Raw genomic sequence first — 55,224 nt, 5'->3', positions numbered from 1 at the left:
TGGTCATCGTCGCCGGGCTGCACGACCTGACAACGATGAAGATCCCGAACTGGATCTCGCTGATCCTGATCGTGGCCTTCTTCCCGGCGGCCTTCATCGCGGGCCTGGCGCCGCTCTCCGTCGGCGCGCATGTGGGTGTGGCCATCGCCGCCCTGTTCATTGGCGCCGGCATGTTCGCCCTCAACTGGATCGGCGGCGGCGACGCCAAGCTGATGGCGGCCGCCTGCCTTTGGCTGGGCGTGGGCGGGTCTGGGATGTTCGTGCTGTGGACCGCGCTTGCGGGCGGAATGTTCTGTCTGGCGCTGATCTTCGCGCGCGCCTATGCGCCGCGCTACATCGGCCACGCGCCGGGCTGGGTGGCGCATCTGATGCAGCCCAAGGGCGACATACCCTACGGTGTCGCCATCGCCATTGGGGCCCTGCTGGCCTTCCCGACCTCGCCTCTGGTCCAGACCTTTGTCGGCGTCTGAGGCCCGTCGAACGCTCGTATCGACGTTCGCCAAAACGGCGTTTTACTGATTTAGGGGGCCGTTAACCCCATGCCCCCATTGTCGTTAACGGCAGGGGGCGCGGAACAGGATTCCGAGGAGCGCTCCCGATCGCCGGAGGTTCTGGATGAAACCCGCCCGCATCGTCGTCATCTGCATCGCCGCCGTTTCGGCGATCGGCCTGGCCCTTGTCGTGAGAGCCATGGGCTCCTCGTCCGGCGAGCCCACCGCCGTGGCCACGGCGGCCGTCGATACGCGCCCGCGCGCCAATGTGCTGGTGGCCGCGCGCGACCTCGCCCCCGGCGCGCGTCTGGCCGACGCCGACATGACCTGGAAGGACTGGGTCGTGGCCGACATCAACCCCGCCTACATCACCGACGGCGCCGCGCCGATGGACGAGAACGCCGCCGTCGAGCCCGCCAAGCCCGAAGGCGCCGTCGCCCGGGTGGCGCGCGCCGCCTCTGAGATCAATTCGCCAGGCGCCAAGGGCGACTACATCGGCGCCGTGGTGCGCGAAAGCATCCTGGCCGGCGAACCCATCGTTGCGCGCAAGATCGTGCGCGCCGGCGACAGCGGCTACATGGCCGCCTATCTGGAGCCTGGCATGCGCGCCATCGCCGTGCGGGTGTCGGTCGAAACGGCCGCCGGCGGCTTCATCCTACCGGGCGATCGGGTCGACGTCCTGCTGACCCGCGAGATGCGCCTGTCCGACGTCGCGGGCGACCAGTCGGGCCGCAGCCGCTTCGCCTCAGCCACCGTCATGCAGAACATCAAGGTCCTGGCCATCGACCAGACCACGCGCGCCAGCGACGACCAGCAGGCCGTGGTCGGCGCGACCGCCACGCTCGAAGTCGGCCCTCGCGACGCCGAGGCCCTCGCCCTGGCCAAGTCCGAGGGCGAACTGTCCCTGGTGCTGCGCTCCTACGCCGACACCTCCGGCCCGTCGGGTCAGGTGAACGCGCCGAAAACCGAAACCTCCGCCGTCCGCATCTATCGCGGCGGTGCGCCCGACGTGGTGGTGGTCCAATGAATCGCCTTCTCGCAACCGCCTGCGCCGCGCTGATCGCCAGCGCCGGCCTGGCTCCGCTTCCCACGACTGCGGCGGCGCAGAGCCGCTCTGTCGCCACCGGCGCCGCGCCGCAGATGGTCAATCTGCCGCGCGGCAGTTCCATGGCCGTGGACCTGCCGACCGACGCCCGCGACACCATCATCTCCAATCCGCAGGTAGCCGAGGCGCTGCAGCACTCGGCGCGCCGGGTCACCATCATCGGCCTGCAGCCGGGCGAGAGCGACGCGGTGTTCCTGGACGCCGCGGGCCGCACCATCCTTTCGCTGCGCATCCGCGTGGACGCCGGCGTCGGCGCGCTGCAGGACACGCTGGCGCGTGTCATGCCCGGCTCGGAAGTCCGTGCCGAGGCCGTGAACGACAGCATCATCCTGACCGGCCGGGTCGGCAGTCCCGGCGAAGCCGACCGCGCCGCCCAGCTGGCGCGCGCCTTCGTCTCTGCGCCCGAGAAGGTGCTGAACATGATGACCATCTCCGGTTCGGATCAGGTCATGGTCAAGGCGCGCATCATCGAAGTGCAGCGCAGCGTCATCAAACAGCTGGGCGTGGATCTTGACGCCATCCTGGCCGATGCGGGCGACGGCCTGCGCCTGTCCAACATCGCCACCTTCGCCGTGTCAGGCAGTCAGCTCGGCGGCGGCGGCCTGGTCTATTCCGACGGCTTAGGCGAAGGCGTCACCGGGGTGCTTCGCGCGTTCGAGCGCACCGGCCTGGTGCGCACCCTGGCCGAGCCCAATCAGACGGCGGTCAGCGGTGAGAACGCTGAGTTCCTGGCCGGCGGCGAGTTCCCAGTCCCGGTCGGGCGCGACAGCGACGGCAACATCAGCGTTTCGTTCAAGCCTTTCGGCGTGCGCCTGGCGTTCCGCCCGATCGTCCTGTCGGAAGGCCGCATTTCGCTTCAGCTCTCGACCGAAGTGTCCGAGCTGACCAACTCGGGCGCCTTCACCCTTGGCGGCACGGCCGAAAATGCGCTTGTCATTCCAGCCCTCAACGTGCGGCGCGCCTCGACCACGGTGGAGCTGCCCAGCGGCGGTTCGCTGATGATCGCGGGCCTTCTGCGCGAGGACACCCGTCAGAACGTCGATCAACTGCCAGGTCTGGGCGCCCTGCCGGTGCTGGGGTCTTTGTTCCGGTCGCGTGACTATCTGTCGGGCGAGACCGAACTGGTGATCATCGTCGAGGCCTACACCGTCTCGCCGACCTCGCCGGGCCGCATGCAGACGCCGGCGGACAATCTTCAGATCGCCAACGACGCCCAGACGATCTTCTTCGGACAACTCAACCAGGCCTATGGCCGGTCCCGCCCCGCCGCTGCTCCGGCGCAAGGCTGGCAGGGACCCGTGGGATATGTGATCGAATGACCCGTCGTTCGCCCGCGACCGCCGCGGCGGTCCTAATCCTCGCCGGCGTCTTGGCCGGCTGCGCCACTGGCGTGGACCAGGGTCCCGCGCCCCTGACCCCGATCAGCCGCTTCAGCCTGCAGGTTGAGCCCGGCATGGACCGGATCGCCCTGGCGGTTCACGAACAGGGCGTGTCCGCCGCCCAGAACGCGGCGCTGCATGATCTGGTGCGTCGCTTCGCCGAGGCGCGAGGCGACGTTCTGGTCGTCGAGGCGCCGGCGGGCGAAGATCCCGCCTCCGCTTCCATGGCCTGGCGGGTCCGTTCGACGCTGGAAAGCCTCGGCGTGCCGGCGCATCGCATCGCGGTCGCCAGCTATCCCGCGCCGGACCCCCGCGCCCCCGTCCTGGCCGGGTTCGAGACCGCGCGGGTGGTGATCCCTGATTGCTCCGCCCAGCACGGCAACATGCGCAGCACCTTCGCCAACCGTTCGAGCTTGAACCTCGGCTGCGCCATCACCGCCAACATGGCCGCCCAGATCGACAATCCCCGGGACATCATCCAGCCGCGCGGCATGACCCCTTCTGATTCCGGTCGGGCCGCCGTTGTTTTCGACGCCTATCGCAAGGGCGAAAACACTTCGACGTCCCAGGAAGAGCTTGTGCGCGGCCGCGTCGCCAACGCGGTGGAGTAGGATCATGAGCAACGCCTTCGCCTCGCGCCCCACCGACGGTTTCGACGACGAGTTCGACCTGGACATCTCGTTCGACCCCGACCCCTTGATGGACGCACCCGTCGAGGCGCCGGCGCCCGCGCGCGAACCGCTGCAGTTCACCCCCGCCGCGGTCGCGGCCGCGCCGCAGCCCGATGCGCAGCCGAGCTTCAATCCTGTCGGCGAACTGGTCGCGGGCGCCGCCCAGGCGCTGCACGCCGAGACAACCAGTCTGGCGGTCTCCAGCCTGTCGGACCACGCGGTCGAGGTGTCGGTGCCGCGCATCGCCATCCACGTCTTCGCCGAGCGCCAGGACACCCTGGCTTCCGCTGAACGCGCAGGGCAGGACCGCCGCCTGTCGCGCGCCACGACCCAGATTCGGGTCGGCGGCGTCCCGGCCGCCATCGAGGCCTATCAGCACGAGCCCACGCCGCCGCTGATCATCGTCGAGTGCCTGAACGATCCGCAAACGCTGCTGGCGCAAGTCGATCAGCTGGCCGAGGTCTGCGACGCAGGCACGAAGGTCATCATCATCGGCGCGACCAACGACATCCTGCTGTTCCGTGAGCTGATGCGTCGCGGCGTCAGCGAGTATCTGGTCGCCCCGGTCCAGCCCCTGCAGCTGATCTCGGCCATCGGCGGCCTGTTCAACGACCCGGCCCAGCCCTTCGTCGGCCGCACCATCGCCTTCGTCGGCGCGCGCGGCGGGGCCGGCGCCTCGGCCATCGCGCACAACACCGCCTACGCCATTTCCGAGCGGATCGGCGCCAATACGGTCATCGTCGACTACGACCTGCCGTTCGGCACCGCAGGCCTTGACTTCAACCAGGACCCGCTGGCCGGTGTTGCGGACGCCCTGAACCAGCCCGACCGCCTGGACGCGACCCTGCTGGACCGCATGATGGCGCGCTGCACCGACAAGCTGAGTCTGTTCGCTGCGCCTGCCACCCTTGACGCCGACTGGGACATTTCGCCGGACGCCTTCGACGAGGTCACCAGCCGTATTCGCTCCACGGCGCCCTTCGTGGTGCTGGACCTGCCGCACCTGTGGTCGGGCTGGATGCGCAAGACCCTGGTCTCGGCCGACGAAGTGGTGATCGTGGCCGCGCCCGATCTGGCCTCGCTGCGCAACGCCAAGAACATGATCGATTTGATCAAGCAGGCCCGCCCCAACGACGCGCCCCCCCGCCTGGTGCTGAACCAGGTCGGCGTGCCCGGCCGCCCGGAGATCCCGGCCAAGGAGTTCGGCGAGGCCCTGGGCGTTCACCCGTCGCTGGTCATCCCCTTCGACGCCAAGCTGTTCGGCACGGCGGCCAACAACGGCCAGATGATCCTGGACGCGGGCGCCAAGTCCAAGGCGGCCGAGGCCTTCCAGACCTTGGCCCAGATCGTCAGCCGCCGCGAACTGCCGGCCATCGCCGCGCCCAAGGGCGCCAAGGCCTCGGCGAGGCCTGCCAAGGCCAAGGGCCAGTCCATGTTCGCCGGCCTGTTCAAGAAGAAGAGCTGACGCGTGTTCGGTAAGCGCACAGGAACGGTCGAAGGCGGCGTGGCCACGGCGCCTCGGCCCGCGAGCGCGCCTGCGCCCGATCCGGCCGAAGCCTTTGACAAGGCCGCCGCCGCCCAGCCGTTCGGTCCCAGCGGCGGCGCGCCCGCGCCTGAGCCCAAGCCGGACCGTCTCGACGCCTTGGCCTCGCGGCCCAAGCCGCAGCCCGCTCCGGCCCAACCCTCGGGCCCCGGCCCCAAGGCGACGCCCGGTCTGGAGCAACTGAAAAAGGCTCAGCAGGTCGCCGAGATCGTGCGCGAGCAGTCGGACTACTATCACGCCACGAAGACCACGATCTTCAACGCGTTGATGAACACCATCGACCTGGCCCAGCTGGCGCAGCTGGATCAGAAGACGGCGTCGGAAGAGATCCGCGACATCGTCGCGGAACTGGTGGCGATCAAGAACGTCTCCATGTCGGTGGCCGAGCAGGAGCACCTGGTCCAGGACATCGTCAACGACGTCCTCGGCTACGGGCCGCTGGAACCGCTGCTGGCGCGAGACGACATCGCCGACATCATGGTCAACGGCGCCGGCCGGGTGTTCATCGAGGTTGGCGGCAAGGTCCAGCTGACGAACATCCGCTTCCGCGACAACGGCCAGCTGATGAACATCTGTCAGCGGATCGTCAGCCAGGTCGGCCGCCGCGTGGACGAGAGCTCGCCTATCTGCGACGCCCGTCTGGCCGACGGCTCGCGCGTCAACGTCATCGCCCCGCCGCTGGCGATCGACGGCCCCACGCTGACGATCCGGAAGTTCAAGAAAGACAAGCTGACGATGAAGAATCTGGTGGAGTACGCCTCCATCAGTCCCGAGGGCGCGCGCGTCCTGGGCGTCATCGGCGCGTCGCGATGCAACCTCGTCATCTCGGGCGGCACGGGCTCGGGCAAGACGACGCTTCTGAACACCCTGACGGCCTTCATCGACCCAACCGAGCGCGTCATCACCTGCGAGGACGCCGCCGAGCTGCAGCTGCAGCAGCCGCACGTGGTGCGCCTGGAGACGCGTCCGCCGAACCTGGAAGGCCAGGGCCAGATCACCATGCGCGATCTGGTCAAGAACTGCCTTCGGATGCGCCCCGAGCGGATCATCGTCGGCGAGGTGCGCGGCCCCGAGGCCTTCGACCTGCTGCAGGCCATGAACACCGGCCACGACGGCTCGATGGGCACGCTGCACGCCAACAGCCCGCGCGAAGCCATCAGCCGGATGGAGTCCATGATCACCATGGGCGGCTACGGCCTGCCGTCCAAGACCATCCGCGAAATGATCGTCGGATCTGTCGACGTCATCGTCCAGGCCGCGCGCCTGCGCGACGGCTCGCGCCGCATCACCCACATCACCGAGGTGGTCGGGCTGGAAGGCGACGTGATCGTGACCCAGGACCTGTTCCTGTACGAAATCACCGGCGAGGACGCGAACGGCAAGATCATCGGCCGCCACCGCTCGACCGGCATCGCGCGCCCGCGCTTCTGGGACCGCGCCCGCTACTACGGGCTGGAGCGTGAACTGGCCGAAGCCCTGGACGCGGCGGAGTAGGTGATGCTGGAAATCCTCGCCGGCGTTCTGGGGTTCATCGTCATCGCCAGCCTGGGCTGGGTGTTCGTCGGCAACGACGACGGCGGGACCCAGGCGTTGAAGCGCGCCCAGGGCCTCGGCGTGGTCAAGACCACCACCTCCAGCGCGAAGAAGGGCGCGGCTCAGGCGGCCGCCGCCAATACGCCCGAGGCGCGCCGCAAGGCCATCATGACCCAGCTGCAGGAGGTCGAGCGGCGCGAGCGCAAGGCGCGCATGACCATGGCCGCTAAGCTGAAGCACGCCGGGCTGAAATGGTCGCTGAAGACCTTCATCATCATCAGCGTCGGCCTGGGCGTCTTCGCCTTTCTGATCCCGCTGGTGCTGGGCGCCAATATACTGATCGCGCTGGGCGTCGGCTTCGTCATCGGCTTCGGCCTGCCGCGCTGGGTGGTCGGCTTCCTGGGCAAGCGGCGGATGAAGAAGTTCTCGCTGGAATTCCCGAACGCCGTCGACGTCATCGTGCGCGGCATCAAGTCGGGTCTGCCGGTCCAGGACTGTTTCAAGATCATCGCCCGCGAAAGCCCCGCGCCGTTGGGCCCCGAATTTCAGACACTGGTCGAAGGCCTTGGCGTCGGCCTGACCCTGGGGCAGGCGCTGGACAAGATGTACGAGCGGATGCCGACGCCGGAGCTTAAGTTTTTCGCCATTGTCATTTCGATCCAGCAGAAGACGGGCGGCAACCTAGCCGAGGCGCTGGGCAACCTGTCGACCGTGCTGCGCGCGCGCCGAATGATGGGCGAGAAGATCAAGGCCCTGTCGTCGGAGGCCACGGCCTCGGCCGGCATCATCGGCTCGCTGCCGCCGGCGGTGATGATCCTCGTCACCCTGACGACGCCCGCCTACATGATGCTGCTGTTCACCGACCGGCGCGGCCAGTTCATGCTCCTGGTCGCCGTCATGATGATGAGCTTCGGCATCTTCGTCATGAAGAAGATGATCTCCTTCAAGTTCTGATGGTCGTGTGATGTCCGGTATGATCGCCTTCCTGACCGATGTTCAGAACCTGCTCAGCCTCGGCGTGGGCGTGCTGGTGTTCGCCACCGTCCTGACCCTGGCCGGATCCATGGGCGGCGGGCTCAAGCTCGAAAAACGGATGCAGGCCGTGTCAGAGCGCCGCGACGAGCTGAAGCGGCGCTCGCGCGCGTCGATCGGCGCTCCGGGCTCGGGTCTTCGCCACACCGACGACGGCTTCAAGAAGAAGATCGTCGAACAGTTGAACCTGACCAAACTGCTGGAAGACCCCAAGGTCGTCGAGAAGATGGCTCAGGCGGGGTATCGCGGTCCCAAGCCGCTGACGACCTTCTACTTCTTCCGCTTCAGCCTGCCGTTCGTCTTCCTGGCCTTCGCGGCCTTCTACCTGTTCGTCTTCAACGATTTCGGCCTGCCGGTGATGAGCCGGGTGACGGCCGTGATGTTCGCGGCGGTGATCGGTTTCTATGCGCCCAACATCTACCTCTCGAACCGCATCTCTAAGCGCAAGACTTCGATCATGCAGGCGTTTCCCGATGCGCTGGACCTGCTGCTGATCTGCGTCGAGGCCGGCATGTCGATAGAACAGGCGATCCAGAAGGTCAGCCAGGAGATCGGGGGCGCCTCGATCGACCTGGCCGAGGAACTGACGCTTCTGTCCGCAGAGCTCAGCTATCTGCCGGATCGCCGGATGGCCTACGAAGGCCTGGCCAAGCGCACCGACCATCCGGGGGTGAAGTCCGTCGCCACCGCCATGACCCAGGCCGAAACCTACGGCACGCCGCTGGGCGCGGCGCTGCGCACCATGGCCAAGGAAAACCGCGAACTGCGCCTGTCCGCCGCCGAGAAGAAGGCCGCGGCCCTGCCAGCCAAGCTGACCGTGCCGATGATCCTGTTCTTCCTGCCGGTGCTGTTCATCGTCATCCTGACGCCGGCGATCATCAACATCCAGGACACCATGGCCAAAGGCGGCTGACGCGGTCAGCCGCAAGGGGCCAAGGGCGGCTGACGCCAGTCAGCTTTCGGACGCCCGCTTCAGCCGTTCGCAGATCGTCCCAAGCGCGCTTCGAATGCGGGGGCGGTGCTTGTCGTGGAACATCTCGCCGCGCAGGCCCTGGAAGATCACGCCATTGGCGACGATGCAGCTCTGTGCGTCCAGCCGTTCGATTTCGTAGTAGCGGATCGACCGAAAAAGCCAGCCGCGGTTCTCCAGCCAGACCAGCTGCCCGCCCGGCTCCCACTCGCCCACCTGAGCCTCGACCCGGCGAGGCGGAAGTTCCGGGAAGGCCTCGTCCAGGCTGACGCGCCCGCCGAAGGCGATGGCGCCCTCCAGGCGGGTCTCATACGGGTTCCAGCCATCCCAGCCGCGCAGGTCGCTGAGCACCTCCCAGATGCGTTCCGGGCTGGCCTGGACGCCGATGCGTTTCTCGATCTTTGCAGTCGTGGTCATGATTTTTCGTCTGCCACGCGCGCGCGGCCGAAGGAAGGCCTCAGCGACCGCCCTCGGGGCCGGGCTGGGAGGCCGGCGGCTGGTCCGACGCATCGGCCTCGATCGGCAGGCCTCGCCTCAGCGCCGGGCTGAACAGGCAGGTCGCCAGCGCCAGAGCTAAGAACAGACCGTTCGCGACGAAGGGCGCCGGTTCAGCCAGTTGATATAGGGCGACTCCGATGACCGGCGGGGCCAGGAAGCTGAGCCCCGCCAGCGACATCATCAGCCCGGCCACAGCGCCCTGCTCCGACGGGCCGACCGCCAGCGACGATCCGGCGGTGAAGCCGGGCCGCGCGAAGCCCGCCCCCATTGAAACGACCGCATAGGCGATGACCACGCCGTAATACCCCGGCGCCGCGATGCTCATCAGATTGCCGACCAGGGCCAGGCCCGCGCCCCAGCGCATAAGGTCGCGCGGTTCCAATTTCAGTAGCGGAATCAGCCCCCATTGCGCCAGCAGGGTGGCGGTCGCCCCGGCGAACATGGCAAGGGCGATGAAGGGGGCGACCTGGTCTCGCCCGGTTCCGGCGGCCGCCATCTCGTCGATGACATGAAAGCCCAGGACCGAGATGTTGATCGCCTGAGCGCCGGTGACCAGAAGCCCGAACAGCAGGAAATCGCGCACGCGCGGATCTCGCCACAGGCCCTTGCCCGTTCGGTCGCGCCGGCCGCTGGTGGACGGGGTCCGCACCACGTCGCCCGACGGCAGCCGACGCCAAACCACAATCAGTACGATCAGGCCGATGGCGGCGAAGACGTAAAGCGGACCGGCGAGGCCGATGACCGGCAGCACCAGAAAGGGCGCGAGGGTCGGCCCCACCACCGTGCCGAGGCCCTGGGCCGAAGCCAGAAGCGACATGGCCTGGGTGCGCTGGGCCGGCGTGGTGCGGTCGGCGACATAGGCCTGGGAGGCGATCGGCGCCGCCGAGCCGAAAAGGCCGTACAGCGAGCGCGCCACCGCCATCAGCACGAAGGCGGCCACGGCGCCGAGCCAGCCTTGCAGTCCCGCGGTGGTGGCCAGACCGAAACCGGTCATCGACAGGACGAAGCCCGACAGACCAATCATCATCACCCGCTTGCGGCCCAGGGTGTCGGACAGGCGCGCCCAGTGGGGCGAGGTCAGAGTCCAGAGCAGGGCCGACACGGCGAAGGCGGCGGCGACCAGGGTGTCGGCCAAGCCGAACTCGCGCCCGATCAGCGGCAGCACCGACTGCAGCGCCATATTGCCGGCCGCCGCGATGAGGCTGACGAAGAACAGGATGGCGAAGGCGGGGGATCGCAGGTTCACCGGCCATCCATAGGCGTGCTGCGACGGTTCGTCACGCGTCGGCGGCGGGATTCATCGTCGGGTAACGCTGATCGATTTATACTGGGTCACTAGGGTGGAGTTTCGCATGACCACGGCCCTGCCTGTGAAAATGCCGCCTCGTGGCGGCCCCGAGAAGCCGCCCCCGTCGCCGGTCGCGGAGTGGCTGCGCGCGCTGATCTTCTTTCTCATCGCGTTCGGCGCGGTGTTTCTGGGCGCGATGCTGGTGCTTGACCTGTTCCTGCGCTGACGGAACCCGCCGCACGGTCGAACGGTTGGCCTTGGGAACCCAAAGGAGACCCAGATGACCGATCAGAACATGGACCAGACCAAGACCGAAACCGATCGCAATGACGACAAGTCGGCCGTCCTTACCCCGCCCAAGCCTCGCGTCGCCCAGGCGGGCGTCGAGCCGGCCGCGCCCGCGACCGGCGGCGCGGGATCCGCAGGCGCCGGCGGGCCCAAGGGTTTCGGCACCGGCAGCTGACGCCGAGATCAGATAACGGATAGGGCGGTCTTCGGACCGCCCTTTTCATTTGGCCGAGAGGCGGCGCGTCACGGCGCGGATCACCGCCTCATAGGTTTCGGACAGAGCCCGCACCTCGGCCTCCGGCACACGCTCGTCGATCTGGTGCATGGTCTGGCCGACCAGGCCCAGCTCCAGCACCGGGCACAGGGCGCGGATGAAGCGCGCGTCGGACGTTCCGCCGGTAGTCGAGGCCTCGGGCCGCACGCCCAGAGACTGCTCCACGGCGGTCTGCACCGCGCCCACAAAATCGCCGGCCTGGGTCAGGAAGGCCTCGCCCGAACACAGGTGCTCCAGCTCGATCCGCAGGCCCGACGCCGCCTGGGCCTCACCCGCCTCGCGGTTCAGCCGGTCGATCAGCCCGTCGCCGGTGTGGGTGGGATTGAAACGGATGTTCAGCCGCGCACGCGCCTCGGCCGGAATGATGTTGGTCGCCGGATTGCCGATGTCTATGGTCGTGATCTCGAGGTTCGACGGCGGAAACTCCGGGTAGCCTTCGTCCAGGGTGTGCGCGTCCAGCCGCGCCAACAGCCGCGCCAGCACGGGCGCCGGATTGGCCGCGCGGTCGGGATAGGCGACATGGCCCTGTTTTCCATGGACGGTGATCCAGGTGTTCAGCGAGCCGCGCCGGCCGACCTTGATCATGTCACCCAGCCGCTGAGCCGACGACGGTTCGCCGACGATGCAGGCGTCGATGACCTCCCCCTCGGCCATCAGGGCCTCGACCACGCGCTTGGTCCCGTGCAGGGCAGGGCCTTCCTCGTCGCCCGTGATCAGGAAGGACAGCGAGCCCTCAGGTTCGCCCTCGGCCAGGATCCGCGATACGGCCCCGACCCAGGCGGCGATGCCGCCCTTCATGTCGACCGCGCCACGACCGTAGATCACGCCCTCGCGCACCTCGGCCTCGAACGGTCCCGCGCTCCAGGCCTCGGCCGGGCCGGTCGGCACCACGTCGGTGTGGCCCGCGAAACAGAGGTTCGGCGAGGCCGTCCCGCGTCGGGCGTAAAGGTTCTCGATGTTCTCGAACGGCATACGCCGGCAGGTGAAGCCCAAGGCGGTCAGGGCCTTTTCCAGCACGTCCATGGCCCCGGCGTCGGCGGGGGTGACCGAGGGACGGCGGATCAGGTCGCGGGTCAGTTCGACAGGATCGATCACAGGAGTTGATGCGCGGCTCATGAGACCATGCTTTAGGAGCATCTCGCGACCGCGAGAAGCGCCATGCCCCGTATCGACCTCGACACAGCCCCCACGGGCCACGGAACCGCCTATCCCGAGGAACACGCCGGGCCCTGCAAGGCGCGCCGCCGCTGGCGGCTGGGCGATGCGGCGGGACTGACCCAGTTCGGCGTCAACCGCCTGATCCTGCCGCCCGGCGCCTGGTCCAGCCAGCGTCACTGGCACGCCTCGGAAGACGAGTTCGTCTGGGTGCTGGAAGGCGAGGTGGTTCTGGTCGAGGATGACGGCGAAACGGTGCTGCGCGCCGGCGACTGCGCCGGCTTCAAGGCGGGCGTCCCCAACGGGCACAAGATCGAGAACCGGTCCGCCCAGGACGCGGTTCTGCTGGAGGTGGGCACGCGCTCGCCGGTCGCCGACGCCTGCGACTATCCCGACATCGACATGGTCCTGCCCGAGGGCGCCGATCGCTATTTCCACCGGGATGGCGCTCCATATCCCGATCAGGCGCGCCGCACGTGAGCGAGACGATCGAGACGACCGAACCGGTTCAGTCGCCCCCGCCGCCCGAAGGGCCGGCCAGTCCCTGGGGCATCCGGGACTTCAAGCTCTTGTGGCTTGGCCGCATGGTCGCGGTGCTGGGCATCCAGATTCAGTCATCCGCCCTGCTGTGGCAGGTCTATGAGATCGCACGGCGCGATCATCCGATCGAGCAGGCCAGCCTGTATCTGGGCCTGGTCGGCCTGTGTCAGTTCCTGCCGCTCCTGGCCTTCACGCTTCCGGCCGGCGCCATGGCGGACCGGCGCGACCGCAAGCACACGGTGACCATCTCGGTCTTCGTGGAATCGATGTGCGCTCTGGCCTTTCTGATGATGGCGCTGCATGGCGATCCGCCGCTGTGGGGGCTGCTGATCGTCGCCGCCGTGTTCGGCGCGGCGCGCGCCTTCCTTGCCCCAGCCAGCCAGGCCTTCCTGCCGATGGTCGTGGGCCGTCGCGCCCTGCCGCCGGCCATCGCGGCCCAGTCGATCGCGTTCCAGACGGGCGCCATCGCGGGCCCGGCGCTGGGCGGTGTGATCGTGGGCCTGTCGGTGCCCTTCGCCTACGCCACGTCTCTGGCCATGTTCTTCATCGGCATCGCCTGCCTGCTGCTGATCCGGACCAGCGGCCGGCCCAAGCTGACCGGAGAGCGCATCTCGGCCGTCGCCCAGGTGCGCGAGGGGCTGGGCTATGTCTGGAAGACCAAGATCGTGCTGGGCGCCATCTCGCTCGACCTGATTGTCGTGCTGCTGGCGGGCGTCGCCCTGCTGACGCCGATCTTCGCGCGCGACATCCTGCATGTCGGCGCGGTCGGCTTCGGCCTGCTGAGGGCGTCGTTCGGGGTCGGGGCCCTGCTGATGGCGGTCTATCTGAGCCGCTTCCCTATAGTGAAGCACGGTGGGCGCTGGATGTTCATGGCCGTCGCCGTCTTCGGCCTGTGCACCCTGACCTTCGGCCTGTCCAAGAGCGTGTGGCTGTCCGGTCTGGTGCTGTTCGTCGGCGGGGCGGCCGACATGATCAGCGTCAACATCCGCCAGACCCTGATTCAGCTGGCCACGCCCGACCATATGCGCGGCCGGGTGTCGTCGGTCTCCATGCTGTTCATCGGCGCGTCCAACGAACTGGGCGAGGCCTATTCCGGCGTGGCGGTGCGCTTCCTGGGGCCGATCGGCGCGGCGGTGTTTGGCGGCGTCGGCGCCCTGGCCTCGGTCGGCGTCTGGGCCAGGCTGTTCCCCGACCTGCGAAAGGCCGACCGCCTGACCTGACAGACGCGCGCGGCGCGGCTAGAGAGGACGGATGTTCAAGTCCGTCCTGGTCGCCAATCGCGGCGAAATCGCCTGTCGCGTGTTCCGCACCGCCCGCCGCCTGGGCCTGCGCACCATCGCCGTCCACTCCGAAGCCGATGCCCGCGCCCTGCATGTGCGCGAGGCCGACGAGGCGGTGCTGATAGGGCCGGCGCCCGCGCGCGAAAGCTATCTGGACGCCGACAAGGTGCTGGCCGCCGCCAAGGCGACCGGGGCCGAGGCCATCCATCCCGGCTATGGCTTCCTGAGCGAGAACGCCGATTTCGCCGAGGCGGTGATGGCCGCCGGCATCGTGTGGATCGGCCCGCATCCGTCCTCGATCCGCGCCATGGGCCTGAAAGACGCGGCCAAGAAGCGGATGATCGAGGCGGGCGTGCCCGTCACGCCCGGCTATCAGGGCGAGGATCAGTCGCTGGAGACGCTGAGCGCCGAGGCGGCCCGCATCGGCTATCCGGTGCTGATCAAGGCCGTCGCCGGCGGCGGCGGCAAGGGCATGCGTCTGGTCGAAAAGGCCGAGGACTTCGCCGGCGCCCTGGCGTCGGCCCAGCGCGAGGGCCAGTCGTCGTTCGGCGATCCGCGCGTGCTGATCGAAAGCTACATCACCCGCCCGCGCCATATCGAGGTGCAGGTCTTCGGCGACAGCCACGGCACGGTCGTCCACCTGCATGAGCGCGACTGCTCGCTGCAGCGCCGTCACCAGAAGGTGATCGAAGAGGCCCCCGCGCCCGGCATGGACCAGGCCACCCGCAACGCCGTCACCGCCGCCGCCGTCCGCGCCGCCCAGGCCGTGAACTACGTCGGCGCCGGCACCATCGAATTCATCGCCGACGCCTCGGACGGCCTGAAGGCCGACCGCATCTGGTTCATGGAGATGAACACCCGGCTTCAGGTCGAGCATCCGGTGACCGAGGCCATCACCGGCGTCGATCTGGTCGAATGGCAGCTGCGCGTCGCCGCCGGCGAGCCGATCCCGCTCAAGCAGGCCGACATCCCGATCAACGGCTGGGCCATGGAGGCCCGCCTCTACGCCGAGGATCCGGCCAACGGCTTCCTGCCGTCGATCGGCCGGCTGGATCACTTCGTCCTGCCGGACGACATCCGCGTCGACACCGGCGTCGAACAGGGCGGCGAGGTCAGCCAGTTCTACGATCCCATGATCGCCAAGCTGATCGTTCATGACGATACGCGTGAGGCCGCCGCCGCTCGCCTGGCCGTCGCCTGCCGCGAGGTCGAGGTCTGGCCGGTGCGCACCAACGCCGCCTTCCTGGCCCGCTGCCTGGATCACCCGCGCTTCGTCTCGGGCGACGTGGACACCGGCTTCATCGGCGAGGAGGAGGCGGGCCTGACCGCTTCGGCCCAGCCGTCACCCGCCGTGCTGGCCGCCGCCGCCGGCCTGATCGGGCTGGAGGCTGACGCCCAGGCGTTCGACGTGGCCGACACGGGCCTGTCGCCGTGGCGCGCCGGCCTGTTCGGCTTCCGTCTGAACGCCGCGCCCCAGGCGCGCACCGCCGTCCATCACGCCGGCAAGGCGCATGAGCTGACCCTGACGGGCGAGGGGGGCTGGCACGGTCGCCAATCCAGCTTCGACGTGTCGGGCGCCGGCGACGAGCCCGCCCGCGTCTATGGCGAGCCCGACATGGTGGTGGTCGACGGCGAGGTGGCCGGCGTAATCGCGCCCGACGCCGACCGCATCGTCGTCTTCGAACAGGGCGAGGCGGTCGAGCTGATTCGCCGCCGATCCAGCCAGGCGGGCGCGGGCGCCGCTTCGGACGGCGGCCTGCGCGCCCCCATGCCCGGCAAGATCGTGGCCGCGCCGGTGAAGGCGGGCGACACCGTGACCAGGGGCCAGCCCATCGTTGTGCTGGAGGCCATGAAGATGGAGCATGCCCTGACCGCGCCCTTCGACGGCGTGGTGGCCGAGGTCAACGTCTCGGTCGGCGACCAGGCCGCCGAGGGGACCGTTCTAGCGCGCGTCGAGGCGGCGCAGGCCTGACCTGATCATGACGGCGGGCGAACGCTACGAAGAGTTCGACCCGCCTGACGTCCTGAAGCCTTGGGTGCGCAAGGCCTGGACCTACGCCGCGCCGGCGCCGTCGACCGTGGTCCAGCGCATCGCCCCGGACGGCTGTCCCGAACTGATCCTTGACTTGGGCGCGCCCTATGAGGAGCAGGGCGAGGACGGCGTCTTCCGGCTCCAACCGCCCGCCGTCTTCGCCGGCCAGATGACGCGACCCATGGCCATTCGCCCCGTCGGCCCCGTGGAGCTGGTCGCCATCCGCTTTCGCCCGGACGGCGCGCGGGACTGGCTGGGCGCGCCCCTGGCCGAGGCGACCGACCGTCGGCTGGACATGACCGCCCGGCTGGCCGGACTGAAACCGCCGCCGGGCCGACCGGACGCCCAAGCGGCTCTGATGCTGGACTGGCTCGACGCCCAGCGCGTCGGGGCCGAGTGGACGCTGGATCCCGCCGTCCGCGCCCAGGTCGATGCGATCGAGGCGGGTGACGTCAACCGCATCGGAGCCGCGACACGGACCCTGCAACGCCGCTTCCTGGACCGGACGGGTGTCTCGCCGCGCCTGCTGCGCTCGGTGGCGCGGTTCCGACGAGTCTTCGACCGGGCTCTGGGGCCGGACGCGGCTGGGTGGCTGTCGGCGGGCCTGGATGCGGGCTATTTCGACCAGCCGCAAATGGCGCGGGACTTCCGCCGCTTCCTGGGCTGCACCGCCACGGACTGGGCCCGCGATCAGATCGAGCTGGCGCTGGCCATCGCGTCGCAAACCTACAAGCCGGCGGCGACGTCCACGGTCTAGTTTGCGGGGCTTGCCAAGGAGACCCGCCATGCTGACCGCTCTCATCGCCGCCGTCGCCCTGGACGCCGCCCTGCGCCCGAACCTGGACTGGATGAGCGGCTACTGGCTGGCCTGCGATGCCGGGCGCGAAGTGTCGGAGGTCTGGACCGACCCTCGTCTGGGCCTGATGGCGGGGGTGACGGTCACGGTGCGCGGCGACCGCGTGGGCTTCGAGCAGTCGCGCATCACGCCGGCTGACGACACGCCGACCGCGCCGCTCGCCTATTTCGCCCAGCCCGGCGGCGCGCCCGCCACCGTTTTTCCCGTCGTCTCCAGCGGGCCGGGCCGCGTCGTCTTCGAACAGGCGGCCGATGACGACTTTCCCAAGCGGATCATCTACGAGCGCGACGGCGACGCCCTGAACGCGCGTATCGAGGGCGAGATCGACGGCCGCCAGCAGACGGTGCGCTGGGCCTTTCGCAAGGCGCCGCTGAACGCGCGTTGCCCGGCCTGAAACCTCAGACGAGTCCCAGACCGCCGATCGGCGAGGTGATGATCGGATCGTCCATCCCGGCGATCAAGGGCCAGGCGCGGGTCGTGAACACCTTCAGTGTCAGGTCGGTCAGAGACGCGCGATAGGCGGGCTCGTCCATCCACACCTCGGTGACCCACACGCCGTCGCGGCTCAAGGCCTCCAAGGCGACGATGTAGCTCAAGCATCCTGGGCGGTGCGACAGGCCGCCGTCCAGAAGCTGTGACAGGGCCTCGCGTTGTCCAGGCTTCGCGCGCAGCCTGGTAATCAATCCATACACGACTGGACCCCCGGACCGTCCGGCCCTACGCCGTCGGTCTTGGCTCGCCTGTTAAGTTCCGATCATTGAGTTTCCGTTCATCCCCCATGCCTCTTCACCTGATCAAGCTGGCCGTCGGCGTCCCCGACGTCGAATGGCTGGAGCGCCGCGCCGCCGGCGGAAAGCGGCTGATCGTGCACACGCGCATGACGCCCAAGCGCGCGGTCGAGGTCGAGGACGGCGGCTCGCTGTACTGGGTGGTGAAGGGCGTGATCCTGTGCCGCCAGCCGATCGCCGACATCCGCACCATAGGGGCCGGCAAGACCAGCCGATGCGAGATCAGCCTGGAGCCGACGGTGGTGCGCACCGCGCCGGTCGCGCGTCGACCCTTTCAGGGCTGGCGCTATTTCGACAAGGACGTGCCGCCGGATCTGACCGTCGCCGACGCCACGGACCTGCCCGACGATCTGGCGCGAGAGCTGCGGGAGCTGGGGGCCTGGTAGGCAGTGGCGAGTGGCGAGTGGCGAGAAAACCGTTATAGAGCGCCGCATTCGAGCTGACCCGGCGCCGTTTGCCCTGGCCATCCCTCGCCACTCGCCACTCGTCACTTCATGATTTCCACCGCCACCCGCACGACCTTGCGCGACCTCTTGACCCTGGCCTGGCCGGTGGTGCTGGCGCGCATCGGCATCATGACCATGGGTCTGACCGACGCCATCGTGGTGGGCAACTATGCGGGCGAGGAGCTGGCCTATCACGCCCTGGCGTGGACGCCGTCGGCCATCATCGTCACCACCGCCGTCGGCCTGATGATGGGGGTGCAGGTCATGACCGCCCGCCTGCTGGGCGAGGGGCGGCGCAACGAGGTCGGGGCCGTGTTCCGGCGCGGCGTGGCCTATTCGCTGCAGATCGGCGTCGTCTCCATGATCGGCCTGATGCTGATCGGACCGTGGGCGCTGGAGCGGGCGGGCCTGGCCGACGGTCTGGCCGAAGGCGCGCGCGCGCCGCTGATCATCTTCGCCCTTTCGATGCCGGCCTATCTGGTGTCGGTGGCGGCGCAGTTCTTCCTGGAGGCGCTGGATCGGCCCAAGGCGGGGATGTGGGCCATGTGGGTGGCCAATGGCGTCAACCTGCTGCTGAACCTAGTGCTGGTGCCCGACCTGCTGGGACTTGGCATGAACGGCGCCTTCGCCTCGGCCTGGGCGACCTTCGGGGCGCGGCTGGCGCTGGCGGTGTTTCTGGTCTGGTACATCCTTCGCCTGCCCGAGGCGCGGGCGCTGGGCATATTTCACCAGCCCAAGCGCGACGTCGCGGCCGAGCGCGAGCAGCGCAAGGTCGGCTACGGCGCCGGCAGCTCCTATTTCATCGAGGTCGGCGCCTTCGGGGCCATGACCTTCATCGCCGGCCAGCTGGGCGCCATCGAGACCTCGGCCTGGACGGTGGTGCTGAACATCTCGGCCATCGTTTTCATGGTGCCCATGGGCCTGTCGTCAGCGACGGCGGTGCTGGTGGGCCGCGCCTACGGGGCTAATGACGCCGCCGGCGCGCGCCGCGCGGGCCTGGTGGGCATAGCGGTGGTGACCGTTCTCGGGCTGGTCATCGCCCTGTTCGTCTGGCCGACGGCGCAGTGGCTGACCCAGGCCTACAACCGCGATCCGGCCTTGGTGGCGGTGGCCGCTCCGGCGCTGGCCTTGGCGACCCTGTTCTTCGTGGCCGACGCCATCCAGGTCGTCGCCGCCCAGGCCAACCGCGCGGCCGGCGACGTCTGGTGGCCCACCGGTCTGCACTTCATCGCCTACACCCTGGTCATGACGCCGCTCGGCTGGTTTCTGGCCCATTCGATCGGGGTCAACGGCCTGGTCTGGGCCGTCATCATCGCCAGCCTGATTTCGGGCGGCCTGCTGACGCTGCGGTTCCTGAGGGTCAGCCGGCGCCTGGCCTTGCCCTGAGGTTTCGCGACAAGCCTTAAAGCCGGTTTAACCATGCCGGGCCGATGCTGGTCGTCACCTTCGCCAGCTGAAAGCCGCACGCTCTTTCATGTCCGCCGCCCTCACCCTTGGCCGTCAGGCCTGGTTCAGCGCCCGCCTGGTGTGGAAGGCGCCCTTCGCCGTGCGTTTCCGCGCCATCCTGCAAGCGCTGGCGGCGATGCTGCTGCTGGTCGCGCTGGTGTCGTGGAATCCGGCCGACCCCAGCTGGAACGTGGCTTCGGGCCGGGCCGCGACCAACTGGCTGGGCGGCGGCGGCGCGTTCGCGGCGGATCTGGCGATGCAGTCCCTGGGCCTGGCCGCATGGCCGGCCGTGCTGATGTTGGCGGCCTTCGGCGTCGGCGGGGCTCTGGGCGATTCCATTCAGCACCGCTGGGCGCCGACGCTGCTGCGCGTGCTGGCCGCCGCGGGCGGAACCCTTTTGCTGGCCTCGGCTCTGGCCGCGCTTGCAGCCCCGGCCGCCTGGCCCCTGGCCGCGGGCATGGGCGGGCTGTGGGGCGACGCAATCACCGGCCAGGCCGCGCGCGGTCTGGAGGCGCTCGGTCTGCCCGCCGCGCGGCTGATCGTCGGCGGCGTTCTGGCGCCGCTGGCCCTGTGGAGCCTGGGCTTCGCCGCCGGCATCCGCCTGACCGACTTTGGCGAGGCCTTGGCCTGGCGCCGCACCGGCGGCGGCGTTCGCCGCGCCGCGCGCCCGGCCGAGCGCACCGCCTCCGAACGGCCGACCGCCGAGGTGCCCGCCAAGGTCGCGCGCCCGCGCCCTGCGCCCGAGCCAGAGCCCTTCGTCGAACCCGGCCCGGCCGCGGATGACGATCTGCCGCCGTGGGAGGATGCGCCCTTGGCGACGGCTGCGGCCCCTCTCGCCGCGCCTGCCGCCGCCCCCGCCGCGCGCCCGTCGGCCCGCCCCCCGAGCGAGCCGCGCGTCGCCGCCGTCAAGGCGCCCAAGCCCGCCCGCGCCGACGTGGATCAGGTCGCCTTCGACTTCGAGGGCTCCGAAGGGTTCGACCTGCCGTCGCTGGGCATCCTGTCCAAGCCCCAGCAGCGCGCCGCCGCCGTCGATGAAGCGGCGCTGAAGGCCAACGCCAAGATGCTGGAGGGCGTGCTTCAGGAGTTCGGCGTGCGCGGCGTGATCGATCAGATCCGCCCCGGCCCCGTCGTCACCCTTTACGAGCTCGCCCCGGCACCCGGCGTGAAACACGGCCGGGTCGTGGCGCTGGCCGATGATATCGCCCGCTCCATGTCGGCCCGCGCCTGTCGCATTTCGGTGGTCCAGGGCCGCAACGCCATCGGCATCGAACTGCCCAACGCCAAGCGCGAGACGGTCTATCTGCGCGACCTGCTGGCGTCCGGCGAATACGACAAGAAGAGCCATCTGCTGCCCCTGGCGCTGGGCGAAACCATCGGCGGCGAGCCCTATGTCGCCGATCTGGCGCGCATGCCCCACCTGCTGATCGCCGGCACTACCGGTTCGGGCAAGTCAGTCGGGGTCAACGCCATGATCCTGTCGATCCTGTACAAGCTGACGCCCGAGCAGTGCCGCTTCATCATGATCGACCCCAAGATGCTGGAGCTGTCGGTCTATGACGGCATTCCGCACCTGCTGGCCCCGGTCGTCACCGACCCCAAGAAGGCCGTCGTCGCGCTGAAGTGGACCGTGCGCGAGATGGAGGACCGCTATCGCCGCATGTCCAAGCTGGGCGTGCGCAACATCGCCTCCTACAACGACCGCGCCCGCGAGGCTCAGGCCAAGGGCGAGCATTTCGAACGCACCGTCCAGACCGGCTTCGACGAACAGGGCCGCCCCGTCTACGAGTCGGAGAAGATCCGGCCCGAGCCCATGCCGTATCTGGTCGTGGTGATGGACGAGATGGCCGACCTGATGCTGGTCGCCGGCAAGGACGTGGAAGGCGCCGTTCAGCGTCTGGCCCAGATGGCCCGCGCCGCCGGCATCCACCTGATCATGGCGACCCAGCGCCCGTCGGTCGACGTCATCACCGGCACCATCAAGGCCAACTTCCCGACCCGGATCAGCTTCCAGGTCACCTCCAAGATCGACAGCCGCACCATCCTGGGCGAACAGGGCGGCGAACAGCTGCTGGGCCAGGGCGACATGCTCTACATGGCCGGCGGCGGCCGCATCACCCGCCTGCACGGCCCGTTCGTGACGGATCAGGAGGTCGAGGAAGTCTGCAAACACCTGCGCGCCCAGGCCGAGCCGGACTATCTGGACCTGATCACCGACGAACCGGACGGCGACGGCGACAACGCCTTTGGCGACGAGGGCGGCTCGGGCTCGGGCGACGATCTGTACGACCGCGCCGTGGCCGTGGTCACCCGCGACCGCAAGGCCTCGACGAGCTACGTCCAGCGCCGCCTGCAGATCGGCTACAACCGGGCCGCCACCCTGATCGAGCGCATGGAGCAGGAAGGCGTGGTCAGCCCCGCAAACCATGCCGGCAAGCGCGATGTGCTGGCAGGGCCGCCGCCGATGGTGTGAGGCGGCTGCGCCGCGCGCCACGCTCGGCTCGCGGAGCCTCGCTGCTTGAGCGCAGAAGCTTGGCGCTATGCTCGCGACGCGGTCGCTCGCCGCTTGAGCGCGCGCCCTCATGCAGCGAGTCGCCGCGCGGCAAGCGGTAGGGCGAAAAACATCACTGGCGGGAACCCGCCGGTGATGAATGGCGCTTCATCGCAGCGCCGGAATATGGTCAGGCTTGGGTCATCGGCCTGACAGATCGCCTCTTCATACCGGCCTCATCGACAATCATCCCGAACGGGAGGACCCCCATGACTGTTTCTCGTCGCCAACTCGCGCTGGGCGCCGGCGCGCTGGCCGCCTTCGCCGCCCTGCCGGCCTCGGCCTTTGCGCAATCGAACCTGTCGGCTGACGACCGCACTGTGCTGCAACAAGCCCAGACCTATCTGCAGGGCCTGACTTCCGCTCAGGGCGACTTTGTCGAGACCGGCCCCGGCGGCCAGGTCCGGCGCGGCAAGTTCTGGCTGCAGCGTCCTGGCCGCATGCGGTTCGAATACACCGATCCGGCGGGCCTGCTGGTCGTGTCCAACGGCTCCAACGTCATGCGCTACGACCCGCGCCTGGAGGTCTTCCGCCAGGTCCCGCTGTCGCAGACGCCGCTGTCGACCTTCCTGGCGCGCGAGGTTCGGCTGGACCAGGGCGTGCGCATCGACCGCGTGACGCGCATGGCGTCCGGCGCCTACGCCATCACGGCGCGCGACAGTCGGCGTCCGAACGACGGCCAGGTGATCCTGGCCTTTGCCGGCAATCCCGTGCGTCTGCAGGAATGGACCATCACCGACGCGCAAGGCGCCCGCACTCGCACCCAGCTGACGACGCTGCGCAATGCGCCCGGCCTGGCCGCCAGCCTGTTCCAGCTGCGCGACCCGACCCGCCGTCCGGGCCGCAACTGACCGATTTGACTTCTCGTCGTCCTGTGGCACTTTGAACACAGGACGGCGGCGGTCGTCCTGTCGCCATTGGCGGCGATGAGAGAACTCCACGCCCGGCGCCCGCGCCGGGCGTTCTTTATGGGGGCCTATGCCCGGCTCGCGGAGCCTCGCGGCTTGAGGCCGATTACGCCTCTTGCCAGCGTCGCGGCTTGAGGCGGAGCGGCGGCGTCCCTACACCCTCTCCATGCTTCGTATCGCCACCTGGAACATCAACTCGGTCCGCCTGCGCATCGATCAGGTCGCCCGCTTTGCCGCCGAGCGCGCGCCCGACGTCCTGCTGCTGCAGGAGATCAAGTGCACCACCGACCAGTTTCCGCGTCAGGCCTTCGAGGAGATGGGTCTGCCGCATCTGCGGGTGGCCGGTCAGAAGGGCTGGCACGGCGTGGCCATCGCCTCGCGCCTGCCGATCGACGACAGCACGACGCTTGAGGTGTGCAAGCTGGGTCATGCGCGCTGCGTCTCGGCGCGGGTGGCGGGCGTCGAGCTGCAGAACTTCTACATCCCCGCCGGCGGCGACACGCCGGACCGCGAGCTGAACCCCAAGTTCGATCACAAGATGGACTTTTACGAGCGGCTGACCGCCGAGATCGCGGCGCGCGATAAGTCCGCGCCGCTGGTCCTGGCCGGCGACTTCAACATCGCGCCGGGCGAGAACGACGTCTGGAACCACCGCTACATGTCCAAGATTGTCAGCCACACCCCGATCGAGGTCGAGACCCTGAACCGGCTGCAGGAGACGGGCGGCTTCGCCGACGTGGTGCGCGACCGTTTCCCCGAGCCGCGGAAGCTGGCCAGCTGGTGGAGCTATCGCGCGGCAGACTTCCGCAAATCCAACCGCGGCCTGCGCCTCGACCACATCTGGACCTCGCCGGGTCTGACGCCGGCCGTCGTGCGCGACACCGCCCGCATCCACGACGACGTGCGCGAATGGGAACGGCCGTCCGACCACGCGCCGGTGACCGTCGACCTGGACGTTTAAAACGGAAAGAAGATCGGGATCGCCACCGCGCCCGTCGCCCAGGTGATCAGGTTCAGAGGCAGACCGACCTTCACGAAGTCCAGGTAATTGTAGTTACCCATCTGATAGACCAGCACATTGGTCTGATAGCCGAACGGCGTGGCGAAGGCGGCGGACGCCGCCATCATCACCGCGACGATAAAGGGCCGGGGATCAACCCCCAACGCCGTCGCAATGGCCACGGCTATGGGCGTGAACAGCACCGCCACCGTCGCATTGGACAGGATGTCGGTCGCGAACAGCGTCACCCCGTAAAAGATCAGCAGCGCCACCCAGGGCCCGTACGGGCGGATCACGTCGATCAGCGCATCGGCGCCCGCCTGCGCCAGGCCTGTCACCTCCAGCGAAGAACCGATCACCACCATGCCGGCGATCAGCAGCAGGATCTCGGGTCTCAGCCCGGCATAGGCTTCCTCGGCCGAAATCACGCGCATCAGGATCAAGGCCACCGCGCCGGCGAAGGCCGAGGCCGCGATCGGCGCCAGCCCTATGGACGACACCACGATCACCGCGATGAAAACGAACAGGGCCGGCAGCGCCCGCTTCAGCTGCAGCGGCTGTTCCGCTCCGGCCTCATATAGATCGACGTCGCCCAGCACGGCGTCTCCCGAGCCGCCCGGCATCGGCCTGCGACGATCGGCGAGGTTCGACATGTTGAAGGGCCAGAAGCGGCGCGCCGGCTTTTGACGCGCCAGTCGTTGGCGCTTCATCTCGGCCTCGTCCTTCTCGGCGGTGCCGGCAAGCATCCGCGAGCCGATGAAGTAGAGATAGAGGCCGCCGACCACCGCCATGGTCAGACCCACGCCGGTGATCTCGAAGAGCCCGAACGTCGGCTGGCCCGCGTTTCGCGCCATGTCGTTGACCAGCAGATTGGTCGAGGTGCCGATAAGCGTCAGCAGGCCGCCCATGATGACCACATAGCTCAGCGGGATCAGATAGCGTTTCGGTGACAGTCCCAGCGACGTCGCCATGTCGCGGATCACGGGCGCCGCCAGCACCACCACGGGCGTGTTGTTCAGGAAGCCGCCGACCGAGCCGCAGAGGCCGATGACCATCCAGATGGCGTGACGGCCGAACAGCTTGGTCAGACCCTTGGCCTTGCGGATCAGAAAGGCCAGCAGGCCCGACAGCTCCATGGCGTAGGCGATGACGAACAGGCCGGCCAGGGCGATGACAGCGGGACTGGCGAAGGCGCCCTGAAGCTCGACCGGACGCACGACGCCCAGCATCAGAAGAACCGCCGCCCCCGCCAAGGCCACCACATCGGGGCGCAGCTTGCCGTGGATCATCGCCGCCACGACGCAGACGAGCACCACAAGGGCGGCGATCTGGTCGAAATTCATTCTGGTTGAACCCTTCCCCCGCGCCGCGCGCTTATGGTGAAGGTCGGCGGCTAAGTTGCATCAGCGACCGAAAGCGGGGGAAGGTTCCGGATGATCTCGACCAGATACGCGACGTTGCTCCTGCTGCTGGCCGCGCCCGGCCTGGCCCAGTGCGACCGCGATCGGCCCGAGCCGGCGCCGGAAGCGCCCGCCGCAGCGCCCCCTCCGCCGACCACAGCCCTGAACCGCGCCGAGATGATCGCCGCCCTCGCGCGAGCGGCCTCGGCCTATGCGTCGGGCGAGGCCCCTGACGAGATGTTGTCGGGCCGTCGCTTCGTCGTGCGCCTGCCGTTTGGCTGTCAGGGCGCGACCGAAACCCCGAACCGGCCCGGCTTCGCCTCCTGGTCGCGCTCTGCAGATGGACAGAACATCGAACTCCGCATGACGCCGGCGGACTGGCTCGCCTCGCCGCCAGTCGAAGGCGCCGATCTGGCCGAGGCGTGGGCCAATGCCGACGGGGTCTGGATCACGCGGCCGTGGCTGTCATCGGACACCTGCCCGCCACCGCCGCCCGCGATCGAAACCGCGCTTTTGGCGGTGCAGGACGCAGAAGGTGACGCCCACGTTGCGCCGCCGCCGCTGGTTGTGCCGCCCTCGTCGCCGCAGACCGCCGGGTTGGCGCTCTATTCGCCCGTCGAGGGATCGCGCATAGGCCGGCGCGACGGCCAGCCCTACGCTCATCTGATCCGGGCCGAGGGCGAGCAGCCGGCGCAGCCCTCTCCGCGCGGATGGCGCGTGTTGATCGAGGGGCGCATAGGCGCCTTCCCGGACGGCCGCTCAGTTCGTTGTAGAGCCGACGGTCGCGACGCCCGCCCGGTCTGCGTCGCCGCCGTTCAGGTCGACAAGCTGGCGTTCGAGGACGGTTCGACCGGTCGACAACTCGCGGAGTGGCGGCCCGGCGGATGACGGTCGCCGGGTCTTAGACGGCTGCCTCTTCCAACTGGCCCGGCGCCTTGGGGTCCGGCGCCGTCTCGCGGTGTCGCGTGTCCTGACGGCGGGGCAGGCGCCAGACCTGGTGGTCAGCGAACCGTTGCCCGTCCCAGGCGACTGCGGTGACCGTGATCTGGTGGAAGTCCCACTCAATGCGGTTGAAGCTCGGCGGCTCGCCGCGCTCGCGGTGCGACAGCGTCCCGCATCCAATGGCGTAGGAGCAGCGGTCCGCCAGGTCGATCGGCAGGGCGAACGGCACGTGCACATGGCCGGTGGTGATCAGATCGACCCCCGCCTCTGCGAAGATCAGGGCGGCCTTGTCGCCGCGTTTGACGTCGCCCGTCATCGGCGTGCCGGCCATCTCGATCAGCGGATGGTGGCAGGCCAGGATTCGCAAGGCGCCGATCGGGGCCTTGCGCAGCGCGGCGGCCGCGCGCCGCGTCTGGTCCAGATCGATCACGCCCTTGGACCAGTTCAGCCGCGCCTGCCACCCGCGCGCCGTGGTCACGCCGCGCACCATCAGGGCGTTGGACAGGAACTGGTGATCGTGGGCCGGATGGCCCGTGGCTTCCTGAAAGGCCTTCCAGGGATGGAACACCCGCGCGATCACGTCCCAGTAGGGCACGTCATGATTGCCGACCGTGACGAACACCGGCTTGGGCAGTGCGCGCAGCCATTCGCCGGCCGCCTCGAACTCCTTGGGGAAGCCCTGCTGAGTGATGTCGCCGGTGACCAGCATGAGATCGGCGGGGGTATCGCGGGCGTAATCGATCGCGGCGGCGACCGCGTGCTTGTGCTCACAGCCGAAATGGATGTCGGAGAACTGAAGAACGCACCCCATCAGACGCTGTCCTCCGCCGCCGGCGGCCTGGGAGCCAGAGCGCGAAAGGCCTTGGGGGTGAAGCGGACCTGCGCGGTGTTGGACAGCAGGGTCGGCTCCCCGTCGATCACCGCCGGGATGCGCGAGCGGGCGCGCACGGCCGCTATGCGGGTCGGCTTGGTTCGCACCGAAGGGTCCCGTCGCCAATCGTCGAACAGGGCATGGGCGGCCAGGCGGAAGGCGTCGGCGGCGTGGGTCGGGTCCATGGCGGCGGCCTCTAGCCCTTCATCGCCGTCCATGGCTTTGGAGATCATCGGGCTTATGAGAACCAGAGCCTCGGTTCGCCGGCGCGTTCCGCCGTCGAGCGTATACCGGATGCGGCCCGAGAAGGCGCGCTTCAGCGCTCGTCGCGCATACTGCATCGCCAGCTTCAGCTTGCCCGACCGCACCGCCTCGCGGGCCGGCGCCCACAGGGCGGGCGAGCCCAGGATGGCGGCGCAATAAAAGGGCTCGCGCAGATCGCCGTCCTCGACCACGCCGCCCGCGACGTCCTGCGCCTCGCCCTCTTCGAGAGCGGATTTGAGCGCCTGCTTCCAGTCGGCTGTGCCGTATAGCGCCTTGGGCAACATGTTCATGGTGCCGCCAGGCAGGGGCGCGACCAGCGGGCCGTCGGGCCCGGCGCGCGAAGCGGCCGCCCCCGCCGTGCCGTCGCCTGCCAGAACGAACAACACGTCGGGTTTGGCGGCCAGCGCCTCGTCGATCTGCTGGTCGAAGCGCCCGCCCTCCAGGGCCACCACTTCGGCGTCGCAGGCATAGCCCTCGAGAATGGCGCGCGCCTCGTCGGCGGCCTTTGGCCCCACCGACCCGGAAAGCGGATTCACCAGCATGATGACGCGCCGCAGTTGAACATGCGGCGTCAGCACTAGGGCGTCGGAGTCGGCAGGCGCCGGCTGGATGATGTTGTCTGACATCTCGCCCGAACGCCGGGCCGACGCGGCCGTTCCCAGCTTGGCCATAATAGAGATAAGCGTGACCGTTGTCGGAACCGCTCTGAAGATGCGGCGTTTCGGCAGCCAGGGGGACACCCTGAGGGACAAAGGATTCCGTTATGAAAAAGGCTCTCATCGCCGTGGCCAGCATTGGCCTGCTGTCGACCGCCGCCTGCGCCAGTGATCCGTATGGCTACGGCGGCACTAACAACGAGGCCGTCCGTCAGGGCGCGCTCGGCGCCGCCATCGGGGCCGCCGCCGGCGCCGTGATCGGCAACAACACCGGCAGCGGCAACGCCGGAACCGGCGCCGCGATCGGGGCTGTCGTGGGCGGCGCCGCCGGCGCCATCCGCGGTTCGAACCAGGATCGCGCCAACCAGCAGCGGTACCGCGACAACCAGGGCCGCTACTACTACTGCTACGACAACCGTCAGACTGAATGTTACTGGGAAAACGGTCAGCGTCGCTGATAGACAGGAAATCCTGAGGCTTTACGGCTGATGGAAATCGGAAAGGCGGCTCGCTGGGCGGGCCGCTTTTTTCGTTCACGAAACAGTGGGATGGCGCGATGGGGCTTGCGGCGCCAGCGCGGGCGGGCTTGAGTGGGCTTGGGACAGGGGAGTGAGGCCATGGGCATCGGAATGAGGCTGGGCGTCGGGGGGCTGGGCGCTCTGGCGATGGCGGGCTGCGCTGTGACGGAAGGGGTGTTCCGTGATCGGTCGGAGCTGGTGGCCGAGCCGTCAGCCTGTTCAGCCAAGCGGTTCGACATTTATTTCGACGACGGCTCGGCGCGGCTGACCATGGCGGCGCGCGAGGCGATCGGCATGACGGCGACGCAGCTGCAGGGGTGCGACATCAGCCGGGTGACCGTGGTCGGACTGGCGGATGCGACCGGCGCGTCGGAGGCCAATATGACATTGTCGCAGCGACGGGCCCGAGCGGTGGCGGAAGCGCTTGGCGCCGCGGGCTGGCCCAACCCGGCCTTCGACGTGACCGCAGGCGGGGACGAGGGCTCGGTGGCCGAGAGCGGGGTGCGCGAGCCGCTGCGTCGCCGCACCGAAGTGCTGGTCGAGGCCGCGCCCGCCCGCTGAGACCCTGCGGCGACGCGGGCGATTGGCCCTGACGGACCGGGGCGTCTAGGATCGGCGACCGATCCAGCCCTGTGAAAGGCCGCGCGTGCGCCTGCTGACCCTTGTCCTGCTCTGGCTGACCCTGCTGGCCGCGCCCGCCGCCGCCCAGACGGCGCGGCCGGGCGGCGAGCAGCGCACCGAACGGATCGCGGCCGAACTGGTCCCCATGACGCAATGGGCCACGCCCGGCTCGACCGTGATCGTGGCCGTGCGCCAGAAGATCGAGCCCGGCTGGCACACCTATTGGCGCAATCCCGGCGACTCCGGCGGACCGACCACCATCGGCTGGAGCCTGCCGGCCGGGCTTCAAGCCGGCGCCATCGTCTGGCCCCTGCCCGAGCGGCAGCGGCTGATGACGCTGATGAACTTCGGCTATTCCGACGAGGTCTATCTGCCCGTGCCGATCGAGGTTCCGGCCTCGGTCGCGGCCGGGACGGTGCTGCCGATCCGCGCCGACGTGCTGTTCATGGTCTGCAGCGACGAAATGTGCGTGCCCGACGAGATGACCTTGGCGCTCGACCTGCCGGTGCGCGAGGGCGAGGCGCCGCTGACGGCGCGGCACGGCGCGATCATCGAACGTGTCCTGGCCCAGGCGCCGCGTCCCGCCGGGATCGAGGCGCGGATCACCGCCCGCGACGGCGTCCTGACGCTGAGCGCGACGGGCGGGCCGCTGGCGGACGGGCCGGTCGGCCGCGCCGTCTTCTTCCCCTTCGAGGGCGGGGTCATCGACCATCCGGCCGATCAGCCGGGCGCGACGGGGCCGCAGGGGCTGACCCTGACGATGCAGCCGGGCGGGCGCACGCGCGCGGCGGGCCTGAGCGGCCCGGTCGAAGGCGTGCTGGCGACGGATCGCGGCGCCTGGGAGATCCGGGCCGAGCCGGGCGAGCCGCTGGCTGGGACCACCGGCGGGGCGACGCTGGCGGCCGATGACGGCGCCGCTTCCTCAACGACGAGCCTGACTGTGCTGGGCCTGATCCAGGCGGGGCTGCTGGCCCTGCTGGGCGGGCTGATCCTGAATCTGATGCCGTGCGTCTTTCCGATCCTGGCGATGAAGGCGGCGTCGCTTGCGGGGTCGGCGCATGAGCCGGGCGAGGCGCGGCGCGACGGGTTGATGTTCCTGATGGGCGTGCTGGCGACCTTCGCCGTCCTGGCGGGCGCGCTGATCGCCCTACGTGCGGCAGGCGAGGCGGTGGGCTGGGGCTTCCAGCTGCAGTCGCCGGCGGTGGTGGCTGTGCTGGCCCTGCTGATGCTGGGCGTCGGCCTGAACCTGTCGGGCGTCTTCGCCATGGGCGCGGGGCTGCAGTCGGCCGGACAAGGGCCGCTGGCGCGCCTGCCCGGCGGGGCCGGGGCCTTCTTCACCGGGGTGCTGGCGGTGGTGGTGGCTGCGCCCTGCACCGCGCCCTTCATGGCCGCCGCCCTGGGCGCAGCCCTGGTCATGCCGTGGCCGGCGGCGCTGGCGGTGTTCCTGATGCTGGGGCTGGGTCTGGCCCTGCCCTATGTGCTGGTCAGCCTGTCGCCTGCCCTGCTGCGGCGCTTCCCTCGGCCTGGGCCGTGGATGGACCGGCTGAAGGGGCTCCTGGCCTTTCCGATGTATGGCGCGGCCTTGTGGCTGGTGTGGGTCTTCTCGCGCCAAGCCGGGCCGATCGCCCTGGCGTGCCTGTTCACGGCGGGGCTGCTGGTCGCGCTCGGCCTTTGGCTGTGGGGCCAGAGCCAGGGGGCCAGGGCCGCAGGCGGAGGCGGCCGGATCTCGCGCGTCTTTGCGGGCCTGGCCCTGCTGGCGGCCGTCAGCGCGACAGTCGCCGCCGCGCGCCTGCCTCTGCCCGAGGCGTCAGGCGAAGCCTCGTCCGCCGGTCCCCTGGCGTCGCAGCCGTGGTCGGCCGACGCGGTTCAGGCGGCTCTGGCCGAAGGACGGCCGGTGCTGGTCAACTTCACCGCCGACTGGTGCGTCACCTGCAAGATCAACGAGGGCGCGGCCCTGTCGTCGGGCCGAGTCGCTCGCGCCATGACAGACGCCAATGCAGCCTATCTAGTCGGCGACTGGACGCGGCGCGACGACGCCATCACCCGCGAGCTGGAGCGTCACGGACGCTCGGGCGTGCCGCTGTATCTGATGTACCGCCCCGGCCGGGCCGAGCCCGAAATCCTGCCGCAACTGCTGACCGACGGTCTGCTGGTTCAGGCCATCACCAACGACTGACGACAACCCAGAGAAGAGAGGAACGACCCATGACCATCCGCGCCACGCTTCGCGCCCTCGCCCTGTCCAGCGCCGCCGCCCTGACCCTGGCGGCGTGCCAACAGCAGGAGGCCGCCACCACCCAGGCCGCCGAAACCACGCCCGCGACCGCCGAAGCGGGTCAGGCGCAGATGGCGCCGGCCTTCACCCTGGTCGACGCCGAGGGCGTTCAGCGGTCGCTGGCCGACTTCCGCGGCAAGACCGTCGTCCTGGAGTGGACCAACGACGGCTGTCCCTATGTGAAGAAACACTACACCGGCGCCATGCAGGCGCTGCAGCGTCAGGCCACGGCCGATGGCGTGGTGTGGCTGACCATCATCTCGTCCTCCCCGGGGACGCAGGGCTATGTCGAGGGCGCCGACGCCCGCGCCTGGAAGGATCGGTTCGAGGCGGGCTTCACCCATCTGCTGCTCGATCCGTCGGGCGAGGTGGGCAAGCTGTATGACGCCAAGACCACGCCCGACATGCGCATCATCGACCCGGAGGGCCGCCTGGTCTTCGTCGGCGGCATCGACGACCGCCCGACCAACAAGGTCGAGGATCTGGACGGGGCCACCAACTATGTCGCGGCGGCGCTGGCGGACATGAAGGCTGGACGCCCGGTCCAGACCGCCTACGCCACCCCCTATGGCTGCGCGATCAAATACCCTGAGACGGTCGGGACCTGATCGGACGCCCGGCGACGGCGTCAGCGAACCGTCATGAAACTCTGGTCTAAGCGCCCCAGTCTTTCAGGGAGCAGATCATGGTCCGCCGTTTTGCCGCCGCCGCCGTTTCCACCCTCGCCCTCGTCAGCCTGGCCGCGTGCGGCGATGGCGCAGGCGGAGGCTCGGGCGGCGGTCAGACCCGCGCCGGCATCTGGGCGGCCGGCTCCTCGACCGTCTTCCCGTTCGCCACGCGCGTGGCTGAGAACTTCAACCGTCTGAACTCGGGCTCGGCCGCGCCGCGCGTCGAGGCCCTGGGCACCGGCGGCGGCATCCAGGCCTTCTGCCAGGGCGTGGGGCCGCGCACGCCGGACATCGCCAACGCCTCGCGCCCCATGAAGGCGTCGGAGTTCGACCTGTGCCAGCAGAACGGCGTCACCGACATCATCGAGCTGAAGATCGGCTATGACGGCATCGTCGTGGCCACCGACCGCGGCGGCGCCAGCTTCGACCTGCGTCTTCAGGACCTGTATCTGGCCCTGGCCAAGGAGGTTCCGGGCCAGGGCGGCTTCGTCGCCAACCCGGCGATGAACTGGAACCAGGTCAACCCCGGCCTGCCCGGCCAGCGCATCCAGGTCTATGGCCCGCCGCCGACCTCGGGCACGCGCGACGCCTTTTTGGAGCTGGGCATGGCGCCCGGCGGCGCCCTGGTGCCGCAAGTCGCTGCGATCGAGTCCGACAAGACGCGCTTCGAGACGATCACCCACACCCTGCGCGAGGACAACGCCTGGATCGACGCGGGCGAGAACGACAACGCCATCGTCTCGACCCTTACGCGCACGCCGGGTTCGCTGGGCGTGTTCGGCTTCTCGTTCCTCGAGCAGAACATGGACAAGGTGAAGGCCGAGACCATCGACGGGGTGGCCCCCTCGGTCGAGACCATCGCCGACGGGTCGTATCCGCTGGCGCGCAGCCTCTACATCTACGTCAAGAAGGCCCACATCGGCGTGACGCCGGGCCTGGAGCAGTTCGTGGCCGAGTTCATGTCCGACAGCGCCACAGCGCGCGGCGGTTATCTGCAGGATCGCGGCCTGATCCCGCTGCAGGCGGCCGAGCACGAGGCCGAGAAGGCCAAGGGCCTGGCCATGACGCCAATGACGCGCCCCGCGTCCTGATCGCGACGCCCGACAACAGACCGCCCCGGATGCATCGCGTCCGGGGCGGTTTGCGTTTACAGAGCCGGCGATGACCAGCCTGATTTACGGCCGCCCGCCGGCGGTGTTCGACCCGCCCGGCGATGCGGTGCAGACCTCGCCCCTGATCCCCGGCTCCGCCTCGCTCGACGACATGGCGCAAGGCTCAGCCGACGCCGTGACGATGCTGGCGCCCCCCGGCGCGCTGGAACGCCGCGCCGTGCTGGCCCAAGCGCTGCACGTTCTGAAGCCCGGCGGCCGGCTGGACGTCATGGCGCCCAAGGACAAGGGCGGCTCGCGTCTGGGCAAGGAGCTGAAGGCGTGGGGCTTGGAGGTCGGCGAGACCGCCAAGGCGCACCACCGCCGCTGCCAGGTGATCCGACCCGAGCGTATCGAGGGCCTGGACGCGGCCATCGCCGCCGGCGCCCTGCAGCGTGTCGAGGGGCTGGACGCCTGGTCGCGGCCCGGCGTCTTCGCCTGGGACCGGATTGATCGGGGCACAACGGTCATGGCTGCGCACCTGCCGCCGCTGAAGGGGGCGGGCGCCGACCTGGGCTGCGGCTTCGGCGCCCTGTCGACGGTGGCGCTGCGGTCGCCCGCCGTGACGTCGCTGCGCTTGATCGACATCGACCGACGCGCTGTCGAGGCGGCCCGGCGCAATGTCGAGGATCCGCGCGCGGCCTTCGACTGGGCCGATGTGCGGATGATGGAGGAGAGCGGCGACTTGGACTTCGTCGTCACCAATCCCCCCTTCCACGACGGCGGGGCCGAGGACCGGCGACTGGGCCAGGCCTTTATCCGCAAGGCCGCCGGCCTGCTGGGCAAGGGCGGGGCGCTGTGGCTGGTGGCCAACCGGCACCTGCCCTACGAGGCCGAGTTGAACGCCGCCTTCAAGCGGGTGCGGGTCGTGGTCGAAGCCGACGGCTACAAGCTGTTCGAGGCGGGGAAGTGAGTTCATCCAAAACGCCCACCGCCCGCGTCGACAAGCTGCTGTCGTCTATGGGCTATGGCTCGCGGGCCGAGGTGGGGCGGCTGGCGCGCGCCGGGGGCGTGGAGCTGGATGGGCGCGACCTGACGGACGTCTCGCAGCGCATTCCGGTGACGCCCGATCTGCCGACGCGGATGCTGGTGGACGGCGAGCCGCTGGACCCGGTCGCGGGCCTGGTCGTCCTGCTGAACAAGCCGCTGGGCATGACCTGTTCGAGGAAGGAGGACGGGGCGCTGGTCTATGACGTCCTGCCCGACCGCTGGCGCGCGCGCGATCCGGCGATCTCGACCATCGGGCGGCTGGACAAGCAGACCACAGGGCTGCTGCTGCTGACCGACGACGGCGACCTGCTGCACCGGGTGATCAGCCCCAGACGCCATGTCGCCAAGGTCTATCGCGCGACGCTGGCGCGGCCGCTGAGCGGGACCGAGGGTGCGCTGTTCGCGTCCGGCGAACTGATGCTGGAGGGCGAGGACAAGCCGCTGTCGCCGGCGATGCTGGAGGTCGTCTCGCCGACCGAGGCCCTGCTGACGGTGACCGAGGGCCGCTATCATCAGGTGCGGCGCATGTTCGCTGCGGTCGGCAATCATGTGGAGACCCTGCACCGCGAGCGGCTGGGCGGGCTGGTCCTGCCCGACGACCTGGCGCCGGGGCAGTGGCGGCTGATGACGGCGGACGAGATCGCGGCCATCTTCGAGTAACGCGGGAACTTCGGCCGGTCTGGCGCCCTTTCGCTCCGCTTGATCGGAGATTCCATGACCGGCGCCACCCTGAAACGCGATCTGCGCACCGGCCGTTCGCTGTGGGCGGACAGCCATGGGCTGGGCGTGCCGGTCAAGCCGCTGGAGCGGGCGGTCAGCGTCGACGTCGCCATCGTCGGCGCGGGCATCAGCGGCGCCTTCATGGCCCATGAGCTGAGCCGGGATCATTCGGTCGCCGTGCTGGACCGGCGGCCGCCCCTGATGGGCTCGACCGTCGCCTCGACCGCGCTGCTGCAATGGGAGATCGATCTGCCGCTGACGGCGCTCGCCGAGCGGATCGGGGCCGAGAAGGCCCGGCGGGCCTACCGACGCTCGCGCTCGGCCGTGGATGCGCTGAAGACGATCGTGGCGGACGAGCGGATCGTCTGCGGGCTGAACGATAAGGCGACCCTTTATCTGGCGGGCGACGAATACGGCTTCCGCGCGCTGGAGGCCGAGGCCGAGGCGCGGGCGGCTCTCGGCCTGGAGAGCGCCTTCCTGGGCAAGGCCGAGGTGCGCGAGCGGTTCGGCATCGAACGCACGGGCGCGATCCTGAGCCAGGGGTCGGCCAGCGGCGATCCGGCGCGTCTGGCCGCCGGCCTGCTGCGCCGCGCGCAGGCGAACGGAGCGACGGTCTATTCGCCGGTCGAGGTCGAGCAGGCCGCCAGCGATCCGGAGGGCGTGACCCTGCTGACGGACGCGGGCCATGCGGTGCGGGCGCGCCAGGTGGTGTTCTGCTGCGGCTACGAGTTTCCCAAGGGCGTGCCGACGCCCGGCGCCGAGGTCATCTCGACCTGGGCGCTGGCGTCCAGGCCGCGCCTGCGCTGCCCCGCCTGGCTGCGCGAGACCCTGGTGTGGGAAGCGTCCGATCCGTACCTGTATTTCCGCATGGGCGGCGACGGCCGGCTGATCGTCGGCGGCGAGGACGAGTCTGATCCGGCCGCGCATCAGGATCCCGTCAAGCTGAAGCACAAGTGCGCGACCATCGCCAAGAAGCTGCGCGACCTGTTGCCGGAGGTGGAGTTTGAGGTGGACTACACCTGGGCCGGCGCCTTCGGAGAGAGCGCGACGGGCCTGCCGTCGATCGCGCCCGTGCCGGCGATGGACAACGCCTGGGCGGTCATGGGCTTCGGCGGCAACGGCATCACCTATTCGGTCATCGCCAGCCAGATCGTGGCTGCGGGCATTCGTGGTCGCGCTGATCCCGACGCGGACCTGTATAGACCCTGATTGCGGAGTGGGTCGCAGATGGCTATCTTGATGGCCATGTCCAGCTATTCTGTCGCTGAAGCCAAGAACAACCTGCCCCGGCTGCTTGACCGCATGCTGGCCGGCGAAGCCGTGACCATCACCCGGCGCGGCAAGCCCATCGCGCGTCTGGAGCCGGCCGAACCGCCGGCCCGCACGAACGGCGCGGTCGATCTAGAATGGTTTCAGCGCGTGCGCGTGAAGCCGAAGAACCCGATCAACTCTGTCGATCTGATCCGCCAGATGCGGGACGAGGACTGATTTGACCGTTTACCTGGATACCAGCGTCCTGGTGTCGGCCTTTGTCGAAGACGATCATTCGGACCGCGCAGCCGCTTTTCTGGTCAGCAACGTCGATGTGGTCATCAGTCGGTGGGCGCGGGCCGAGTTCAGCTCTGCGCTGGCGTTGCGATCGCGTGCATCAAACCTGTCGGACCAGGATCGGCGCGCGATCGAGATGACCTTCGACGACTGGGCCGAACTGCAAGCCGGCTGTCCGATGGATGAGGCGGATGTCAGTCGCTGCCGTCGACTGATCCGAGACGGCGCACGCCTGAGGACGCCAGACGCATTGCATCTCGCCATGGTTCTTCGACACGGACACCGACTGGCGACGTTCGATCGCGATCTGGCGCTCGCCGCTGAAGTTCAAGGCGTTGAGGTCGTCGTCCCATGACTCTGACCAAGATCTGCGGACTGACGACGCCCGAGACGCTGGATGCGGCCTTGGCGGGCGGGGCGGACTTCGTGGGGGCGGTGGTGTTTCCCAAGAGCCCCCGGCACCTGGATCCGCTCCACGCCGCGACCCTGTTCGAGCGGGCAAGAGGGCGGGCCAAGGTGGTGGCGGTGCTGGTCGATCCGAGCGACGCCCTGCTGACCGAGGTGGCGCTGATCCTGAAGCCCGATCTGATCCAGCTGCACGGAGCCGAGACGCCGCGCCGGGCGGCTGAGGCGCAACGGCTGACGGGGGCGGGCGTGATCAAGGCGCTGGCGGTTCGCGACGGCTCTGATCTGGATGCGGCGGGGCAATGGGCCGGCGCGGCCGACTGGCTGATGTTCGACGCCAAGCCGCCGCGCGGATCGGTGCTGCCCGGCGGCGTGGGGGCGAAGTTCGACTGGACCCTGATGCGCGGCCGGCGCTTCGCCCAGCCGTGGTTCCTGGCCGGCGGTCTTGACCCCGACAATGTGGCCGAGGCGGTGGGCTTGACCGGTGCTCAGGCGGTCGATGTCTCCTCTGGCGTGGAAAGCGCGCCGGGTGTTAAGGACACGGCCCGGATTGCGGCCTTCCTGCGGGCCGTCAAACGGTCCTGATTTCGTCGCCTTCCCGCGAAAGATTGAAGCCCGTGAACGCCATCCTGCCCAACACCTACGCCTGGCCCGACGCCCAGGGCCGTTTCGGCCCCTACGGCGGCCGCTTCGTGCCCGAAACCCTGATGCCGCTGATCCACGAGCTGGACGCGGCCTACGCCGAGGCCAAGGCCGATCCGACCTTCCAGGCCGAGCTGGACAGCTTCCTGGAGCACTATGTCGGCCGCGCCAGCCCGCTGTACCTGGCCGAACGCCTGACCGAGCATCACGGCGGCGCGCGCATCTGGCTGAAGCGCGAGGACCTGAACCACACGGGCGCACACAAGATCAACAACTGCATGGGCCAGATCCTGCTGGCCCGACGCATGGGCAAGACCCGCATCATCGCCGAGACCGGCGCCGGCCAGCACGGCGTCGCCTCGGCCACCGTCTGCGCGCGCTTCGGCCTGCCGTGCGTCGTCTACATGGGCGCGGTGGACGTGGAGCGGCAGCAGCCCAACGTGTTCCGCATGAAGCTGATGGGCGCCGAGGTCGCAGCCGTGACGGCCGGGGCGGCGACGCTCAAGGACGCCATGAACGAGGCCATGCGCGACTGGGTGACCAACGTCGAGGACACCTATTACATCATCGGCACGGCGGCGGGCCCTGCACCCTATCCGGCCATGGTGCGCGATTTCCAGTCGGTGATCGGGCGTGAGATCAAGCAGCAGTCGCTGGAGCGGATGGGCAAGCTGCCCGAGGCGGTGGTGGCCTGCATCGGCGGCGGCTCAAACGCCATCGGCGCCTTCCACCCCTTCGTCGACGATACGGACGTTCGTCTGATCGGGGTCGAGGCGGCGGGCCACGGCCTGGACACCCCCGACCACGCCGCCAGCCTGAAGGGCGGCCGCCCTGGCGTGCTGCACGGCAACCGCACCTATCTGCTGCAGGACGCGGACGGCCAGATCCTCGAGGGCCACTCCATTTCGGCCGGCCTGGACTATCCCGGCATCGGACCCGAGCACGCCTGGCTGAACGACCTGGGTCGCGGCGAATATCTGTCGGCCACCGACGACGAGGCCCTGGCCGCCTTCCAGCAGATGTCGCAGCTGGAGGGGATCATTCCCGCCCTGGAGCCCGCCCACGCCCTGGCCCGCATCGGCGAAGTCGCCCGCGACGTCGGCAAGGGCGGCGATGTCGTGCTGGTCCTGTCGGGCCGAGGCGACAAGGACATCTTCACCGTAGCCAAGCATCTGGGAGTCGAGCTCTAAGGCTCGAACCGAAACCATGATCCTGACGACCTTCTTCGCCGCCGCCCTGACGCTGACCGTCCAGGCCCAGGGGGCGCCCGCCACGGACACCCCGATCCTGGGCGTGGCCCAGGCCTCGCCGGATTGCGGCAACCTGCACAACCTGGCCGGCCGCGCCTTTTGCGTGACCGCACCGATCGCCTCGGTCGGCGCCTTGGCGGATGAATACATCCGCCACTTCGAGGGACAGGGCTGGCTGGCCGCGGATGGCGACGACAACCGTGTGATCCTGGTCAAGCGCCGTGAAGGCGGCGGCTGCGACGGCCTGCAGATGGTGGCCTTCTACGACACCACGCGGCCGGCCGCGCCGGAAGCGCCGGGCTACATCGGCTTCGCCACCATCCCCGGTGATGTCTGCGTGGCCGCGCCGGCCGGTTCGGAGCCCGCGCCCGCCCAATGACCACCGCGCGCATCGACGCCCGTTTCGCCCGGCTGAAGGCTGAGGGCAGGGCAGGCTTCATCCCCTACGTCATGACCGGCGACCCCAGCCGCGACGAAGCGCTGGAGATCCTGCGCGGCCTGCCCGCCGCCGGGGCCGATCTGATCGAACTGGGCCTGGCCTTTTCCGACCCCATGGCCGAGGGGCCGCCTATCCAGCGCGCGGCGCTGCGCGGGCTGAAGGCCGGCATGACCTTGGCCTCGACGCTCGAGCTGGTGGCGGACTTCCGGCGAGGCGACGATGAAACGCCGCTGATCTTGATGGGCTATCTCAATCCCATCGAGAGCTATGGCTATGACGCCTTTGCGCGCGATGCGGCTCTGGCCGGAGTCGACGGCCTGATCGTCGTGGACTGTCCGCCCGAGGAGGCCGCGCCGCTGAGCGACGCGCTGGACGCCAATCAGCTGTCGCTGATCCGCCTGGCCACGCCGACGACGGACGATGCGCGGCTGAAGGTCGTGGCCGGCCGCACCTCGGGCTTCGTCTATTATGTGTCGGTCGCCGGGGTGACCGGCGTGAAGGAGGCGCAGGCCGCCTCGGTCGCGCCGGCCGTTGAGCGGGTGCGCGCCGCCTCGGGCCTGCCGGTCGCCGTCGGTTTCGGCGTCAGAACGCCCGAGCGCGCCGCCGAGATCGCGCGGGTCGCCGATGCGGTGGTCGTCGGCTCTCTGTTCGTGGACGAGGTCGCCGCAGCCCTCGAGGCCGGAGACCCCGCCGCGCCTCGCGTCCTGGCCCAAGTGCGTCGGCTGGCCGATGCGGTCAGGGATGCGCGGGCCGTCGAAACGGTCTAAAGCGGCGCCCATGGTCGACAAGAACAAATCCGCCGACAAGCCGCAGACCGAGAAGCGCGGAGGCTGGCTCAGCCGCTTCGCGCCCGGCGTGCGCAAGATCGTCAGCCGCCGCGACACGCCGGACAATCTGTGGGTCAAGGACCCCGACACGGGCGAGATGATCTATCGCTCGGACCTGGAGGCGGCCCTGTGGGTCACGCCGGGCGGGCGTCATATGCGCCTGAACGCCGAGGCGCGCCTGCGCTTCACCTTCGACGACGGGCGCTATGAATCGATTCCGACGCCGGACGTGCCCGAGGATCCGCTCAAGTTCTCGGACGGCAAGCCCTACAAGGACCGCCTGACCGCCGCCCGCAAGGCGGCGGGCCGCAAGGACACCATGGCGATCGGCTATGGCGACGTCGACGGCCAGGCCGCCGTGGTCATCGTCCAGGACTTCAGCTTCATGGGCGGATCGCTTGGCATGGCGGCGGGCGAGGCCTTCGTCGCCGCCGCGCGCGAGGCCGTGAAGCGCGGCGTTCCGCTGGTGTGCTTCACCGCCGCCGGCGGTGCGCGCATGCAGGAAGGCGCGCTCAGCCTGATGCAGATGGCGCGATCCACCCTGGCGGTGCAGGAGGTCAAACAGGCCGGCCTGCCCTATGTCGTGGTGCTGACCGACCCGACCACGGGCGGCGTGACCGCGTCCTACGCCATGCTGGGCGATGTGCATCTGGCCGAGCCGGGCGCCCTGATCGGCTTCGCCGGGCCGCGCGTGATCGAGGCCACCATCCGCGAGAAGCTGCCCCCTGGCTTCCAGCGCGCCGAATATCTGCAGGAGAAGGGCATGGTCGACCGCGTCGTCACCCGCCACGACCTGCCGCGCACGCTCGGCCTGATCCTGTCCATGCTGATGGGCGGCAAGCGCCGGGCCGCCTGACGGCCGTGGACCCCATCTCCGCCCGTCTGCTGGCGCGGCATCCGCAGAAAATCGATCTGTCGCTGGAGCGGATGCGGGCCCTGTGCGCGGCGCTGGGCGATCCGCAGGACCGGCTGGGGCCGGTCGTCCATGTCGCCGGCACCAACGGCAAGGGCTCGACCGTCGCCCTGCTGCGCGCCATGGCCGAGGCGGCGGGTCTGCGCGTCCATGTCTACACCTCGCCGCATCTGGTGCGGTTCAACGAGCGCATCCGCCTGGCGGGGCGGCTCATCGACGACGCGGCACTTAACGCCGCCCTGGACCGCGTGGAAGCGACCGGCGTCGAGGCCACGGTGTTCGAAAGCACCACTGCCGCCGCCTTTCTGGCCATGAGCGAGACGCCGGCGGACCTGGCCATCGTCGAGGTCGGGCTGGGCGGGGTTCTGGACGCCACAAACGTCATCGCGCGCCCACTGCTGAGCCTGATCACGCCGGTCGATCTGGACCACGCCGAGTTCCTGGGAACCGACCTGGCCGGCATCGCGCGCGAGAAGGCGGGCATCCTCAAGGCCGGGGCGCGGGGCGTGGTGGCGCGACAGACCGAGGTTGCCCTGGCGGCCATCGAGGGCGCGGCCGTGACTGTCGGCTCTCCCCTGACCGTCATGGGCGTGGATTTCGACGCCTGGGGCGAGCGCGGCGGGCTGGTGTTCCAGGATCAGGAGCGGTTTCTGGACCTGCCCGCGCCGGCGCTGGCGGGCGCGCATCAGATCGACAACGCCGGCCTGGCCGTGGCCGCGGCCCTGGAACTGGACCTGCCTGAGGCCGCGATCGCGGCAGGCCTGAACGCCGTGCGCTGGCCGGCGCGGATGCAGCGGCTCTCCGCCGGCCCCTATGGCGAGGCGGCGAAAACGGCGGACGCCGAGCTGTGGCTGGACGGCGGGCACAATCCCCACGCCGCCCAGGCCCTGGCTCGGACGCTGGCGGAGCGCCAGGCGCGCGCGCCGCGCCCCACCGCCCTGATCGTCGGCATTCTGGCCAACAAGGACGCGGGCGGATTCTTCGAGGCTCTGAAGGGGTCCGACGCCACGGTGTTCACCGTCGGTTTTGAAGGCGCCTGCGCCGAGCCGGCGGCCCTGGCGGCGGTTGCGCGCGGCCACGGCCTTGCGGCCAGCGCTTCCGCCTCGGTCGACGAGGCGCTGCGCACCGCGCTGCGGCTGGGCGCCGGACGGGTGGTGATCTGCGGGTCGCTGTATCTGGCTGGCGAAGTCCTGGGGGCCAGCCGCGATACCTGGCCGGACTGAAGCCTTAACGGCTCATCCAAGGCTTGGACTTGCCGGCGGCTATCCGCGCCGACTGCTCGCGCTGAAAACCGCCGCCGCGCGGCGACTTGGGCCGGGCGTCGATGGCCGCCTTCTTCAGTCGCAGCGCCCGCTGGACGGGCGTCTCATCCGTCTGAGCATCATCGATGGGATCGCGCGCGTCTTCGGTCATGCTTTAGGCCTAGCACGGCGGCGGGCCCGCCGTATCAAAGCAAAGGCCCGCTCCGGCGAAGGGATCAGCCCTGCGCCTTCACCCCGGCCTCGGCCAGCCATTCCACGATCTTGCCCTTGGGCATGGCACCGACCTTCATCGAGGCCATCTGACCGTCCTTGAACAGCATCAGGGTCGGAATGCCCTTCACGCCCAGCTTGGAGGGGGTCATGGGGCTGTCGTCGATGTTGACCTTGGCGATGGTCACCTGGCCGGCCAGCTCGTCGGAAATCTGCTCCAGAGCGGGGCCGATCTGCTTGCAGGGCCCGCACCACTCGGCCCAGAAGTCGACCAGCACGGGGGTGGACGCCTTCAGCACGTCGGTGTCGAAGCTTTCGTCGGTGACCTTGAGCGTAGCCATGGAACTCTCCTGAACGGCGCACGCGCGCCTGATGTCTGGCCGAGATGTGGGAGCGAATCGCCGCCAAATCAACGTGGCCGTCGACCGCGTGCGATTTCCGCATAGGGGCGCTTGCATCCCCCCGCATCAGCGGCTAGTTACCCGCCCTCGCCAACGGCGACGCGCACCCGTAGCTCAGCTGGATAGAGCACCAGACTACGAATCTGGGGGTCAGGAGTTCGAATCTCTTCGGGTGCGCCATTCTTTGTCGGATGTCACAACACCTTGGACTTCGACAGAGATGATTGGACTCTCGCGGTTGGGCGAACTGTCGAACCGGCGGGGGTGTTCCTTGACAGATATTCGTAGGCTCACGGAAACCATCCAGGCGGCGATAGACGACGTGCTGATCCTCGAAGAAGTGTTTCTCCCCATCTCTTCGGCGGAAGACGGCAGCCTCCTGCTTGAGGGTCTCTGGCTCGATGGTCGGTTCAAAAGAAGCATCCGCATCGACCGGCCGACGCACCTTGGAGGTGCAGGTGATCCGCATGCCCACGTCTACGGACGTAAGGGCGACGAGATCGTCGTAGTGAACCTCGACGGTTCCCCTAGTCATGGCACAACCGGGCGCCTTCACACCAAGGATGCTGAAAAGCTCCGTGCCCGCGGATTTCAGATTCCAGCCACCAACATCATCGAATGGTGGGTCGTCGCTTCCGGCTTCCAAGTGCTCCACGGCTGACCAGCAGCTAGGGCAGAAACGCCTTGGCTGCGGCTTGACTCAGACGCGCCGGGCAGCCCTTCGCCTCCGCCAGGCTCTTGATCACCGACTTCTGCTCGCCGCGCGTACTTGCACCATAGCGAAGGGCATCCTTGAACGTCCTGACGACGATCAGCTTGCCCTCTATCGCGCCCATGCCGTGCACATCGCAGTCGTCGCACCAGAAGTAGAGGGACGGACCACCAGCGTAAGTCGTCGCTCTCGTCGCCGTTTGGCTGCAAGTGGTGCAGGATTGCGAGAAGGGCTTCGCGTCTAGAAGGGTCGCCAAACGCTTGAACTCCTTGGCGGCCTTTCCGTCAGAGTATCGCTCCATGATGAACGCAGCATGGCCTGGGTCGCGCAGGAGGACGTATGCTGCTTCTTGTCCTTCGTGTTTCCCCGATTGAAAAATCATCTCGCATCCTCGATTTGCGCCAACTGCTGTTGGGTGCCCAGACGGCCGGGCGCCGTGCGGCAATATCCCTCTGTGAAACGTGGCTTGGGAGGGCGTCGCCGCCCTCCCGCGTTGCCTACGTCCGCTCGACGGGTGCGGCGTACGAACCCTTGTTGAGCTCGATCGATCGGTCGCAGTCTGACTCGGCCACATAGGCCTCGCTGGACATGGAGATGATCTTGCCGTTGGCGGTGGACTTGAGACGCCAGCGCCAGCCGTCGGTCTTGTACTTCTGGTACTTCAGGTTCGTGATCGACATATCGTCGCTCCTTAATGAGCGGCTTGACGGAGACTGACCGAGCGACGACGTTGGACTGTCCATCCTAAATCGCGCCGTGGCCCCAAGCCGCGGTGATCGGACCCACGGGCTCGGTGTTAGCGCACCGGGCCCGTTTCAATTCCGCTCCGAAAGCTACGACAGAAAACCAATATGTCAAATCGAAAGAGCTGCTCTCATACGATAAGATTCGTACGAGGGCTTCTCTAACGATTTGCGTGTTGCGGAGCTTGGCGCTTCAGTGTAATCCACGAACTATGCCCCGACTGGCCGAACTCGCCCTGATCGTGACTGGCGTCGCCCCACCGAGCGACGGCGGTGGCGTACGCTTCATCCAGATGAAGGACCTCGACCCCGAGCGTCGCCAGTTGGTGCGCCGCGCGGCTCCGACGGCCGGGCGGGCTACGCCAGTCGAGCGTGGCGATGTCCTTGTACCGTCTAGAGGCGAGCGCACTTTAGCGATCCGGCCTGATTCCGAACTTCTAGGCGCCTTTCCGTCGCTGGACGTCTATTTGGTGCGGCCCGACGAGGGGCGTCTGGACCCCGATTACCTCGCGGCTTTCCTGACTTTGCCCGCGGTGGGAGCGTCGCTTCGCACTTCAACAGCCGGTGCAAGCCTGCCCAGGATTCCCAAAGAGGCGCTCAGCGAACTTGAAGTGCCCACGCCGCCGATGGAGCGTCAACGCGCGATCGGTGGTCTAGCCGCCTGTGCCCGCGAGCAGGCGCTTCTTGGAACACGACTCCGCGACGCCGAAGCGCGGTTGACTGCCGCCTGCATCGCATCCGCTTTCAAGACCATCGAGGCCTAAATGACCCCTGCTCGACCCGAAGATGTCCGTAACGTCGTATGGTCCGCCTGCGACACATTCCGCGGAACGGTGGAAGCCGGCCAGTACAAGGAATACGTCCTCGCCTTCCTGTTCCTGAAGTACATCAACGACCTCTGGAAGGCTCATGCGGCGGAACACCGTCGGGACCTTGAAACGCGCGGTGCCGACGCGGAGACGATTGAGCTACGGGTCGCTCGCTACATGGAGCGCGAGCGATTCAAACTCCCCACCTATACGCTGCGTGACAAGGACGGGCAGGTCATCGAGTCCTTTCCCGCCAGCTTCGACAGCCTCTATGCCCGGCGGACGGCGGACAACATCGGCGAACTGATCAACGAGGTGCTGGAAGCCATTGAGGCGGCCAACGATCCCAAATTGAAGGGAGTCTTCCGGAACATCGACTTCAACTCCGAGAGCAACCTTGGCCAGACCAAGGACCGCAACCGGCGCCTGAAGACGCTGCTGGAAGATTTCGCCGCGCTGGAACTCGGTGACGTCGCCGAGGATGTGATTGGCGATGCCTACATCTTCCTGATCGAGCGCTTCGCCGCCGACGCCGGCAAAAAGGCGGGTGAGTTCTTTACGCCTCGCCAGGTCTCGACGCTGCTAGCGCGCCTAGCGGGCCCGGAACCCGGCGACGAAATCTGCGATCCGGCCTGCGGCTCCGGCTCGCTGTTGCTGCGGGCCGGCGAGGAAGTCGGGGGCGACAACTATCGACTCTACGGCCAGGAATCGAACGGCCAGACTCGCGCCTTGGCGCGCATGAACATGTTCCTGCATGGACAGGACGGCGCCGACATTCGCTGGTGCGACACCCTGAACGGCCCAACCCTGATCGAAGGCGACCATCTGAAGCGGTTCGATGTGGTTGTGGCCAACCCGCCGTTCAGCCTCAAGAAGTGGGGCGCGGAGAACGCTGAGAGCGATAAGTATCGTCGATTTGTCAGAGGCGTCCCGCCTGAAGGTAAGGGCGACTACGCCTTCATCCTCCATATGCTGGCAATCGCCCGCCCCGGCGAAGGCCGGGTCGCGGTGATCGCGCCCCACGGCGTGCTCTTCCGGGGTGGCGCCGAGGGACGCATTCGGGAGTCGATCGTGCGCGACAATCTTCTGGACGCGGTTGTTGGGCTACCGGCTCAACTGTTCCCGACGACGGGTATTCCTGTGTGCATTCTTGTGTTCGATCGCGCGCGCGAGAGCGGCGGGCGGCGCGATCACGAACGCGATGTCCTTTTCATCGATGCCAGTCGCGATGTCGAGCCGGGCAAGAAACAGAACCGCCTGCGAGACGAGGCTCGGGTGGTCGAGACTTATCGTGAGAGACGGGTGATCGAACGCTATTCCCACCGCGCCGAACTCGCGGAGATGGAGAAGAATGGCTTCAACCTGAACATCCCCCGCTACGTCGATACCTTCGAACCGGAACCGGAGATCAACCTGCAGGCCGTGCAGGACGAAATCCGCGAACTTGAGCGTCAGATCGCTGAGAACCGCGAGCGGATGAACGTGTATTTGCGGGAGCTGGGCGTTGACGCGTGAAGTGTCGGCGGGGCTGCCCCGAGTTCGGTTCGGGCAAATTGCCGAGTTCCGAAATGGCCTAAACTTTGATGCCGCGGCGACAGGCCAATCCGTGAAGGTGGCTGGGGTGGGCTCCTTCCTCCAGCGGTCTCGGCTCGACGACTTTGCGGACGCCGCGATGGTCACGGTGCGGGGTGAAGTTTCGCAGGAGAGCCTGCTCAGGGATGGCGACCTGCTCTTCGTGCGCTCGAACGGGAGCAAGGACCTCGTGGGCCGCTGCGCGATGGTCTTTCCCGGCAACGAACGAGTGGCTTTTTCCGGCTTCACAATACGAGCCCGAATCACCAGTGATGATGTGCATGGCGATTACCTCTTGGCGGTAGCTCGCTCTGAGCTTTTCCGACGTGAGCTTCATGAAAAGGGCGCAGGAAGCTCGATCACAAACCTGAGCCAAGAGCTTTTGAGTGAAGTCGAGCTGCCGCTGCCGGACCTCGATGTGCAGCGCAGGATAGCTTCCGCACTGCAAACTTGGGATGGCGCAATCGATTATACAGAGCGCCTGATCGCCGCGAAGCGTCAGAGATTTCGTTCATTGTTGCTCGGGTACTCTGCGGAGCATCAAGCACGCCGTGTGGAGTTTGGTGATTTGGTCGCGTTGGTCTCGTCCAAGGCTCAGCCTGGCCGCGCGGGAGTTCCAGATACCAGCGTCGAACTAGAGGACATTGAGAGCGAGACGGGACGGGTGCTTGGCTGTCAGCCCGTTACGGGTGATTCCGGAGTCCGGAATCGCTTCTCGGCAGGTGATACCTTGTTCGGTAAGCTTCGCCCCTACCTAGCTAAGTTCGCGCATCCAGATTTTGACGGACTTTGCTCCACTGAAATCTGGGTGCTTCGCGCCCGCGCAGGCATTCTTGCCCCAGAGCTTCTGCCGTTCCTCGTCCAGACTCCAGAGTTCATGGCCGCCGCAACGAAACAAAGCGGCTCTCGTATGCCTCGCGCCGATTGGGAAGTGGTGTCCTCAGCACCAGTGCCCTGCCCCTCAACGTTGGTGGCCCAAAGTGCCGTCAGCCAGCGATTGCAGGCCGCGTGGAGTGCTGCCTTCCCCGACCTCCAGAAGCTAGACAGGCTACGCCTTCAAAAGCGAGGCCTGATGCAGAGGCTGTTGGGCGGCGAGCAGAAACGGGCAGCCGATCCGGCGAGGGCCATCGTGTGAGCCCTCGACATTCACCCGACTTCGCGCTCTCGGAGGCCGGCGGTGCCCAACTCCAGGCACTCCACACTCTGTCGGCGTTGGGCTGGCGGTACATCTCCCGCGGAGAAGCCGAGCGACAGCGGCAGGGCCGCCGCTCCTCGGTCCTGCTCGAAGACATCCTCACCGAAAGCCTGTCGCGCCTGAACGCCATCCGCCGCGGCGGCAAGGCCCATGCCTTCTCCGACGCAAATATCGGCGAGGCGATCACCCGGCTGAAAGAGGTTCGCTTCGACGGTCTGTTGCGCACCAACGAGAAGGTCACCGATCTGCTCCAGCTCGGCACGGCCCTGCCACAGCGGGTCGAGGGCGAAATGCGCGAATGGCAGCTCCGCTACATCGATTGGGACGACTGGCGCGCCAACAGCTTTCACATGACCGCCGAGTTCCCGGTCGATTGGCCAGACGGCGGCTCCATCAGACCTGACATCGTGCTGTTCGTGAACGGCATCCCCTTCGCCGTGATCGAAGTGAAGCGGAGCCAGGAGGACGCGGCTCAAGGCATCAGTCAGCACCTGCGCAACCAGAAGGCCGACGTTGGCGCACCTAACCTGTTCTTCTCCGCCCAACTCTTGATAGCCGCTAACGCCCATGGCCCCCGCTATGCCACCGTGGGCACTCCGGCGAAGTTCTGGTCGACCTGGAAGGAACGGGAGGATGATCCTGCCTACGCCGCGGAGGTCGTGAACCGCGAGCTGGACGCCATCGAAGCGCGGGCGATCTTCAGCGACTTCGCGCTCCATCGGGCGAAGCACGGCGGCCTGATGGAGTCCGGCGGGCGGATGGCGACGCCATTGGACGAGATGCTGGTAAGTCTCGCGCGCCCGGAGCGGCTAATCGAACTTGCCCGCCGCTACGTGCTCTTCGACGGGCCATTCAAGAAGATCGCGCGTCACCAGCAATTCTTCGCCGTGCGTGACCTGCTGAAACGCGTGGTAGGACGCGATGCCCAAGGGCGGCGCGAAGGCGGCGTGGTCTGGCACACACAAGGCTCGGGCAAGTCGCTGACGATGGTCATGCTAGCCAAGACCTTGGCCATGGCGGTTAGAGACGCGCGACTCGTGCTCGTCACGGATAGAACCGATCTGGACAAGCAGATCGCGGACACGTTCCGGGCCACCGGCCTGGGGCCCCAGCGCGCGCGAAGCGGCGATCACTTGGTCGAGCTGGTGGAAAAGCGCGCGGCGGTGATCACCACCGTCATCCACAAATTCCGGGCCGCGCTGTCGAAGCGTCAGTTTTCCGATGCCGGCTCGGACATCTTCATCCTGGTCGATGAGAGCCACCGCAGCCAGTATGGCGACCTAGAAAGCCTGCATGCTCGGATGCGCGAGGTGTTTCCGAACGCCTGCCTGATCGGTTTCACCGGCACCCCGATCGCCAAGAAGGAACGGAACACCTTCCTGAAATTTGGCCGGCTGGTTGAGCCTGCCTACAGAATGCGTGACGCGGTAGAGGACGGCGCGGTCGTCCCCCTGCTCTACGAAGGGCGTCACGTCGAGGAGGACCTCGACGAAGGTGCCATCGATGCTTGGTTCGAGCGGGTCACGCGAGGGCTGTCGAACGCCCAGAAGGCCGACCTCAAGAAGAAGATGAGCCGGCCACGTATGGTGATGGGCGTGTCCGCCCGACTTCGCTGCATCGCCTTCGATGTGACCCGGCACTTCGCCGACAACTTCAAGGGTACCGGCCTCAAAGGCCAACTTGTCGCGCCATCCAAGCGGGATGCGGTTGTGCTGAAGACATTGCTCGACGAGTTCGGCGAGGTTACCTCCGAAGTCATCATATCGGCTCCCGATGATAGGGAGGGCGAGCGAGCCATCGACGAGGAGAACGACGACGAGGTCGTGCGCTTCTGGCGCAAGATGATGGAACGATGGCGGGGGGAGGAGAACTACAACCGGGGCATCGTCGATGCGTTCAAGGCCGGCGGCGACCCTGACATCCTCATCGTCGTGGACAAGCTCCTGACCGGGTTCGACGCGCCACGGAACACTGTCCTGTATCTGGCGCGGCCGTTGCGTGAGCACTCGCTGTTGCAGGCGATCGCCCGAGTGAATCGCGTGTTCGATGATGACGATGCGCCGCCGAAACCGTTCGGCTACATCATCGACTACAGCGGTGTGCTTCAGGATTTGGGCGAAGCTTTGAGCGCCAACGACGCGCTCCGGGGGTTCGACGAAGCGGACATCAACCAGGCGGTCACGTCCATCGCCGACGAGGCGCGGACCCTGCCGGAGAAACATGCTGCGCTGCTCGACTTGTTCGCCGGCGTGTCCAACCGCTTCGACGAGGAGGCCTACGCAAGGTCCTTGGCCGACGAAGCCCTGCGCGACGAATTCTACCGCGCGCTTTCCGCCTTCTCGCGGACGCTCACTGTTGCTGTCGCCTCGCAGGCCTTCCTCGACGAGACGCCGCCCGAGCGGCTGGCGCGGTGGCGATCGGATGAGAAGCGGTTCATCGCCCTGCGGGCGCATGTGAAAGCGCGTTACGCGGAGTCGGTGGACTGGTCGAACTACGAACGCCGGGTTCGAGATGTTCTTGATCGCCACATCACTGCCCACGAGGTCATCACCATCGTGGAGCCGCTGTCACTGTTCGACGATGCGGCCATCGAAGCCGCACGCGCGCAGGGGCACCGCTCCGACGCTTCGATCGCCGACGAGATCGCCCACCGGACTCTGCGGTCGATCGAGGAAAAGTGGGAAGAAGATCCAGTCTTCTTCGACCGCTTCTCTAAGCTGATCCGGGACACAATCGACGCCTTCCGCCAGCGCCGTTTGGACGAGCAGGCCTACCTTGAGCAGGTACGCACCCTGCGAGACCGGATCGAAACGCGAGACGATGATGCTGACCCGACGCCGCCGGCGATCAAGGGCAAGGGGAGCGAGACGGCGTTTTGGGGCATCGCCCAGCGAGAGCTTAAATCTGCGGGTATTGAAGACGGCGACCTCGCTGTTCACGTCGCTCAGGCCGTGGCCGAGATTATCGAGAGCCACCGATCCGTCGGCTGGCAGCATGATCGGGACGTTCAAAACCGCATCCGTAACGCCATTGACGACTTTTTCTTCGACGATGCGCGCCTGGCGGGAGGGGGCACGCTCCAGCCCAAAGTGATCGACGCGATCACGGAAGCTGTACTCGCGGCCGCGCGCATCAGGATGGCGGATGATGGCCGCCTCCGTTGATCTCGAAACCACTTGGGGCAGCCGGTCGCTGCCCTTTACCGTGGTCCACCAGGACCGAGCCACCCTGCGGATCACCGTCGTGCCGGAAGGCAAGGTGATTGTTTACGCGCCGAGGGAAGCCAGCACCGACCAGGTGACGGCGCGGGTGGCGAGGCGGGGAGGCTGGATCACGCGCCAGCTTGAACGCTTCGACCAATGGTCCCCCCGGACCCCACCCCGGCAATACATCAGCGGGGAAACGCACCTTTACCTAGGCAAGCAGTACCGGCTCCTGGTCCGTGAAGCGGAGCGAACGGACGTCAGCCTCGATGGCGACCGGATGCGAATGTGGACCCGCACCGGAGCCACCTACGCCCACCGTCGGGCGATCCTTCGCCACTGGTACAAACTTCAAGCGCATCGCATCTTCCCGGCCCGGGTCGACGCGGCTTGGCCCGGCTTTTCATCGAAGCTTGCCCAGCGTCCAGGCTTGATCATCCGCCAGATGACCCAGCGCTGGGGAAGCTTCACGCCCGCGGGGCGGCTGGTCCTCAACACAGAGTTAGTCCGGGCCTCCCCCGAGCTGATCGACTATGTGGTTACCCACGAGATGGCCCATGGTGTCCATCCCGACCATGGCGCGCCGTGGCAGGCGCTGATGTCCGAGAAGATGCCGGATTGGCGTGATCGGAAAGCCGTACTCGAACGACAGCTCCTCTAGCAGCTTCGACGCCGCCACGAGCAGCAGACCCAGCGCTATGGCATCACGGCGTCGGCGATCCCATCAAGAGCGGCTATGACCCGTGCGAGCAGCGCACGTCCTTGCATCGGGCCGGGTGCCGTCGGATCGACATCGACCCGATCGAGTCCCGCGGGAGACCCCGAACTCAGATGGGCGTCAGCCAACCGCAGATCATAGGTCCCGAACCAAGGGGCCATCAGCGTCCGAGCGTCCGGCTCGCCCAGACGCGCGGAAGCGAGCCCCTCAAGGCACTTCAGTGCCTTCCATTCCTTCTTCAAGGTGACATTGCGCTGGACGGCGGCTCGGTGAACTGCAGCCACATCGACCCGCTCGACGAACAGGCGGGTCAAATCCTTTGAAAGGGCGAGGAGCCCATCCGCCTCGCTAGCCCTGAAGCGATGGCACCGTGAGAGGAGATCGTTTGCCTGGCCGTTATGACGCAGGAGGTCCTCGCCAAACTGGGTGCGGAACCCCTCTTCGAGCCGGGCGAGCGCCGGACCTAGTTTCGGCTCCGGCGCCAAGGTCGATGCCGGCCGACACATCATCTGGGCGTCAAAGAGTTCATGGGCCACGCCGCCGTCACTGGCGACGCTGTGCATCGCCCAAATGCGCTGCTCCCACGGCTGGAGGTTGCCGATGTCCTTGGCGAAGACGGTGATCAACCCCTTCGCATTCACACCAAAATGAAGCCGCGCGTCAGCTGCGCCGAGCCCACCAGTTTCTTGGCTGAACCAGTAAAGCGCGCCGCCCCGGTAGCGCAGCAGGGAATTGACGAGTGCCGGGTCGAAGAACAACCAGTCGATTTCGGTGCGAGCCTGTTGCGGTGTGACCCGCTCTCCGAGGGGGCCCGTGGCGAAGGTGATTGCATTGACCTCCTGGTCGCCGCGGACCCGGGGGCTGGAGGTCCCGGGCTCGAACCATTCTGTGCGCCATAGGGCCCCCTGGATGCGGAAGCCCTTCCCGCCGGAGAATCCTGAGGCCGGACCGATCTGCGCCAAACGTTCGTCGCGGCCCTCAGTGGCGGCGTATTCGTCGTCCGCCCAAGAGAAGGACGGCTTGCGGTCCGCTTCCACTACGCGCTGAACGTAGCTTGAGGCGTAAAGCCTCATGCTCCGAGCGAAGAGATAGTCGGATAAGTGCTCCGCCCGGATTTCCACCGCGATTGGCTTGTCTCCATCTCGGACAAGACGCACGACCTCGACCCAACCCTCCTTGGGTCGGAACCAGACGTCTCCTTCGCGTACGAGCCCAAGGGCGACGACCAGGTCAGGGTGGAGATGCCACACATCGTCTGCGGTGCCCTCCAGCGCCTGGTCGATGACGAGGTTCAGGCCGATCGGTTCGTCAGAGCGACTATCCCGGAACAGGTCGGCTGAGTGATAGAAGTCCGGTTCAGGATGCGATCGGTGTGGACTCGGATCGAGATCGTCCCAACCCAAGCGCTCGGCGGCCGCCTCTTGACCGGGGAAGACGGCTACCGTCGCGATCCCAGTGTAACGACTCGCGTCGCTGAAGCCGGGCCCCGGGTCGAACGATTCCTCGGTGTCGCAGCGTAGCGGAATCCACGACCGTCCCTTCAGCGCTCGGATGTCCTGTAGTTCGAAGTAGGTCTGGTTCAGCATGGATCGTAGCTTGTTCAAGGCGTGAGGAAGAGATCGGTCTTGGCTTGGTCCAGTCCGCTGGTGACCGCGTGGGAGAAGGCGGGGCAGGCGGCAATGGAACGGCTCATCAAATCCATGAGCGCCGCATGGTTTTCACGAGCCGGAGATGTAAGGCTCGCGCGAACCTTGGAGACCTCGGCCGGGCTCGTATCACGCAGCCAAGTGAACACCTTGCCTAACAGGCCGGTGACGATGTCCGCGACCTGAATCGCTGGTTCGTCATGCGAACGCTCCACGAACCGGAAGTTCTGGAAGGGCCGACCATAGCGTGAAAGGGGTATTGCTTCGAGGCGAGCGATGATCTCCGTTTCGGTATCCAAGACGTGGCGCGCCTCGGGCAAGAGATAGAACCTGTGGCGATAGAAATCGGCGAAGCTGTCGATGAGCACGCCGGAGGTTTCGCCGGTCAAGAACGGCAGCTCCGCAATGCCCCGGCCCCAACTCAGAACATCTAGCAGCATCTTTTTGGAGAAGGGTTCGAGGCCGGAAGCATGCTCGACCCGCGTGCGCAGCGCCTCGATGAAGTCATTGGCTTTCTCTGGCGAGACGTCGGGATAGTCAAAGGTGTGAAACAGGGCGGCGAGGTCCCGGAGGTCTTGGCGCAGAACGACAGTCAAGTCAGATTTGAGGCGGGGCGCATGGCCCAGAAGCGCAGGTGCGGTTTCAATCAGAATGCTGTCGATGATGTCCACGATCGACCAGTAGACCGGGTCGAGCACCGACCAGTGCAGCAGGAGATTCTCGGCGCGGAGCCAAGCGAGGAAGGCTCCCAGATGTCGCGAAGCGAGGAGGTCGAGCGCGTCGCCGGTTCCGATGTGCTTGAGCTTTAACTCCGTGGCGCTCGGCTGGGCTTTGACCGCCGCGCGCAGGCTGGAGATAGCAAGTTCCCGAGGTTCCTCCGCATGCACGATCCCGCCCAGAACGAAGCAGGCAGGTTCGGCGACATTGAACCCGGTGTCGGAGACGCGGAGCCGCCGGATGTTGTTGGTCTCATCATAGTAGAGGGTCCAGCGCGTATCGACGCCCGGCAGTCGGTGCAGTGCCAGCAGAGGGGCGCGCATCTCGTCGACGTCGATCATCTCCGGTCCTCAGTTCGTGAGGCGCGACGACCTCGGCTTGGAATGCTGGATTGGTCGGCGCGAGCGTGGGTTGCAGCTCTAGGTCAGCTTGGTTGTGCCCGTCCATCGATGGGCTCCATGGACGCCTCATCCTTCCGAACTTCTGATGCCAGCAACCAAGGTCACAAAGTCCAGTCGACACCTGTGAGCTTAAGTGCAACTGCGCTCGCCCATTCTGGCTCAACCCGCCGGGCGTGAACAAGCTTTCCTTCGATGTGCCGCCTCAGGCTCAGCACCGACCGGAAGCGCAGATTCCGCGCGTGTTCGCTGGGCGCTACACCCTTCTCGCCTAACATGTGTGCGTGGAGGCGCAGCTTGTTTCGGTACTCGCGGGTGAGACGCGGCTTGTAGCCGTCTACCGCGAGTCCCAAGACGATCTTGCGGGCACCGGGCGGCACGATCCGTGTTTTGGCTTGATGGGGCCTTAGGCCCTGACGATCTAGTTCATAAAAGACTTTTCCGATGACCTCGCCAGCCTTCTCCCGGTC

Annotated in this window: 57 protein-coding genes and 1 tRNA gene (1 of these 58 only partly in view); 44 read left to right on the top strand and 14 right to left on the bottom strand. The window is 67.9% G+C overall.

Features of this window, described 5'->3' with window-relative positions; translation table 11 throughout:
* From ACK4I0_RS10530 to ACK4I0_RS10495, 8 genes are all read left to right on the top strand, one after another.
* Positions 1-470: the 3' portion of a prepilin peptidase gene (locus ACK4I0_RS10530; protein ID WP_409610706.1), read on the top strand. 58 nt of this gene lie to the left of the window's left edge; the window shows 470 of its 528 coding nt (coding positions 59-528); its start codon lies off the left edge, out of view; the stop codon is at positions 468-470.
* A gap of 145 nt (positions 471-615) precedes the next feature.
* The gene (cpaB, locus tag ACK4I0_RS10525; RefSeq protein ID WP_409610704.1) at positions 616-1,518 is read left to right on the top strand and encodes a Flp pilus assembly protein CpaB; all 903 of its coding nucleotides are present in this window, start codon (positions 616-618) and stop codon (positions 1,516-1,518) included.
* Positions 1,515-2,915, top strand: coding sequence for a type II and III secretion system protein family protein (locus ACK4I0_RS10520; RefSeq protein WP_409610702.1), 1,401 nt, complete (start codon positions 1,515-1,517; stop codon positions 2,913-2,915). Before cpaB ends, ACK4I0_RS10520 begins: the two co-directional genes overlap by 4 nt.
* Positions 2,912-3,586: a CpaD family pilus assembly protein gene (locus ACK4I0_RS10515; protein WP_409610700.1), complete on the top strand. Its 675-nt coding sequence runs from the start codon at positions 2,912-2,914 to the stop codon at positions 3,584-3,586. Before ACK4I0_RS10520 ends, ACK4I0_RS10515 begins: the two co-directional genes overlap by 4 nt.
* Before the next feature lie 4 nt (positions 3,587-3,590).
* Complete coding sequence (locus tag ACK4I0_RS10510) at positions 3,591-5,111, top strand: CpaE family protein (RefSeq protein WP_409610698.1); 1,521 nt, start codon at positions 3,591-3,593, stop codon at positions 5,109-5,111.
* 3 nt (positions 5,112-5,114) lie between these two features.
* The gene (locus ACK4I0_RS10505) at positions 5,115-6,683 is read left to right on the top strand and encodes a CpaF family protein (RefSeq protein ID WP_409610696.1); all 1,569 of its coding nucleotides are present in this window, start codon (positions 5,115-5,117) and stop codon (positions 6,681-6,683) included.
* A 3-nt stretch (positions 6,684-6,686) separates the two neighbouring features.
* Positions 6,687-7,676 carry a type II secretion system F family protein gene (locus tag ACK4I0_RS10500; RefSeq protein WP_409610694.1) on the top strand — a complete coding sequence of 330 codons (990 nt, stop codon included), beginning with the start codon at positions 6,687-6,689 and terminating at the stop codon, positions 7,674-7,676.
* 10 nt (positions 7,677-7,686) lie between these two features.
* Entirely contained in the window at positions 7,687-8,667 is a 981-nt protein-coding gene (locus ACK4I0_RS10495; protein ID WP_409610692.1) for a type II secretion system F family protein, read from the top strand.
* Positions 8,668-8,706: 39 nt separating this feature from the next.
* Here ACK4I0_RS10495 and ACK4I0_RS10490 read toward each other — a convergent pair whose 3' ends face one another.
* Both ACK4I0_RS10490 and ACK4I0_RS10485 read right to left on the bottom strand, forming a co-directional pair.
* The gene (locus tag ACK4I0_RS10490) at positions 8,707-9,141 is read right to left on the bottom strand and encodes an SRPBCC family protein (protein ID WP_409610691.1); all 435 of its coding nucleotides are present in this window, start codon (positions 9,139-9,141) and stop codon (positions 8,707-8,709) included.
* 40 nt (positions 9,142-9,181) lie between these two features.
* Positions 9,182-10,468, bottom strand: coding sequence for an MFS transporter (locus ACK4I0_RS10485; protein WP_409610690.1), 1,287 nt, complete (start codon positions 10,466-10,468; stop codon positions 9,182-9,184).
* Positions 10,469-10,574: 106 nt separating this feature from the next.
* Between ACK4I0_RS10485 and ACK4I0_RS10480 the strand changes: the two genes are divergently transcribed.
* Both ACK4I0_RS10480 and ACK4I0_RS10475 read left to right on the top strand, forming a co-directional pair.
* A complete protein-coding gene (locus ACK4I0_RS10480) occupies positions 10,575-10,736 on the top strand; it encodes a hypothetical protein (RefSeq protein WP_409610689.1) in 162 nt (53 codons plus the stop codon).
* Positions 10,737-10,790: 54 nt separating this feature from the next.
* Positions 10,791-10,973, top strand: coding sequence for a hypothetical protein (locus tag ACK4I0_RS10475; RefSeq protein WP_409610687.1), 183 nt, complete (start codon positions 10,791-10,793; stop codon positions 10,971-10,973).
* Between the two features lie 45 nt (positions 10,974-11,018).
* On the opposite strand, the gene dapE is transcribed toward ACK4I0_RS10475, so the two are convergent.
* Complete coding sequence (dapE, locus tag ACK4I0_RS10470) at positions 11,019-12,188, bottom strand: succinyl-diaminopimelate desuccinylase (protein ID WP_409610685.1); 1,170 nt, start codon at positions 12,186-12,188, stop codon at positions 11,019-11,021.
* Positions 12,189-12,230: 42 nt separating this feature from the next.
* Between dapE and ACK4I0_RS10465 the strand changes: the two genes are divergently transcribed.
* Genes ACK4I0_RS10465 through ACK4I0_RS10445 form a run of 5 tightly spaced genes read left to right on the top strand, consistent with a single transcriptional unit; the run spans position 12,231 to position 17,329 of the window.
* A complete protein-coding gene (locus ACK4I0_RS10465; protein ID WP_409610683.1) occupies positions 12,231-12,707 on the top strand; it encodes a cupin domain-containing protein in 477 nt (158 codons plus the stop codon).
* Positions 12,704-13,987 carry an MFS transporter gene (locus ACK4I0_RS10460; protein ID WP_409610681.1) on the top strand — a complete coding sequence of 428 codons (1,284 nt, stop codon included), beginning with the start codon at positions 12,704-12,706 and terminating at the stop codon, positions 13,985-13,987. Before ACK4I0_RS10465 ends, ACK4I0_RS10460 begins: the two co-directional genes overlap by 4 nt.
* A 31-nt stretch (positions 13,988-14,018) precedes the next feature.
* Positions 14,019-16,019, top strand: a complete 2,001-nt coding sequence (locus tag ACK4I0_RS10455) for an acetyl/propionyl/methylcrotonyl-CoA carboxylase subunit alpha (RefSeq protein ID WP_409610679.1) — start codon at positions 14,019-14,021, stop codon at positions 16,017-16,019.
* Positions 16,020-16,026: 7 nt separating this feature from the next.
* On the top strand, positions 16,027-16,836 hold the full coding sequence (locus ACK4I0_RS10450; RefSeq protein ID WP_409610677.1) for a DUF6597 domain-containing transcriptional factor: 810 nt from the start codon (positions 16,027-16,029) through the stop codon (positions 16,834-16,836).
* A 28-nt stretch (positions 16,837-16,864) separates the two neighbouring features.
* A complete protein-coding gene (locus ACK4I0_RS10445) occupies positions 16,865-17,329 on the top strand; it encodes a DUF6265 family protein (protein ID WP_409610675.1) in 465 nt (154 codons plus the stop codon).
* Positions 17,330-17,333: 4 nt separating this feature from the next.
* Here ACK4I0_RS10445 and ACK4I0_RS10440 read toward each other — a convergent pair whose 3' ends face one another.
* Positions 17,334-17,627, bottom strand: coding sequence for an antibiotic biosynthesis monooxygenase family protein (locus tag ACK4I0_RS10440; protein WP_409610673.1), 294 nt, complete (start codon positions 17,625-17,627; stop codon positions 17,334-17,336).
* An 86-nt stretch (positions 17,628-17,713) separates the two neighbouring features.
* On the opposite strand from ACK4I0_RS10440, the gene ACK4I0_RS10435 reads away from it, so the two are divergent.
* The 5 genes from ACK4I0_RS10435 (at position 17,714) to ACK4I0_RS10415 (ending at position 24,032) form a co-directional block, all read left to right on the top strand.
* The gene (locus ACK4I0_RS10435) at positions 17,714-18,109 is read left to right on the top strand and encodes a DUF1489 family protein (RefSeq protein ID WP_409610671.1); all 396 of its coding nucleotides are present in this window, start codon (positions 17,714-17,716) and stop codon (positions 18,107-18,109) included.
* Positions 18,110-18,217: 108 nt separating this feature from the next.
* Positions 18,218-19,555: an MATE family efflux transporter gene (locus ACK4I0_RS10430; protein WP_409610669.1), complete on the top strand. Its 1,338-nt coding sequence runs from the start codon at positions 18,218-18,220 to the stop codon at positions 19,553-19,555.
* An 88-nt stretch (positions 19,556-19,643) separates the two neighbouring features.
* A complete protein-coding gene (locus tag ACK4I0_RS10425; RefSeq protein ID WP_409610667.1) occupies positions 19,644-22,085 on the top strand; it encodes a DNA translocase FtsK 4TM domain-containing protein in 2,442 nt (813 codons plus the stop codon).
* A gap of 287 nt (positions 22,086-22,372) precedes the next feature.
* Positions 22,373-23,014, top strand: coding sequence for a LolA family protein (locus tag ACK4I0_RS10420; protein WP_409610665.1), 642 nt, complete (start codon positions 22,373-22,375; stop codon positions 23,012-23,014).
* 223 nt (positions 23,015-23,237) lie between these two features.
* A complete protein-coding gene (locus ACK4I0_RS10415; RefSeq protein WP_409610663.1) occupies positions 23,238-24,032 on the top strand; it encodes an exodeoxyribonuclease III in 795 nt (264 codons plus the stop codon).
* Here the strand turns inward: ACK4I0_RS10415 and ACK4I0_RS10410 are convergent.
* Positions 24,029-25,414, bottom strand: a complete 1,386-nt coding sequence (locus ACK4I0_RS10410; protein WP_409610661.1) for an SLC13 family permease — start codon at positions 25,412-25,414, stop codon at positions 24,029-24,031. The two genes, ACK4I0_RS10415 and ACK4I0_RS10410, sit on opposite strands and share 4 nt — an antisense overlap.
* Before the next feature lie 90 nt (positions 25,415-25,504).
* Here ACK4I0_RS10410 and ACK4I0_RS10405 point away from each other — a divergent pair, with 90 nt between their 5' ends.
* Positions 25,505-26,359 (top strand): hypothetical protein, encoded by an 855-nt coding sequence (locus ACK4I0_RS10405; RefSeq protein WP_409610659.1) that lies wholly within the window; start codon positions 25,505-25,507, stop codon positions 26,357-26,359.
* A 13-nt stretch (positions 26,360-26,372) separates the two neighbouring features.
* Here the strand turns inward: ACK4I0_RS10405 and ACK4I0_RS10400 are convergent, their stop codons facing one another.
* Together ACK4I0_RS10400 and ACK4I0_RS10395 are read right to left on the bottom strand one after the other, a co-directional pair.
* Positions 26,373-27,224, bottom strand: coding sequence for a metallophosphoesterase family protein (locus tag ACK4I0_RS10400; protein ID WP_409610657.1), 852 nt, complete (start codon positions 27,222-27,224; stop codon positions 26,373-26,375).
* On the bottom strand, positions 27,224-28,174 hold the full coding sequence (locus ACK4I0_RS10395) for a diacylglycerol/lipid kinase family protein (protein WP_409610655.1): 951 nt from the start codon (positions 28,172-28,174) through the stop codon (positions 27,224-27,226). The genes ACK4I0_RS10400 and ACK4I0_RS10395 overlap by 1 nt, the downstream gene beginning before the upstream one ends.
* A 137-nt stretch (positions 28,175-28,311) precedes the next feature.
* Between ACK4I0_RS10395 and ACK4I0_RS10390 the strand changes: the two genes are divergently transcribed.
* The 16 genes from ACK4I0_RS10390 (at position 28,312) to ACK4I0_RS10315 (ending at position 42,391) form a co-directional block, all read left to right on the top strand.
* On the top strand, positions 28,312-28,662 hold the full coding sequence (locus ACK4I0_RS10390) for a YMGG-like glycine zipper-containing protein (protein ID WP_409610653.1): 351 nt from the start codon (positions 28,312-28,314) through the stop codon (positions 28,660-28,662).
* Positions 28,663-28,821: 159 nt separating this feature from the next.
* Positions 28,822-29,283, top strand: coding sequence for an OmpA family protein (locus tag ACK4I0_RS10385; RefSeq protein ID WP_409610651.1), 462 nt, complete (start codon positions 28,822-28,824; stop codon positions 29,281-29,283).
* 85 nt (positions 29,284-29,368) lie between these two features.
* Positions 29,369-31,519 (top strand): protein-disulfide reductase DsbD family protein, encoded by a 2,151-nt coding sequence (locus ACK4I0_RS10380; protein ID WP_409610649.1) that lies wholly within the window; start codon positions 29,369-29,371, stop codon positions 31,517-31,519.
* Positions 31,520-31,548: 29 nt separating this feature from the next.
* Positions 31,549-32,226, top strand: coding sequence for a redoxin domain-containing protein (locus ACK4I0_RS10375; RefSeq protein WP_409610647.1), 678 nt, complete (start codon positions 31,549-31,551; stop codon positions 32,224-32,226).
* Positions 32,227-32,303: 77 nt separating this feature from the next.
* On the top strand, positions 32,304-33,377 hold the full coding sequence (locus tag ACK4I0_RS10370) for a substrate-binding domain-containing protein (protein WP_409610645.1): 1,074 nt from the start codon (positions 32,304-32,306) through the stop codon (positions 33,375-33,377).
* A 70-nt stretch (positions 33,378-33,447) separates the two neighbouring features.
* Positions 33,448-34,347 carry a class I SAM-dependent methyltransferase gene (locus ACK4I0_RS10365; protein WP_409610643.1) on the top strand — a complete coding sequence of 300 codons (900 nt, stop codon included), beginning with the start codon at positions 33,448-33,450 and terminating at the stop codon, positions 34,345-34,347.
* Positions 34,344-35,084 carry a pseudouridine synthase gene (locus ACK4I0_RS10360; protein WP_409610641.1) on the top strand — a complete coding sequence of 247 codons (741 nt, stop codon included), beginning with the start codon at positions 34,344-34,346 and terminating at the stop codon, positions 35,082-35,084. The genes ACK4I0_RS10365 and ACK4I0_RS10360 overlap by 4 nt, the downstream gene beginning before the upstream one ends.
* 54 nt (positions 35,085-35,138) lie before the next feature.
* Complete coding sequence (locus tag ACK4I0_RS10355; RefSeq protein ID WP_409610639.1) at positions 35,139-36,353, top strand: NAD(P)/FAD-dependent oxidoreductase; 1,215 nt, start codon at positions 35,139-35,141, stop codon at positions 36,351-36,353.
* An 18-nt stretch (positions 36,354-36,371) separates the two neighbouring features.
* On the top strand, positions 36,372-36,632 hold the full coding sequence (locus ACK4I0_RS10350; protein WP_409610637.1) for a type II toxin-antitoxin system Phd/YefM family antitoxin: 261 nt from the start codon (positions 36,372-36,374) through the stop codon (positions 36,630-36,632).
* Position 36,633: 1 nt separating this feature from the next.
* Positions 36,634-37,047, top strand: coding sequence for a type II toxin-antitoxin system VapC family toxin (locus ACK4I0_RS10345; protein ID WP_409610636.1), 414 nt, complete (start codon positions 36,634-36,636; stop codon positions 37,045-37,047).
* Positions 37,044-37,682 carry a phosphoribosylanthranilate isomerase gene (locus ACK4I0_RS10340; RefSeq protein ID WP_409610634.1) on the top strand — a complete coding sequence of 213 codons (639 nt, stop codon included), beginning with the start codon at positions 37,044-37,046 and terminating at the stop codon, positions 37,680-37,682. The genes ACK4I0_RS10345 and ACK4I0_RS10340 overlap by 4 nt, the downstream gene beginning before the upstream one ends.
* A gap of 32 nt (positions 37,683-37,714) precedes the next feature.
* Positions 37,715-38,929, top strand: a complete 1,215-nt coding sequence (gene trpB, locus ACK4I0_RS10335) for a tryptophan synthase subunit beta (RefSeq protein WP_409610632.1) — start codon at positions 37,715-37,717, stop codon at positions 38,927-38,929.
* 16 nt (positions 38,930-38,945) lie between these two features.
* Entirely contained in the window at positions 38,946-39,368 is a 423-nt protein-coding gene (locus ACK4I0_RS10330) for a hypothetical protein (protein ID WP_409610630.1), read from the top strand.
* Entirely contained in the window at positions 39,365-40,195 is an 831-nt protein-coding gene (gene trpA, locus ACK4I0_RS10325) for a tryptophan synthase subunit alpha (RefSeq protein ID WP_409610628.1), read from the top strand. The genes ACK4I0_RS10330 and trpA overlap by 4 nt, the downstream gene beginning before the upstream one ends.
* Positions 40,196-40,205: 10 nt before the next feature.
* A complete protein-coding gene (locus ACK4I0_RS10320) occupies positions 40,206-41,111 on the top strand; it encodes an acetyl-CoA carboxylase carboxyltransferase subunit beta (RefSeq protein ID WP_409610626.1) in 906 nt (301 codons plus the stop codon).
* A 5-nt stretch (positions 41,112-41,116) separates the two neighbouring features.
* Positions 41,117-42,391: a bifunctional folylpolyglutamate synthase/dihydrofolate synthase gene (locus ACK4I0_RS10315; RefSeq protein ID WP_409610624.1), complete on the top strand. Its 1,275-nt coding sequence runs from the start codon at positions 41,117-41,119 to the stop codon at positions 42,389-42,391.
* A 4-nt stretch (positions 42,392-42,395) separates the two neighbouring features.
* On the opposite strand, the gene ACK4I0_RS10310 is transcribed toward ACK4I0_RS10315, so the two are convergent.
* Positions 42,396-42,581, bottom strand: a complete 186-nt coding sequence (locus ACK4I0_RS10310; protein ID WP_409610622.1) for a hypothetical protein — start codon at positions 42,579-42,581, stop codon at positions 42,396-42,398.
* 64 nt (positions 42,582-42,645) lie between these two features.
* Positions 42,646-42,981 (bottom strand): thioredoxin, encoded by a 336-nt coding sequence (gene trxA / locus ACK4I0_RS10305; protein WP_409610620.1) that lies wholly within the window; start codon positions 42,979-42,981, stop codon positions 42,646-42,648.
* 163 nt (positions 42,982-43,144) lie between these two features.
* Here trxA and ACK4I0_RS10300 point away from each other — a divergent pair.
* Together ACK4I0_RS10300 and ACK4I0_RS10295 are read left to right on the top strand one after the other, a co-directional pair.
* Positions 43,145-43,221: transfer RNA gene (locus tag ACK4I0_RS10300), tRNA-Arg, on the top strand.
* A gap of 91 nt (positions 43,222-43,312) precedes the next feature.
* Entirely contained in the window at positions 43,313-43,702 is a 390-nt protein-coding gene (locus ACK4I0_RS10295; protein WP_409610618.1) for a hypothetical protein, read from the top strand.
* A gap of 7 nt (positions 43,703-43,709) precedes the next feature.
* Here the strand turns inward: ACK4I0_RS10295 and ACK4I0_RS10290 are convergent, their stop codons facing one another.
* Together ACK4I0_RS10290 and ACK4I0_RS10285 are read right to left on the bottom strand one after the other, a co-directional pair.
* On the bottom strand, positions 43,710-44,135 hold the full coding sequence (locus ACK4I0_RS10290; RefSeq protein WP_409610616.1) for a hypothetical protein: 426 nt from the start codon (positions 44,133-44,135) through the stop codon (positions 43,710-43,712).
* A gap of 115 nt (positions 44,136-44,250) precedes the next feature.
* Positions 44,251-44,433, bottom strand: coding sequence for a YegP family protein (locus ACK4I0_RS10285; protein ID WP_409610614.1), 183 nt, complete (start codon positions 44,431-44,433; stop codon positions 44,251-44,253).
* Between the two features lie 275 nt (positions 44,434-44,708).
* Between ACK4I0_RS10285 and ACK4I0_RS10280 the strand changes: the two genes are divergently transcribed.
* The 5 genes from ACK4I0_RS10280 to ACK4I0_RS10260 are packed head-to-tail and all read left to right on the top strand — an operon-like array spanning position 44,709 to position 51,936.
* Positions 44,709-45,260, top strand: a complete 552-nt coding sequence (locus ACK4I0_RS10280; RefSeq protein ID WP_409610612.1) for a hypothetical protein — start codon at positions 44,709-44,711, stop codon at positions 45,258-45,260.
* Positions 45,261-46,820 carry a type I restriction-modification system subunit M gene (locus ACK4I0_RS10275; protein WP_409610610.1) on the top strand — a complete coding sequence of 520 codons (1,560 nt, stop codon included), beginning with the start codon at positions 45,261-45,263 and terminating at the stop codon, positions 46,818-46,820. It begins immediately after the preceding gene.
* Positions 46,810-48,012 (top strand): restriction endonuclease subunit S, encoded by a 1,203-nt coding sequence (locus ACK4I0_RS10270; RefSeq protein ID WP_409610608.1) that lies wholly within the window; start codon positions 46,810-46,812, stop codon positions 48,010-48,012. The genes ACK4I0_RS10275 and ACK4I0_RS10270 overlap by 11 nt, the downstream gene beginning before the upstream one ends.
* Positions 48,009-51,236 (top strand): type I restriction endonuclease subunit R, encoded by a 3,228-nt coding sequence (locus ACK4I0_RS10265; RefSeq protein ID WP_409610606.1) that lies wholly within the window; start codon positions 48,009-48,011, stop codon positions 51,234-51,236. The genes ACK4I0_RS10270 and ACK4I0_RS10265 overlap by 4 nt, the downstream gene beginning before the upstream one ends.
* The gene (locus ACK4I0_RS10260; RefSeq protein ID WP_409610604.1) at positions 51,217-51,936 is read left to right on the top strand and encodes a M48 family metallopeptidase; all 720 of its coding nucleotides are present in this window, start codon (positions 51,217-51,219) and stop codon (positions 51,934-51,936) included. Before ACK4I0_RS10265 ends, ACK4I0_RS10260 begins: the two co-directional genes overlap by 20 nt.
* Positions 51,937-51,971: 35 nt before the next feature.
* Here ACK4I0_RS10260 and ACK4I0_RS10255 read toward each other — a convergent pair whose 3' ends face one another.
* The 3 genes from ACK4I0_RS10255 to ACK4I0_RS10245 all read right to left on the bottom strand — a co-directional run.
* Positions 51,972-53,579 (bottom strand): hypothetical protein, encoded by a 1,608-nt coding sequence (locus ACK4I0_RS10255; RefSeq protein WP_409610602.1) that lies wholly within the window; start codon positions 53,577-53,579, stop codon positions 51,972-51,974.
* A 14-nt stretch (positions 53,580-53,593) separates the two neighbouring features.
* Positions 53,594-54,697 (bottom strand): DUF3800 domain-containing protein, encoded by a 1,104-nt coding sequence (locus ACK4I0_RS10250; protein ID WP_409610600.1) that lies wholly within the window; start codon positions 54,695-54,697, stop codon positions 53,594-53,596.
* A 161-nt stretch (positions 54,698-54,858) separates the two neighbouring features.
* Positions 54,859-55,224: hypothetical protein (locus ACK4I0_RS10245; protein ID WP_409610598.1), on the bottom strand; the 366-nt coding region annotated here is incomplete at its 5' end.

The sequence above is a fragment of the Brevundimonas sp. genome (assembly GCF_046295775.1).
Classification (GTDB): domain Bacteria; phylum Pseudomonadota; class Alphaproteobacteria; order Caulobacterales; family Caulobacteraceae; genus Brevundimonas.
Note: the sequence above shows the minus strand (reverse complement) of the source record. Positions and strands in the feature narration are given on the sequence as shown.

Excerpts from the sequence above, each read along its gene's own strand:
- cpaB (WP_409610704.1), top strand. The coding sequence starts at position 616 with ATGAAACCCGCCCGCATCGTCGTCATCTGCATCGCCGCCGTTTCGGCG.
- ACK4I0_RS10520 (WP_409610702.1), top strand. The coding sequence starts at position 1,515 with ATGAATCGCCTTCTCGCAACCGCCTGCGCCGCGCTGATCGCCAGCGCC.
- ACK4I0_RS10515 (WP_409610700.1), top strand. The coding sequence starts at position 2,912 with ATGACCCGTCGTTCGCCCGCGACCGCCGCGGCGGTCCTAATCCTCGCC.
- ACK4I0_RS10510 (WP_409610698.1), top strand. The coding sequence starts at position 3,591 with ATGAGCAACGCCTTCGCCTCGCGCCCCACCGACGGTTTCGACGACGAG.
- ACK4I0_RS10500 (WP_409610694.1), top strand. The coding sequence starts at position 6,687 with ATGCTGGAAATCCTCGCCGGCGTTCTGGGGTTCATCGTCATCGCCAGC.
- ACK4I0_RS10495 (WP_409610692.1), top strand. The coding sequence starts at position 7,687 with ATGTCCGGTATGATCGCCTTCCTGACCGATGTTCAGAACCTGCTCAGC.
- ACK4I0_RS10490 (WP_409610691.1), bottom strand. The coding sequence starts at position 9,141 with ATGACCACGACTGCAAAGATCGAGAAACGCATCGGCGTCCAGGCCAGC.
- ACK4I0_RS10480 (WP_409610689.1), top strand. The coding sequence starts at position 10,575 with ATGACCACGGCCCTGCCTGTGAAAATGCCGCCTCGTGGCGGCCCCGAG.
- ACK4I0_RS10475 (WP_409610687.1), top strand. The coding sequence starts at position 10,791 with ATGACCGATCAGAACATGGACCAGACCAAGACCGAAACCGATCGCAAT.
- dapE (WP_409610685.1), bottom strand. The coding sequence starts at position 12,188 with ATGAGCCGCGCATCAACTCCTGTGATCGATCCTGTCGAACTGACCCGC.
- ACK4I0_RS10465 (WP_409610683.1), top strand. The coding sequence starts at position 12,231 with ATGCCCCGTATCGACCTCGACACAGCCCCCACGGGCCACGGAACCGCC.
- ACK4I0_RS10455 (WP_409610679.1), top strand. The coding sequence starts at position 14,019 with ATGTTCAAGTCCGTCCTGGTCGCCAATCGCGGCGAAATCGCCTGTCGC.
- ACK4I0_RS10450 (WP_409610677.1), top strand. The coding sequence starts at position 16,027 with ATGACGGCGGGCGAACGCTACGAAGAGTTCGACCCGCCTGACGTCCTG.
- ACK4I0_RS10445 (WP_409610675.1), top strand. The coding sequence starts at position 16,865 with ATGCTGACCGCTCTCATCGCCGCCGTCGCCCTGGACGCCGCCCTGCGC.
- ACK4I0_RS10435 (WP_409610671.1), top strand. The coding sequence starts at position 17,714 with ATGCCTCTTCACCTGATCAAGCTGGCCGTCGGCGTCCCCGACGTCGAA.
- ACK4I0_RS10430 (WP_409610669.1), top strand. The coding sequence starts at position 18,218 with ATGATTTCCACCGCCACCCGCACGACCTTGCGCGACCTCTTGACCCTG.
- ACK4I0_RS10425 (WP_409610667.1), top strand. The coding sequence starts at position 19,644 with ATGTCCGCCGCCCTCACCCTTGGCCGTCAGGCCTGGTTCAGCGCCCGC.
- ACK4I0_RS10420 (WP_409610665.1), top strand. The coding sequence starts at position 22,373 with ATGACTGTTTCTCGTCGCCAACTCGCGCTGGGCGCCGGCGCGCTGGCC.
- ACK4I0_RS10415 (WP_409610663.1), top strand. The coding sequence starts at position 23,238 with ATGCTTCGTATCGCCACCTGGAACATCAACTCGGTCCGCCTGCGCATC.
- ACK4I0_RS10410 (WP_409610661.1), bottom strand. The coding sequence starts at position 25,414 with ATGAATTTCGACCAGATCGCCGCCCTTGTGGTGCTCGTCTGCGTCGTG.
- ACK4I0_RS10405 (WP_409610659.1), top strand. The coding sequence starts at position 25,505 with ATGATCTCGACCAGATACGCGACGTTGCTCCTGCTGCTGGCCGCGCCC.
- ACK4I0_RS10400 (WP_409610657.1), bottom strand. The coding sequence starts at position 27,224 with ATGGGGTGCGTTCTTCAGTTCTCCGACATCCATTTCGGCTGTGAGCAC.
- ACK4I0_RS10395 (WP_409610655.1), bottom strand. The coding sequence starts at position 28,174 with ATGTCAGACAACATCATCCAGCCGGCGCCTGCCGACTCCGACGCCCTA.
- ACK4I0_RS10390 (WP_409610653.1), top strand. The coding sequence starts at position 28,312 with ATGAAAAAGGCTCTCATCGCCGTGGCCAGCATTGGCCTGCTGTCGACC.
- ACK4I0_RS10385 (WP_409610651.1), top strand. The coding sequence starts at position 28,822 with ATGGGCATCGGAATGAGGCTGGGCGTCGGGGGGCTGGGCGCTCTGGCG.
- ACK4I0_RS10375 (WP_409610647.1), top strand. The coding sequence starts at position 31,549 with ATGACCATCCGCGCCACGCTTCGCGCCCTCGCCCTGTCCAGCGCCGCC.
- ACK4I0_RS10370 (WP_409610645.1), top strand. The coding sequence starts at position 32,304 with ATGGTCCGCCGTTTTGCCGCCGCCGCCGTTTCCACCCTCGCCCTCGTC.
- ACK4I0_RS10365 (WP_409610643.1), top strand. The coding sequence starts at position 33,448 with ATGACCAGCCTGATTTACGGCCGCCCGCCGGCGGTGTTCGACCCGCCC.
- ACK4I0_RS10355 (WP_409610639.1), top strand. The coding sequence starts at position 35,139 with ATGACCGGCGCCACCCTGAAACGCGATCTGCGCACCGGCCGTTCGCTG.
- ACK4I0_RS10350 (WP_409610637.1), top strand. The coding sequence starts at position 36,372 with ATGGCTATCTTGATGGCCATGTCCAGCTATTCTGTCGCTGAAGCCAAG.
- ACK4I0_RS10340 (WP_409610634.1), top strand. The coding sequence starts at position 37,044 with ATGACTCTGACCAAGATCTGCGGACTGACGACGCCCGAGACGCTGGAT.
- ACK4I0_RS10330 (WP_409610630.1), top strand. The coding sequence starts at position 38,946 with ATGATCCTGACGACCTTCTTCGCCGCCGCCCTGACGCTGACCGTCCAG.
- trpA (WP_409610628.1), top strand. The coding sequence starts at position 39,365 with ATGACCACCGCGCGCATCGACGCCCGTTTCGCCCGGCTGAAGGCTGAG.
- ACK4I0_RS10320 (WP_409610626.1), top strand. The coding sequence starts at position 40,206 with ATGGTCGACAAGAACAAATCCGCCGACAAGCCGCAGACCGAGAAGCGC.
- ACK4I0_RS10310 (WP_409610622.1), bottom strand. The coding sequence starts at position 42,581 with ATGACCGAAGACGCGCGCGATCCCATCGATGATGCTCAGACGGATGAG.
- trxA (WP_409610620.1), bottom strand. The coding sequence starts at position 42,981 with ATGGCTACGCTCAAGGTCACCGACGAAAGCTTCGACACCGACGTGCTG.
- ACK4I0_RS10290 (WP_409610616.1), bottom strand. The coding sequence starts at position 44,135 with ATGATTTTTCAATCGGGGAAACACGAAGGACAAGAAGCAGCATACGTC.
- ACK4I0_RS10285 (WP_409610614.1), bottom strand. The coding sequence starts at position 44,433 with ATGTCGATCACGAACCTGAAGTACCAGAAGTACAAGACCGACGGCTGG.
- ACK4I0_RS10280 (WP_409610612.1), top strand. The coding sequence starts at position 44,709 with ATGCCCCGACTGGCCGAACTCGCCCTGATCGTGACTGGCGTCGCCCCA.
- ACK4I0_RS10275 (WP_409610610.1), top strand. The coding sequence starts at position 45,261 with ATGACCCCTGCTCGACCCGAAGATGTCCGTAACGTCGTATGGTCCGCC.
- ACK4I0_RS10260 (WP_409610604.1), top strand. The coding sequence starts at position 51,217 with ATGATGGCCGCCTCCGTTGATCTCGAAACCACTTGGGGCAGCCGGTCG.
- ACK4I0_RS10255 (WP_409610602.1), bottom strand. The coding sequence starts at position 53,579 with ATGCTGAACCAGACCTACTTCGAACTACAGGACATCCGAGCGCTGAAG.
- ACK4I0_RS10250 (WP_409610600.1), bottom strand. The coding sequence starts at position 54,697 with ATGATCGACGTCGACGAGATGCGCGCCCCTCTGCTGGCACTGCACCGA.